General features: G+C 72.9%; 48 protein-coding genes and 1 pseudogene (2 of these 49 running past the window's edge). 23 read left to right on the top strand and 26 right to left on the bottom strand.

Annotated elements, in window-relative coordinates:
• On the top strand, positions 1-261 hold the 3' end of the coding sequence (locus F8R89_RS30015; RefSeq protein WP_151786888.1) for a Tex family protein. It extends 2,130 nt beyond the left edge of the window; only the last 261 of its 2,391 coding nucleotides appear in the window; the start codon falls outside the window, past its left edge; its stop codon occupies positions 259-261.
• A gap of 48 nt (positions 262-309) precedes the next feature.
• Here the strand turns inward: F8R89_RS30015 and F8R89_RS30010 are convergent, their stop codons facing one another.
• The 5 genes from F8R89_RS30010 to F8R89_RS29990 form a co-directional block, all read right to left on the bottom strand.
• Positions 310-1,950 (bottom strand): ABC-F family ATP-binding cassette domain-containing protein, encoded by a 1,641-nt coding sequence (locus F8R89_RS30010; RefSeq protein ID WP_151786887.1) that lies wholly within the window; start codon positions 1,948-1,950, stop codon positions 310-312.
• A 329-nt stretch (positions 1,951-2,279) separates the two neighbouring features.
• The gene (locus F8R89_RS30005; RefSeq protein ID WP_151786886.1) at positions 2,280-3,302 is read right to left on the bottom strand and encodes an oxidoreductase; all 1,023 of its coding nucleotides are present in this window, start codon (positions 3,300-3,302) and stop codon (positions 2,280-2,282) included.
• Positions 3,303-3,467: 165 nt separating this feature from the next.
• Positions 3,468-5,174 (bottom strand): BCCT family transporter, encoded by a 1,707-nt coding sequence (locus F8R89_RS30000; RefSeq protein ID WP_151786885.1) that lies wholly within the window; start codon positions 5,172-5,174, stop codon positions 3,468-3,470.
• Positions 5,175-5,262: 88 nt separating this feature from the next.
• Entirely contained in the window at positions 5,263-6,522 is a 1,260-nt protein-coding gene (locus F8R89_RS29995; protein WP_151786884.1) for a M14 family metallocarboxypeptidase, read from the bottom strand.
• Entirely contained in the window at positions 6,519-8,480 is a 1,962-nt protein-coding gene (locus F8R89_RS29990; RefSeq protein WP_151786883.1) for a Xaa-Pro dipeptidyl-peptidase, read from the bottom strand. The genes F8R89_RS29995 and F8R89_RS29990 overlap by 4 nt, the downstream gene beginning before the upstream one ends.
• 207 nt (positions 8,481-8,687) lie before the next feature.
• On the opposite strand from F8R89_RS29990, the pseudogene F8R89_RS29985 reads away from it, so the two are divergent.
• Positions 8,688-10,181: pseudogene (locus F8R89_RS29985) on the top strand (M1 family metallopeptidase).
• A gap of 80 nt (positions 10,182-10,261) precedes the next feature.
• Here F8R89_RS29985 and F8R89_RS29980 read toward each other — a convergent pair.
• From F8R89_RS29980 to F8R89_RS29965, 4 genes are all read right to left on the bottom strand, one after another.
• Positions 10,262-11,833, bottom strand: coding sequence for an MDR family MFS transporter (locus F8R89_RS29980; protein ID WP_151786882.1), 1,572 nt, complete (start codon positions 11,831-11,833; stop codon positions 10,262-10,264).
• A 185-nt stretch (positions 11,834-12,018) separates the two neighbouring features.
• Entirely contained in the window at positions 12,019-12,510 is a 492-nt protein-coding gene (locus F8R89_RS29975; protein WP_151786881.1) for a MarR family winged helix-turn-helix transcriptional regulator, read from the bottom strand.
• A gap of 125 nt (positions 12,511-12,635) precedes the next feature.
• Positions 12,636-13,580: a PfkB family carbohydrate kinase gene (locus tag F8R89_RS29970; protein WP_151786880.1), complete on the bottom strand. Its 945-nt coding sequence runs from the start codon at positions 13,578-13,580 to the stop codon at positions 12,636-12,638.
• A gap of 35 nt (positions 13,581-13,615) precedes the next feature.
• Positions 13,616-15,073, bottom strand: a complete 1,458-nt coding sequence (locus F8R89_RS29965; RefSeq protein ID WP_151786879.1) for an amino acid permease — start codon at positions 15,071-15,073, stop codon at positions 13,616-13,618.
• Positions 15,074-15,329: 256 nt separating this feature from the next.
• Between F8R89_RS29965 and F8R89_RS29960 the strand changes: the two genes are divergently transcribed.
• The gene (locus tag F8R89_RS29960) at positions 15,330-16,085 is read left to right on the top strand and encodes a MerR family transcriptional regulator (protein ID WP_151786878.1); all 756 of its coding nucleotides are present in this window, start codon (positions 15,330-15,332) and stop codon (positions 16,083-16,085) included.
• 55 nt (positions 16,086-16,140) lie between these two features.
• Here F8R89_RS29960 and F8R89_RS29955 read toward each other — a convergent pair whose 3' ends face one another.
• From F8R89_RS29955 to F8R89_RS29935, 5 genes are all read right to left on the bottom strand, one after another.
• Positions 16,141-18,321 (bottom strand): 3-hydroxyacyl-CoA dehydrogenase NAD-binding domain-containing protein, encoded by a 2,181-nt coding sequence (locus tag F8R89_RS29955; RefSeq protein WP_151786877.1) that lies wholly within the window; start codon positions 18,319-18,321, stop codon positions 16,141-16,143.
• A gap of 45 nt (positions 18,322-18,366) precedes the next feature.
• Positions 18,367-19,581, bottom strand: a complete 1,215-nt coding sequence (locus tag F8R89_RS29950) for an acetyl-CoA C-acetyltransferase (RefSeq protein ID WP_151786876.1) — start codon at positions 19,579-19,581, stop codon at positions 18,367-18,369.
• A 23-nt stretch (positions 19,582-19,604) separates the two neighbouring features.
• Complete coding sequence (locus F8R89_RS29945; protein WP_151786875.1) at positions 19,605-20,747, bottom strand: acyl-CoA dehydrogenase family protein; 1,143 nt, start codon at positions 20,745-20,747, stop codon at positions 19,605-19,607.
• Positions 20,744-21,892 carry a CaiB/BaiF CoA transferase family protein gene (locus F8R89_RS29940; RefSeq protein WP_151786874.1) on the bottom strand — a complete coding sequence of 383 codons (1,149 nt, stop codon included), beginning with the start codon at positions 21,890-21,892 and terminating at the stop codon, positions 20,744-20,746. Before F8R89_RS29940 ends, F8R89_RS29945 begins: the two co-directional genes overlap by 4 nt.
• Positions 21,893-22,021: 129 nt before the next feature.
• A complete protein-coding gene (locus F8R89_RS29935; protein ID WP_192806274.1) occupies positions 22,022-22,402 on the bottom strand; it encodes an MmcQ/YjbR family DNA-binding protein in 381 nt (126 codons plus the stop codon).
• A 91-nt stretch (positions 22,403-22,493) separates the two neighbouring features.
• On the opposite strand from F8R89_RS29935, the gene F8R89_RS29930 reads away from it, so the two are divergent.
• On the top strand, positions 22,494-23,672 hold the full coding sequence (locus tag F8R89_RS29930; protein ID WP_151786872.1) for a saccharopine dehydrogenase family protein: 1,179 nt from the start codon (positions 22,494-22,496) through the stop codon (positions 23,670-23,672).
• Positions 23,673-23,682: 10 nt separating this feature from the next.
• Here the strand turns inward: F8R89_RS29930 and mmpA are convergent, their stop codons facing one another.
• From mmpA to F8R89_RS29910, 4 genes are all read right to left on the bottom strand, one after another.
• Entirely contained in the window at positions 23,683-23,829 is a 147-nt protein-coding gene (gene mmpA, locus F8R89_RS29925) for a morphogenic membrane protein MmpA (protein WP_192806273.1), read from the bottom strand.
• Between the two features lie 61 nt (positions 23,830-23,890).
• Positions 23,891-24,628, bottom strand: a complete 738-nt coding sequence (locus F8R89_RS29920; protein ID WP_151786870.1) for an endonuclease V — start codon at positions 24,626-24,628, stop codon at positions 23,891-23,893.
• A gap of 189 nt (positions 24,629-24,817) precedes the next feature.
• Positions 24,818-25,141, bottom strand: coding sequence for a plasmid stabilization protein (locus tag F8R89_RS29915; RefSeq protein ID WP_151786869.1), 324 nt, complete (start codon positions 25,139-25,141; stop codon positions 24,818-24,820).
• A 48-nt stretch (positions 25,142-25,189) separates the two neighbouring features.
• Positions 25,190-26,278 carry a WD40/YVTN/BNR-like repeat-containing protein gene (locus F8R89_RS29910; RefSeq protein ID WP_151786868.1) on the bottom strand — a complete coding sequence of 363 codons (1,089 nt, stop codon included), beginning with the start codon at positions 26,276-26,278 and terminating at the stop codon, positions 25,190-25,192.
• A 249-nt stretch (positions 26,279-26,527) separates the two neighbouring features.
• Here F8R89_RS29910 and F8R89_RS29905 point away from each other — a divergent pair, with 249 nt between their 5' ends.
• The 4 genes from F8R89_RS29905 (at position 26,528) to F8R89_RS29890 (ending at position 31,017) form a co-directional block, all read left to right on the top strand.
• Complete coding sequence (locus F8R89_RS29905) at positions 26,528-26,944, top strand: SsgA family sporulation/cell division regulator (RefSeq protein WP_151786867.1); 417 nt, start codon at positions 26,528-26,530, stop codon at positions 26,942-26,944.
• Between the two features lie 346 nt (positions 26,945-27,290).
• Positions 27,291-28,916 carry an ABC-F family ATP-binding cassette domain-containing protein gene (locus tag F8R89_RS29900; RefSeq protein WP_151786866.1) on the top strand — a complete coding sequence of 542 codons (1,626 nt, stop codon included), beginning with the start codon at positions 27,291-27,293 and terminating at the stop codon, positions 28,914-28,916.
• Positions 28,917-29,047: 131 nt separating this feature from the next.
• Complete coding sequence (ddaH, locus tag F8R89_RS29895; RefSeq protein WP_151786865.1) at positions 29,048-29,824, top strand: dimethylargininase; 777 nt, start codon at positions 29,048-29,050, stop codon at positions 29,822-29,824.
• Positions 29,825-30,042: 218 nt separating this feature from the next.
• Complete coding sequence (locus tag F8R89_RS29890; protein ID WP_151786864.1) at positions 30,043-31,017, top strand: acyl-ACP desaturase; 975 nt, start codon at positions 30,043-30,045, stop codon at positions 31,015-31,017.
• An 18-nt stretch (positions 31,018-31,035) separates the two neighbouring features.
• Here F8R89_RS29890 and F8R89_RS29885 read toward each other — a convergent pair whose 3' ends face one another.
• Positions 31,036-31,305 (bottom strand): WhiB family transcriptional regulator, encoded by a 270-nt coding sequence (locus F8R89_RS29885; protein WP_192806272.1) that lies wholly within the window; start codon positions 31,303-31,305, stop codon positions 31,036-31,038.
• Between the two features lie 238 nt (positions 31,306-31,543).
• On the opposite strand from F8R89_RS29885, the gene F8R89_RS29880 reads away from it, so the two are divergent.
• On the top strand, positions 31,544-32,335 hold the full coding sequence (locus F8R89_RS29880; RefSeq protein WP_151786862.1) for a VOC family protein: 792 nt from the start codon (positions 31,544-31,546) through the stop codon (positions 32,333-32,335).
• Between the two features lie 4 nt (positions 32,336-32,339).
• On the opposite strand, the gene F8R89_RS29875 is transcribed toward F8R89_RS29880, so the two are convergent.
• Complete coding sequence (locus tag F8R89_RS29875) at positions 32,340-33,377, bottom strand: LacI family DNA-binding transcriptional regulator (RefSeq protein ID WP_151786861.1); 1,038 nt, start codon at positions 33,375-33,377, stop codon at positions 32,340-32,342.
• Between the two features lie 95 nt (positions 33,378-33,472).
• The gene (locus F8R89_RS29870; protein WP_151786860.1) at positions 33,473-34,432 is read right to left on the bottom strand and encodes a multicopper oxidase domain-containing protein; all 960 of its coding nucleotides are present in this window, start codon (positions 34,430-34,432) and stop codon (positions 33,473-33,475) included.
• A 186-nt stretch (positions 34,433-34,618) separates the two neighbouring features.
• Here F8R89_RS29870 and F8R89_RS29865 point away from each other — a divergent pair, with 186 nt between their 5' ends.
• Positions 34,619-37,096: a ThuA domain-containing protein gene (locus tag F8R89_RS29865; protein WP_192806271.1), complete on the top strand. Its 2,478-nt coding sequence runs from the start codon at positions 34,619-34,621 to the stop codon at positions 37,094-37,096.
• Entirely contained in the window at positions 37,093-39,291 is a 2,199-nt protein-coding gene (locus tag F8R89_RS29860) for an OmpL47-type beta-barrel domain-containing protein (RefSeq protein ID WP_151786859.1), read from the top strand. Before F8R89_RS29865 ends, F8R89_RS29860 begins: the two co-directional genes overlap by 4 nt.
• Here the strand turns inward: F8R89_RS29860 and ligD are convergent.
• Entirely contained in the window at positions 39,278-40,327 is a 1,050-nt protein-coding gene (ligD, locus tag F8R89_RS29855; RefSeq protein WP_151786858.1) for a non-homologous end-joining DNA ligase, read from the bottom strand. The genes F8R89_RS29860 and ligD overlap by 14 nt on opposite strands.
• A 74-nt stretch (positions 40,328-40,401) precedes the next feature.
• On the opposite strand from ligD, the gene F8R89_RS29850 reads away from it, so the two are divergent.
• Positions 40,402-41,472, top strand: a complete 1,071-nt coding sequence (locus F8R89_RS29850; protein WP_151786857.1) for an ATP-dependent DNA ligase — start codon at positions 40,402-40,404, stop codon at positions 41,470-41,472.
• A 22-nt stretch (positions 41,473-41,494) separates the two neighbouring features.
• On the opposite strand, the gene F8R89_RS29845 is transcribed toward F8R89_RS29850, so the two are convergent.
• A complete protein-coding gene (locus F8R89_RS29845; RefSeq protein WP_151786856.1) occupies positions 41,495-42,685 on the bottom strand; it encodes a zinc-dependent alcohol dehydrogenase in 1,191 nt (396 codons plus the stop codon).
• 183 nt (positions 42,686-42,868) lie between these two features.
• Here F8R89_RS29845 and F8R89_RS29840 point away from each other — a divergent pair, with 183 nt between their 5' ends.
• Positions 42,869-43,843 (top strand): DUF3048 domain-containing protein, encoded by a 975-nt coding sequence (locus F8R89_RS29840; protein WP_225994533.1) that lies wholly within the window; start codon positions 42,869-42,871, stop codon positions 43,841-43,843.
• Here the strand turns inward: F8R89_RS29840 and F8R89_RS29835 are convergent.
• Positions 43,827-44,297, bottom strand: a complete 471-nt coding sequence (locus F8R89_RS29835) for a MarR family winged helix-turn-helix transcriptional regulator (protein WP_151786855.1) — start codon at positions 44,295-44,297, stop codon at positions 43,827-43,829. The two genes, F8R89_RS29840 and F8R89_RS29835, sit on opposite strands and share 17 nt — an antisense overlap.
• Before the next feature lie 242 nt (positions 44,298-44,539).
• Between F8R89_RS29835 and F8R89_RS29830 the strand changes: the two genes are divergently transcribed.
• The 7 genes from F8R89_RS29830 to F8R89_RS29800 are packed head-to-tail and all read left to right on the top strand — an operon-like array spanning position 44,540 to position 50,622.
• Complete coding sequence (locus tag F8R89_RS29830) at positions 44,540-45,322, top strand: CoA transferase subunit A (protein ID WP_151786854.1); 783 nt, start codon at positions 44,540-44,542, stop codon at positions 45,320-45,322.
• On the top strand, positions 45,322-45,981 hold the full coding sequence (locus F8R89_RS29825; protein ID WP_151786853.1) for a CoA transferase subunit B: 660 nt from the start codon (positions 45,322-45,324) through the stop codon (positions 45,979-45,981). The genes F8R89_RS29830 and F8R89_RS29825 overlap by 1 nt, the downstream gene beginning before the upstream one ends.
• Complete coding sequence (pcaH, locus tag F8R89_RS29820) at positions 45,978-46,751, top strand: protocatechuate 3,4-dioxygenase subunit beta (protein WP_151786852.1); 774 nt, start codon at positions 45,978-45,980, stop codon at positions 46,749-46,751. The genes F8R89_RS29825 and pcaH overlap by 4 nt, the downstream gene beginning before the upstream one ends.
• Before the next feature lie 3 nt (positions 46,752-46,754).
• Entirely contained in the window at positions 46,755-47,360 is a 606-nt protein-coding gene (gene pcaG, locus F8R89_RS29815; RefSeq protein ID WP_151786851.1) for a protocatechuate 3,4-dioxygenase subunit alpha, read from the top strand.
• Complete coding sequence (gene pcaB / locus F8R89_RS29810; protein ID WP_151786850.1) at positions 47,357-48,655, top strand: 3-carboxy-cis,cis-muconate cycloisomerase; 1,299 nt, start codon at positions 47,357-47,359, stop codon at positions 48,653-48,655. Before pcaG ends, pcaB begins: the two co-directional genes overlap by 4 nt.
• On the top strand, positions 48,652-49,785 hold the full coding sequence (pcaD, locus tag F8R89_RS29805) for a 3-oxoadipate enol-lactonase (protein WP_151786849.1): 1,134 nt from the start codon (positions 48,652-48,654) through the stop codon (positions 49,783-49,785). The genes pcaB and pcaD overlap by 4 nt, the downstream gene beginning before the upstream one ends.
• 45 nt (positions 49,786-49,830) lie before the next feature.
• Positions 49,831-50,622, top strand: coding sequence for an SDR family NAD(P)-dependent oxidoreductase (locus F8R89_RS29800; RefSeq protein WP_151786848.1), 792 nt, complete (start codon positions 49,831-49,833; stop codon positions 50,620-50,622).
• A gap of 6 nt (positions 50,623-50,628) precedes the next feature.
• Here F8R89_RS29800 and F8R89_RS29795 read toward each other — a convergent pair whose 3' ends face one another.
• Positions 50,629-53,298, bottom strand: coding sequence for an ATP-binding protein (locus F8R89_RS29795; protein ID WP_151786847.1), 2,670 nt, complete (start codon positions 53,296-53,298; stop codon positions 50,629-50,631).
• Positions 53,299-53,651: 353 nt separating this feature from the next.
• Here F8R89_RS29795 and F8R89_RS29790 point away from each other — a divergent pair, with 353 nt between their 5' ends.
• Entirely contained in the window at positions 53,652-54,620 is a 969-nt protein-coding gene (locus tag F8R89_RS29790; RefSeq protein ID WP_151786846.1) for a DUF2510 domain-containing protein, read from the top strand.
• Between the two features lie 146 nt (positions 54,621-54,766).
• On the opposite strand, the gene F8R89_RS29785 is transcribed toward F8R89_RS29790, so the two are convergent.
• Entirely contained in the window at positions 54,767-55,381 is a 615-nt protein-coding gene (locus F8R89_RS29785) for a TetR/AcrR family transcriptional regulator (protein WP_151786845.1), read from the bottom strand.
• Positions 55,382-55,614: 233 nt separating this feature from the next.
• Between F8R89_RS29785 and F8R89_RS29780 the strand changes: the two genes are divergently transcribed.
• Complete coding sequence (locus tag F8R89_RS29780) at positions 55,615-56,424, top strand: phosphatase PAP2 family protein (RefSeq protein WP_151786844.1); 810 nt, start codon at positions 55,615-55,617, stop codon at positions 56,422-56,424.
• Positions 56,421-56,976, top strand: partial view of a hypothetical protein gene (locus F8R89_RS29775; protein WP_151786843.1) — the 5' portion only. 395 nt of this gene lie beyond the right edge of the window; only the first 556 of its 951 coding nucleotides appear in the window; it begins with the start codon at positions 56,421-56,423; its stop codon lies beyond the right edge, outside the window. Before F8R89_RS29780 ends, F8R89_RS29775 begins: the two co-directional genes overlap by 4 nt.

Here is a 56,976-nt window from a genome sequence, read left to right as displayed (position 1 = left end):
GACATCCCGCGCAAGCGGATCTCGCTGACGCTCCGGCTGGACGACGAGGCCGCCCCGCAGGACCGGCAGGGCGGCGGTGAGCGGCGCCAGCGGGGCGGACGTCCGCCGCAGCAGCGGCAGCGCCAAGGCGGCGGCCAGGGTGGCGGCGGCCGGGGCGGCCAGGGCGGTGGTTCCCGCCAGGCGCCTCCCCCGGCGAACAGCGCGATGGCGGACGCCCTGCGCAAGGCGGGCCTGCTCGACGGGAAGAACGGCAAGCGCTGACGGGTGTGTGTCGGGGCGGGCGGGGCGTTCCCGCCCGCCCCGGACCGTTCAGCGTTCCGTCACCTTGCCGTCGGCGACCTCCAGGCGGCGGGTGACGTGGACCGCGTCGAGCATGCGCCGGTCGTGGGTGACCAGGAGGAGGGTGCCCTCGTAGGCGTCCAGGGCCGACTCCAGCTGCTCGATGGCGGGCAGGTCGAGGTGGTTGGTGGGCTCGTCCAGCACCAGGAGGTTGACTCCCCGGCCCTGGAGCAGCGCGAGGGCGGCGCGGGTCCGCTCCCCCGGGGAGAGGGTGACCGCAGGGCGCAGCACGTGCTCCGACTTCAGGCCGAACTTGGCCAGCAGGGTGCGCACCTCGACGGGTTCGGTGTCGGGGACGGCCGCGCGGAAGGCGTCCAGCAGTGCCTCGTCCCCGTGGAACAGCTTGCGTGCCTGGTCGACCTCGCCGATCAGGACGCCCGAGCCGAGGTGGGCCTGGCCGGCGTCCAGCGGGACCCGGCCCAGGAGGGCGGCGAGCAGGGTGGACTTGCCGGCGCCGTTGGCGCCGGTGACGGCCACCCGGTCCGCCCAGTCGATCTGCAGGGACACCGGGCCCAGGGTGAAGGGGCCGCGGCGGACCTCGGCGTCGCGCAGGGTCGCGACGACCGCGCCGGAGCGGGGCGCCGACGCGATCTCCATGCGCAGTTCCCACTCCTTGCGCGGTTCCTCGACGACCTCCAGGCGCTCGATCATGCGCTGGGTCTGCCGGGCCTTCGCGGCCTGCTTCTCGCTGGCCTCGCTGCGGAACTTGCGGCCGATCTTGTCGTTGTCGTTGCCCGCCTTGCGCCGGGCGTTCTTCACGCCCTTGTCCATCCAGGACCGCTGGGTCTGGGCGCGCTCGTGGAGGGCGGCCTTCTTGTCGGCGTACTCCTCGTAGTCGTCGCGGGCGTGCCGGCGGGCGACCTCGCGCTCCTCCAGGTAGGCGTCGTAGCCGCCGCCGTAGAGGTTAATCTGCCGTTGCGCCAGGTCGAGTTCGAGGACCTTGGTGACCGTGCGGGCGAGGAACTCCCGGTCGTGGCTGACGACGACCGTGCCGGCGCGCAGGCCGGTGACGAAGCGTTCCAGCCGTTCCAGGCCGTCGAGGTCGAGGTCGTTGGTGGGCTCGTCGAGCAGGAAGACGTCGTAGCGGGAGAGCAGCAGCGAGGCCAGTCCGGCGCGGGCCGCCTGGCCGCCGGACAGAGAGGTCATCGGCTGCTCCAGGTCCACGGCGAGACCGAGCGCGTCGGCGACCTCGTCGGCCCGCTCGTCGAGGTCCGCGCCGCCCAGGTCCAGCCAGCGCTCCAGGGCGGTGGCGTACGCGTCGTCGGCGCCGGGCGCCCCGTCGACGAGGGCCTGCGTCGCCTCGTCCATCACGCGCTGGGCCTCGGCGACCCCGGTACGGCGGGCCAGGAACTGCCGGACGGTCTCGCCGGGCCGGCGCTCCGGTTCCTGCGGGAGGTGACCGACGGTGGCGGCCGGCGGGGACAGGCGCAGTTCGCCCTCCTCGGGGGCGGCGAGCCCGGCGAGCAGGCGCAGCAGCGTGGACTTACCCGCGCCGTTGGCGCCGACCAGGCCGATCACGTCGCCGGGTGCCACGACGAGGTCGAGCCCGCTGAACAGGGTGCGGTCGCCGTGGCCGGCGGCGAGGTTCTTGGCGACGAGGGTGGCGGTCACAGGGGGTGATCCTAGTGGGGTGCGGGGGGTGTCCGCCGGACGGGTGGGGTGTGCCGTCCTCGGCGGGTGTGGGTGGGTGGCTGGGCGCGCAGTTCCCCGCGCCCCTGAGGGGGCTGGTCCAGGCCGCTTTCGACTGCGGGCAGTTCGTGGCTGGGCGCGCAGTTCCCCGCGCCCCTGGGGGGGCTGGTCCAGGTCGCTTTCCGCTGCGGGCAGGTCGTGGTCGGGCGCGCAGTTCCCCGCGCCCCTGGGGGGGCTGGTCCAGGCCGCTTTCGACTGCGGGCAGGTCGTGGTCGGGCGCGCAGTGCCCCGCGCCCCTGGGGGGGCTGGGGCTAGTGGGTCATCGGGTCCACCAGGACGCTTCCCGAGGTGCGGGCCACCACGTACGCCTCGCCCTTCACTGCCCGGGCGTCCAGCGGGATGCGGTGGCGGCCCGGCTCCAGGACGCCGTCGAAGACCTCGTGGGTGTGGGTCCGGTACAGCCGGTCGAGGCGGTAGGCGGTGAGCCGGACCCGGCAGGGTGAGGTGACCTCGACGCCGGCCTCCCCGCCGGCGGCGACCAGGCGGGTCAGCCGGCGCCGGTCGAGCGGGCTGCGGTCCAGGGCGTGTTCGATCTGCGCGACCAGCAGCGGCACGATCGGCGCGAGGCCGTCGACGTACACGACGTCGACGCCGGCGTCCGTGAACGCCCGGCGGACGGTGGCGCGCTGCTCCTCGCCGACCCCGCGCCCGAACGCGACGGCACCGTAGGCGCGCAGTTCGTCGGCGGGTACGCCGTCCACGTCGTCGGTGATGTCGGCGCCGACGCCGATGGTGCGCAGCGCGGCGGCGAGCCGGGCGAGGACGGCGACCCGGGCGCCGATGAGGAGGACCCGGCGGCGCGGTGCCTCGGCGGCGTCCCGGAGCAGGGAGTGGAGCGCGGCGCGGTATCCGGCGCCCTCGAAGCGGAACGGGCCTATGCCGTGGTAGCCGTTGAGCTCCAGGTCGGCGTGTTCGTCGGTCTGCCAGGCGAAGTCCTGCCAGATGTAGTCGTCGCCGTCGCGGGTGATGGCCGCGGTGACGGCTCCGCAGGCGAGGTCGGCGCAGTCGGGGCAGCCGTAGACGACGTACCGCCCGCCGGGCAGCGGGGCGTCGGCCTCCAGGAGCAGGCTGCGGACCTGGGCGGTGAAGATGGCGGGCGGGACGTCGGAGGCGAGCGGGGAGACGGCGTCGAGGTCGGAGAGCTGGAACAGCAGCGGGCGGCCGTCGACGATGAAGTCCACGAAGTCCCGGTGCACCTGGTAGTCACCGTTGGCCAGGACGCCGCCGGCACGCATCGCCGGTGCCAGGCCGAAGGTCGCGTACGCGGCAGACATGGTGTGAGTATCCCCAGAGCGGGACCGGTATGAGCGCGGCATGACATATTCCGCTACGTCCGATTCGGGGGGTGAACGCATGCGCGGGCGTGCGGGGGTGGGTGGGGGCGCGAGGGAGGCGGTGCGTCCGCCTCCCCCACGTCGGTGCGCCCCTGACGAGAGGCTCTAGCCGTGGTCGTGGCCCAGCGGGTCGCCGGAGGTCTCGGTGCCGGGGCCCGGGCCGACCTTGATCTCGAAGTCCCCGTCGTAGCGCTTGTGTCCCTCGATGACGGCGAGGTCGACGGCCTCGGAGCCGATCTCGCCGCGCACGATGACCGGGTCCTGGCGCAGATCACGCATGAGGGCCACACAGGCGCCGATCATCACCAGGACGAAGGGTGCCGCGGCGAGGATGGTGAGGTTCTGGAGCCCGGTCAGGGCGTCGCCCTGGCCGCTGCCGACGAGCAGCATGATGGCCGCGACCGCACCGGTGACCACACCCCAGAACACCACGACGAATTTGCCCGGTTCGAGGGCACCCTTCTGGGAGAGCGTTCCCATCACGATGGACGCCGCGTCGGCGCCGGACACGAAGAAGATGCCGACGAGGATCATCACGAGCAGGCTGGTGACCGTGGCGATGGGGAACTCCTGGAGCAGTCCGAACAGCTGCCCCTCGGGGGTGTCCTTCCCGGCGAGCCCGCCGCCCTCCTTCACCTTCATCGCGGAGCCGCCGAAGATCGCGAACCAGATCAGGCTGACCGTGCTGGGCACGAGGATGACCCCGCCGACGAACTGACGGATGGTGCGCCCGCGGCTGATGCGCGCGATGAACATGCCGACGAACGGCGTCCAGGAGATCCACCAGGCCCAGTAGAAGACCGTCCAGCTGCCGAGCCACGCGGCGACGCCCTCGCCGCCGCTGGCCTCGGTGCGGCCGGCGAGCTGGGGCAGGTCGCCCAGGTAGGAGAAGACCGAGGTCGGGATCAGGTCGAGGACGATGATCGTCGGGCCCGCGATGAACACGAACACCGCGAGGATCAGGGCGAGCACCATGTTGATGTTCGACAGCCACTGGATGCCCCGCTCGATGCCGGAGACGGCGGAGGCGACGAAGGCCAGCGTCAGCACCGCGATGATGGCGACGAGCAGCCCGGTGCTCACGTCGTCCATCCAGTCGAGCTCCTGGAAGCCGGAGCCGATCTGCAGGGCGCCGAGACCGAGGGAGGCGGCGGAGCCGAAGACGGTCGCGATGATCGCGAGGATGTCGATGACCCGCCCCGCGGTGCCGTTGGCGTGCCGCTCCCCGATCAGCGGGGTGAAGACCGCGCTGATGGTCTGGCGGCGGCGCTTGCGGAAGGTGCTGTAGGCGATGCCGAGTCCGACCACCGCGTAGATCGCCCACGGGTGCAGTGTCCAGTGGAAGAGGGTGGTGGCCATCGCCGTCTCCATGCGTTCACCGGAGTTGGCGGGGTCCGTGCCGGGGGGCGGCGTCGTGTAGTGCGCGAGCGGTTCGCTGACGCCGTAGAACATCAGGCCGATGCCCATGCCGGCGCTGAACATCATGGCGACCCAGGACACCGTCTTGAACTCGGGCTCCTCGCCCTCGGCGCCGAGGTGGATACGGCCGTACCGGCTGATGGCGAGCCAGAGCGCGAACACCACGAACCCGGAGGCGGCCAGCATGAACGCCCAGCCGCCGTTGTGGATCAGCCCGTCGAGGAGCGTGGAGGACGCGCTCTCCAGCGAGTCGGTGGCCGCCCAGCCCCAGATCACGAAGGCCAGGGTGATGGCCGCGGTGACTCCGAACACCACTCGGTCGGTACGGCGGGCGGAAGCGCCCGCGGGCGCTTCCGGACCGTCACCGCCTCTCTGCTTCAGATCGTCAGTCATCTGCGGCACCTTCCCCTGGAAGCGGTGGATACGCCGGTCACCACGTGTTTTCCAGGACCTACCACAGATTCCGCCACGAGCGGCCCGTTCAGCAGCCGGTGTCGGGTTCACCCTCCGTGAGGTGGTACGGCGCGCGGGCGTCCAGGAGCAGGGGGACGAGGGCGCGCAGCGGCTGGCGCAGGGGAACGTAGGTGCCCCGGGTGCGCACCCCGTGGAGCGCCAGTTCGTCCCGCACCCGTGCGTACTGGGCGGGGGTGAGCCGGTAGCCGCAGGGCGGGTCCGCGATCACCTCGGCGGGTTCGGGCGGGTCGTTGTCGGCGCCGCCCAGGTACACCGGGCCGCTGTCCCTCCAACCGGCGAGGCGGGCGGCGCCGGTGGCCCGCTCGATCCGCCCGCGCTGCTCGTCGCTGAACCGGAACAGCCCGCCGAGCCCGGCGAGTTGGGAGCGCACCCGGCGCCGGTGGTTGAGCGCCAAGTCGGCCCGCTCGGCGTCGGTGAGGGCGTCGACCCGGCTCTCGATGAGCAGGCCCACCGCGTGCTTGACGCCGGTCATGTTCCGCAGGATGCGCTCCTGGCCGTCCCCGGCGACCTGCCGGACGGGTTCGCCGGTCACAGGGTCGGTCCAGATGCCGTACGTGCCCGTGGAGTGCCCGGCGCGGGCGGCGGCGGGGCGGACGTACGCCTCGGACAGGGTGCGGGCCGTGTCGTGGACGGCTCCGTCCGTGTTGAGGTTGCGCGGCCACAGGTCGAACAGGTCCTTGTCGTAGTACGGCGGTGTGGCGCCGTACTCGTGCAGGTCGTAGACGATGTCGGGCCGTTCGTCGCGGACGACGGCGGCCATGGCGCGGCCCTCGGCCGTCGCGAGGGCGAGATGGTCGCGGTTGACGTCGACGCCGTCGGCGTTGCCGCGGGTGTCGGCGGCCCGGCCGTCGGGGTTGGCGGTGGGGACGACCAGGACGGTGGTGCGCTCCAGGAACCGGCGGGTGGCCGGGTCCTGTGTGTAGGCGAGGTCGCGGAGGGTGGAGAGGCAGGCCTCGCGGCCCGACGGTTCGTCACCGTGCTGGCTGCACACCAGCAGCACCCGGTGCGCGGCCCGGCGTTCGCCGATCCGGACGAGCCGGAGCGGGCGGCCCTCGCCGGTGGTGCCGATCCGGGTGACGGAGACCCGGTCGCTCGCCCGGTCGACGGTGGCCAGCAGGGCCCGTTCTTCCTGCTGGGTCGTCCAGCGGGCCCCGTCGGACGTCTCGAAGCCGGTGCGGGGCGGGGAGGGTGTGGCGTGCGCGGGCCCCGCCACCAGGCAGGCGGCGAGGGCCGCGCCGGTCAGGACGAGCGCCCGGACGCGGGTCACCGGCCGCCCTCCGGGACGCGCCCGGCGGAGCGGGGCGCGCCCGTGACGCCGTCGAGGCGTTCGGCGACGCGCGGGGCGGCGGACGGCGAGCCGGCGGTGGCCCGCGCGAACGCGGCCGTGCCTCCGACGAGCGGGACGCGGGCCTCGGTGCGGGACAGGTCGAGGGTGAGGGTGGGCCGGGTCGACGGCGGGTCGATCAGGTCCTTGTCGGTGCCCGCGACGATCAGGGCGAGCCGGTGACCGGCCGGGACGACGTGGTCGGTGGCGGCCAGGTCGAGGGTGAGCGTGTACGCCCTGCCCGGGGTCAGCGGCCGGCCGTGGTGGGCGGAGGCGTGGGTGCCGAGGTCGGCCCAGCCGCGGCTGACGACGGTGTGCTCGACGTCGGCGGTGTCGGCGGCCGTCCGCAGGTAGCAGGCGCTGTCGCCGGTGGTGCTCGCGCCCCAGCAGTCGCGGTCGGTGCGCGTGGTGACGCCCTCGCCGCCCGCCGCGTAGTCGCGGATCGTGTCGGGGCCGAGGTCGACGAGGACGGCGGACAGATGGGCTGTGGTGGTGGTCGGCGTCGCGGTGACGGTGACCTTCGAGGAGCCGGCCAGGCGCAGGTCGCGGGTGAGCGGGCCGGTGACGAAGCCCGCCTTGTCGGCGGTGGGGGTGTCGATCGCCGCGGCCCAGTCGGACTCGCCGCGCCGGGGGTCGTCCGTGAACGTCTCGCTGCCGTGGCCCTTGCGCAGGCCCAGGGTGCCGACGCCGGCCTGCGGGCCGTGGGCGGGGCGCAGGGTGGCGGTGGCGGTGCCGCGCGGCGGCCAGACCGCGGAGGTGACCCACTGGTCGGGGTCGCGTTCGATGTCGGCCATCGGCTCGCGGTCGATGCCGTTGTCGTAGCCGAGGAGTTCGTGGTCGAACCAGCGGTGCAGGGTTTCCACCCACTCCGCGCGGCGGAAGTCGAAGGGGTCGACGTGCCCGGTCTGGGAGAGCCAGATCTTGCGCTCGACGCCGTTCTTCGCGAGGGCGTCCCACCACTGGCCGAGGTGCTTCATCCGGACGTTGAGGTCCTGGGTGCCGTGGACGGCGAAGACGCTGGCCCGCACCTTGCGGGCGTCCTTGACGTAGTCGCGCTCGGTCCACAGGGGCGTCCAGTCGCCGGTGCGCGGCGCCCCGTCGGCGAGCTTCTTCTGGACGGCGGCGCACTTGGCGCGGGCGTCGGGGCTGTCGACGTAGTCGGAGAGCCAGTCGGGGCCGGAGTCGTACAGCGGGGCGCCCTGCTGGAAGTAGTAGTCGTACCAGGAGGAGATCGCGCTGATCGGGACGATGGTCCTCAGGCCCTTGACGCCGGTGGCGGCGACGCCGTTGGCGACGGTGCCGTCCCAGCTCTTGCCGATCATGCCGGTGCGGCCGTTGCTCCAGGTCGCCTTGGCGCGGGTGGTGCCGGTGCGGGTCGTGTACGCGGTGGCGCGGCCGTTCAGCCAGTCGACGACGGCCTTCGCGGAGAGGACGTCGGAGCGGCCGCCGACGTCGACGCAGCCGTCGGAGCGGTTGGTGCCGGCGAGGTCGACGCCGACCACGGCGTAGCCGCGCGGCACGAAGTAGTTGTCGTAGAACAGCGGCATCCCCACGACGTGGCCGTCCGCGTCGTACGTCTTCTTCTGGCTCTCGTTGCCGCGCCCGCAGCAGGAGTAGTACGGGCTGGCGTCCATGATGACGGGCACCTTGCGGCCCTGGGCGGCCGGTTCGCGGGGGCGGACGATGTCGACGGCGACACGGTCGTGCCGGCCGTCGCCGTCGCCGTCGAGTCCGGTGTCCACCCAGACGGCCTCGCGGACGGCGTTCTCGTAGGAGTGGACGGGGCGGCTCTCGCGCGGGGCCGACTGCGCGGTGGTGGGCGCCAGGAAGGTGGCCAGGAGGGCGGCGGTGGCCGCCGTCGCGAGCGTTCTCCAGATCGTCGTGCGCGTACGGTTCGCCATGCGCGGACGGTACATCGGTCAACTCCCGTGCAGAAGAGGGCGGCTGACTGCACGTGAGGCTGCCGTGGCCGAGAACCGCCCCCGGGGTGGCGCGGTACGTGTCGGCCGAATGGCGATCGTGTGACAGCGGTGGTCATGGACACACCGGATGCACAGGGGGTGAATAGGCTCCCGACAGACTTCGGTCCCCTACGACTTGGAGCTTTCGTGCACCGCAGAATCCTCGCGCCGGGTGCCCTGGCGGCCGCCTCCCTGATGCTGGTGATCCCGGCCTCGGCGGCGAGCCACGCCCCCGGCGCCCCGGGCATCGGCGACCCCTACTACCCGGACTACGGCAACGGCGGATACGACGTCTCCCACTACGACCTCCGGCTGACGTACCAGCCGGCCACGGACGAGCTGGAGGGCACCGCGACCCTGCTCGCGCGGACCACGCGGGACCTGTCCCGGCTGAACCTGGACTTCCTGCTGGACGTCGGGGAGGTCCGCGTCAACGGCGCGAAGGCGGCGTTCGCCACCTCCGGGGAGCACGAGCTGGAGATCACGCCCAGGAAGCCGCTGGACAAGGGCACGGACCTCACGATCGTCGTGCGCTACCGGGGCGTGCCGTCCACGAAGCAGGCGTACGGCTTCACCAGCTGGCACCGCACCCCGGACGGCGGGGTCGCCGCGAACGAGCCCGAGGCCGCCTGGTGGTGGTTCCCCAGCAACGACCACCCGCTGGACAAGGCGACCTACGACGTCTCCGTGCAGGTCCCGGACGGCACCCAGGCCATCTCCAACGGCACGCTGCAGTCGACGAGTTCGCGGCTGGGCTGGACGCGCTACAACTGGCGGTCCGACAAGCCGCAGGCGACGTATCTCGCCACGCTCGCGCTCGGCCGGTTCGACGTGACGACGGGGACCAGCGACAGCGGCATCCCGATCGTCAACGCGTACAGCAAGGACCTGGGCCCGAACTACGGCGCCGCGCGGGCCAGCGTCGAGCGGACCGGTGAGATCGCCGACTGGCTCGGCGAGTTCTTCGGGCCGTACCCGTTCGGCGCGCTCGGCGGCTATGTGCCGAACACCGGCACCGGGTACGCGCTGGAGACGCAGACCCGGCCGTTCTACAGCCCCCGGCAGTTCGCGAACGGGTCGAACACCAGCGTGGTCGTCCATGAGCTGGCCCACCAGTGGTACGGCGACTCGGTGTCCGTGAAGGGCTGGAAGGACATCTGGATCAACGAGGGCTTCGCGCGGTACGCGCAGTAGCTGTGGTCGGAGCACGAGGGCGAGGGGACGGCGCGGGAACTCGCCGCCTACACGTACGCCTCACGCCCTGCCGACGACCCGTTCTGGACGGTCCGGCCCGGTGACCCGGGCCCCGAGAACCAGTTCCACGCCGCGGTGTACGACCGGGGCGCGCTGGCCCTGCAGGCGCTGCGGGACGCGATCGGGGACAACGCGTTCTTCGCGATCCTCAAGGGCTGGACGGCGAAGTACGCCTACGGCAACGCGTCGGTGGCGGACTTCCGCCGGTACGCGGAGGAAGTGTCCGGGCAGCCGCTCGCGGCCCTGTTCGACACCTGGCTGTACCAGCCGTCGAAGCCGTCCGCGTCGGTGGCGCGGGCCGCGTCGGTCGCCTCGGCGACGGCGGTCCCGGAGCGGCCGAAGTCCTGGAAGAAGATCGCCGCGACGAACGGCGTGCACGAGCACTGAGCGCCGCCCGCGCCGGGATGCGCGTCCGCCGCCGGGGCCCGTGGGGCTCCGGCGGCGGACGTGTGCCGGCCGTGACGGGCTCAGCGGGCGGAGCCGGCTTCGGCTCCCTCGCGGCCCGGGGTGTTCTCGTCCCGGTCGACGGCCGCGTTCTCGCCGCCCCCGGCCGTGTCGTCCACGGCGGTGCGCAGCGGGATCTCCCGGATGAAGACGATGGCGATCAGCGCGACCAGGGCGATGGGCGCGGCGATGAGGAAGATGTCGCCGGTGGCGTGCCCGTAGGCGTCCTTGACGACGGCCGCCAGCGGCGCCGGGAGCGTGTGGATGTCGGGCAGGGAGCCGTCGCCGGAGGCCTGGATGCCGAGTGCCGCGATGCCCGACGCGGTGTAGGTGCCGACCTTGGAGGCGAGGACGGCGCCGAGGGCGGACACGCCGACCGCGCCGCCCAGCGTCCGGAAGAAGGCGACGACGGAGCTGGCGGCGCCGAGTTCGTGCAGCGGGACGGTGTTCTGCACGGCGAGCACGAGGTTCTGCATCGTCATGCCGACACCGCAGCCGATGAAGAACATGTACACGCCCAGCAGGCCGTACGCGGTGTCCGCGCGCGCGGTGCCCATGAGGGCGAGCCCGACGATGAGGAGGACGCCGCCGACGACCAGGTAGCGCTTCCACTTCCCGGACTTCGTGATGACGCGGCCGATCACGGTGGACGAGACGACCAGGCCGATGATCATGGGCAGGGTCATCACGCCGGCCATGGTGGGCGAGTCGCCGCGGGCGATCTGGAAGTACTGGCTGAGGAACACGGTGCCGCCGAACATGGCGGTGCCGACGGCGAGGCTCGCGACGACCGACAGGGTCAGCGTCGGGTTGCGGAAGAAGTGCATGGGGATGATCGGTTCCGTGGCGCGCAGCTCCACGAACACGAAGACCACGGCCAGCACGACGGCCCCGAGCACCATGGCGACGGTCGAGCCGGACCACCAGGCGAACGAGTCGCCGGCGAGGGAGACCCAGATCAGCAGCAGGGAGACCGAGGCGGCCACGAGGGTGGCGCCGAGGTAGTCGACCTTGACGTCCCGGGTGATCAGCGGGAGCCGCAGGGTGCGCTGGAGCACGATGAGCGCGGCGACCGCGAAGGGCACGCCGACGTAGAAGCACCAGCGCCAGCCCAGCCAGGACGTGTCCACGATGACACCGCCGAGGAGCGGGCCGCCGATGGTGCCGACCGCCATGACCGCGCCGAGGTAGCCGTTGTACCGGCCGCGCTCGCGGGGCGGGATGATCGTCGCGAGGATGACCTGGGCCAGGGCGGTCAGACCGCCCGCGCCGAGCCCCTGGACGACACGGAACGCGATGAGCGTGCCCGTGTTCTGCGAGAGGCCGGCCGCCGCGGAACCGACGATGAAGATCAGCAGGGAGAGCTGGACGAGCAGCTTCTTGCTGGTGAGGTCGGCGAGCTTGCCCCAGATGGGGGTGGAGACGGTGGTGGCCAGGAGGGTGCTGGTGACCACCCAGGTGTAGGCGGACTGGCTGCCGTGGAGGTCGCTGATGATGCGGGGCAGGGCGTTGGAGACGACCGTGCTCGACAGGATGGCGACGAACAGGCCGAGCAGGAGGCCGGAGAGCGCCTCCATGATCTGCCGGTGTGTCATGGGAGCGCCGTCGGTTCTCGCCGCGGTGCTCTCTGTGCTTTCTTGCTGTGCCACGTGAAGGTTCCCCTGGATGACGGGTCGGGTCCGTCCAGCGCGGTGCGGGACGGTGGTGGTGCTGTGCGGGACGGCGGCGGTGCTGTGCCGGACGGTGGTGGATCAGGCCGAGGCCGGGACGGTGGTGGGTTTCAGGCCGAGGCCGGCTGTGCGGGGTCCGGCTCCCGGTCGGGCACCTCGGCGCCGTGCAGACGGCGGGCGAGACCGCCGCGCAGGCGGTCGAGCAGCGTGGTGAGGTCCGCCAGTTCCCGCGCTGTCCAGTCCTCGGTGGCCTCGGCGATCAGATCGGTGTGGATGTCGACGAGCCGGTCCACCTCGGCGTGCCCCCGCGGGGTGACGCCGATGAGGCTGGAGCGGCGGTCCTCGGGGTTGGCCCGGCGTGAGACGAGACCCTGCTGCTCCAGCTGGGCCACCTTCCGGCTCACCACGGAGAGGTCGCAGTCCAGGTGCTCGGCCAGTTCGGACGGCCGGATCTCGCCGGTGCGGGCCAGCGCGGCCAGGACGACGACGGCACTGCGGGATCCCTGCGGAAGCCGGCGCCCCAGCTGCCGCCGGATGACGGCGATCGCGGTGAGCTGCTTCAGCACATGGGCGATGGCCGCCTCGTGCCGCTCTTCTCTCATCGCTCCCCGCCCACTCGGATCGGCGCCGGTGCCGGCGGAGCCGTGCCCGGCACACTTGATTGCCCGGAGCAACTATATAGCCATCCGAACGGAGTTGCGAGACCGCGGGGTGGGTGGACCGGCCGTCAGAGGGCCGCGGCGCGCCGGCGCAGCTCGTCCAGGCCGATCGCCGTCGTCTGTGTGGCGGGCACCGTGCAGGCGTGGGCTCCGGCGATCGTGCCGAACAGGGCGCTGCGCCGCGGTGTCTCGCGGTTGAGCCAGGCGTGCAGGAACGCGGCGGCGAACGCGTCGCCCGCGCCGTTGGAGTCGACGACCGGAGCGGGCGGCGGCACGGCGGGCAGGTGCGTCAGCTCGTCGTCGGCGAGGACGTACGCGCCCTTGTCCCCGGCGGTGGCGACGACGACCTCGGCCCTCCCCCGGCCGGCGATCCGGCGCAGGGTGCGCTCCGGGTCGCGCAGCGCGGTCGCGGAGAGGAACACCACGTCGGCGGTGTACGCGAACGGCTCGTGGTAAGGGTTCTCCCCGTCCCAGTCGTGCAGGTCGGTGGAGAGCGTGACGCCGGTCTCGCGCAGGACGGGCAGGGCTTCGGCGCAGGGCTGGGTGAGGGACACGTGCGCGTGGCGGCTCGCTTCGGCGAGGGCGCGCAGCGTGTCCTCGGGGAACCGGTCGCCGGGGTGCGTCCGGCTCGTGTCGTACAGGGAGAGCCGCCGGCCGTCCGGGCCGACGAGGTTGACGGCGCGCTTGGTGCCGGCGGGCTGCGGGACGGCGGTGAGCGGGATGCCCTGGTCGCGGTGGAGGGCGCGCACGAGGTCGCCCTCGGGGTCGTCGCCGAGGAAGTCGAGGTGGTGCGTGCGCAGGCCGAGGGCGGTCAGGGCGACGGCCACGAAGTCCCCGGTCTGGCCGGCCCGGGTCCGGATGCCGCTGTCGATCATGTAGCTGTCGGCGTACGGAAGCGGCAGCTCCGGCACCCGCACGACGGTGTCGACACCGGCCCCGCCGAGCACGAGCACGTCGATGGGGCGGCCGGCGGCGGCGGTGACGTCGCCCGCAACGTTCGTGATCTCCGACATGACGCCACCGTAGCGGCCGCCACCGACAGTGACTCCTACTTCTCGGCGAGATCCGCCTGGGACGCGGTGACGCGGCGCCGGACCGCGAACCAGCCGGCGACCAGCGCCGCCGCGATGAGCGGGACGAGGAGGAGTGTCTTGCGGCCGACCTCGGGGTCGTTGGCCATCAGGCCGAGGCAGGCCAGCAGGAACGCGATCGTGGCGATCTCGGTGACCGGGCTGCCGGGGAGCCGGAAGCCCGGGCGGCTCAGCAGGCCCGCGCGGGCCCGGCGGACGAAGACCAGGTGGCAGACCATGATGATCACCCAGGTGGAGATGATGCCCAGGGACGCCACGTTGAGCACGATCTCGAACGCCTTGCTCGGCACCAGGTAGTTCAGGCCGACGCCGAGCACACAGACGGCACAGGTCAGCAGGATGCCGCCGTAGGGGACCTGGCTGCGGTTCATGCGGGCGGTGAACTTCGGGGCCGAGCCCGCCGTCGCCATGGAGCGCAGGATGCGGCCCGTGGAGTACAGGCCCGAGTTGAGCGAGGACATCGCCGCCGTCAGGACGACGAGGTTCATCACGTCGCCCGCCGCCGGGACGCCGATCTTCGACAGCACGGTGACGAAGGGGCTCTCGTCGCCCGAGTACACCGAGCCGGGCAGCAGGAGCGCGAGCAGGAGCACGGAGCCGCAGTAGAACAGTCCGACCCGCCACATGATCGAGTTCACCGCGCGCGGGACGACCTTCTCGGGTTCCGCCGTCTCGCCCGCGGCGACGCCGACCAGCTCCAGGGCGGCGTACGCGAAGATCACGCCCTGCATCACCAGGACGACGGGCATCGCCCCGTGCGGGAGGAGGCCGCCGTTGTCGGTGATCACGCTCAGACCCGGGGTGGTGCCGCCGACCTCGTGCCGGGTGGCGAGCAGGAAGACGCCGATGAGCATGAAGCCGACGAGGGTGGCGACCTTGACGATCGCGAACCAGAACTCCATCTCGCCGAAGATCTTCACCGAGATCAGGTTCACGGCCAGTACGACCGCCAGGGCGGCCAGGGCGAGCAGCCACTGCGGGATGTCGGTGAACAGGCTCCAGTAGTGCGTGTACAGCGCGATCGCGGTGATGTCGGCGATCCCGGTCGTCGACCAGTTCAGGAAGTACATCCAGCCGGCGACATAGGCGCCCTTCTCGCCCAGGAACTCGCGCGCGTACGACACGAAGGAGCCGGACGAGGGGCGGTACAGGACGAGTTCCCCGAGGGCGCGGACCACGAAGAAGGCGAAGACACCGCAGACGAGGTAGGCGAGGGCGAGTGCGGGACCCGCGCTGTGCAGGCGTCCGCCCGCGCCGAGGAAGAGGCCGGTGCCGATGGCCCCGCCGATGGCGATCATGTTGACGTGGCGGGCCTTGAGGTCCTTGCTGTAACCGGCGTCGCCCGCGTCCGCGGGCGTCTGGACCGCGGGTTCGGGGGTCGCGGCCACTGCCGTGTTCACGGCGTCCTTGCTCACGGGAGGATCCACTCTCTGGTGCGCCCGAGCAGACCTCACCCGGGTTCCGGACGTACGAGCGGCCCGTGCACCGGGGGCGGGCGCGGACCGAGGTGGCGCCTTCCCGTTCGCGAACCGATCACACGGTGGCGTATGTCACAGAGCGTGACCCCAGGTCTGTGCGGCCCCACACCACCCACACCACCCACACCGCCGACGCCGTCCGGTGTGTCGCGGGAGGTGTCACAGCATTGGTGCGACAGCGATACTGCTGCGCATGACGACCGGCACCGGGGAGACGACCCTCACGATCGACGAGCTGGCCGCGCGGGCGGGGACGACGGTCCGCACGGTGCGGTTCTACGGCACCAAGGGCCTGCTGCCGCCCCCCGTGCTCGGCCCGCGCCGGGTGGGGCACTACGGGCGCGAGCATCTGGCCCGGCTGGCGCTCATCGAGGAGCTGCAGCACCAGGGCATGACGCTGGCGGCCATCGAGCGGTACCTCCAGCAGCTCCCGCCGGATCTGGACGCGCACGACCTCGCGGTGCACCGGGCCGTCGTCGCCTCCTGGGCGCCGGAGAGCGTGGAGACGGTCCCGCGCGCCGAGCTGGAGCGGCGGGCGGGGCGGGCGCTGGACGACGGCGACGTGGCGCGGCTGGCCGCGATGGGGGTGGTCGCGGACGGCGACGACGGCACCTACCGCGTCGACCTGGGGCTGCTGCGGCTCGGTGTGCGGCTGCTGGACGTGCCGCTGTCCCCCGAGGCGATCCTCGCCTCGCGCACGGTCCTCATCGAGCACGCGCGCGAGGCGGCGCGCGAGCTGTCGCGCCTCTTCCGCCAGGAGGTCGAGGAACGGGCGGCCCAGGACGTGAAGTCGCTGTCGGCGTCGATGCAGCCGCTGGTGGTGCAGGCGCTGCTGACGGCGTTCCAGCGGTCGCTGCGCGAGGAGCTGCGGGAGTGGCTGGGCGGCGACGCGGGAGCGGGCAGCGGCGGGACGGCGGACGGGGAGGCCCCGGCGGACGGCGCCTCCTGACCGGTCCGGGTCCCCGGGCGTCGAGCCCGGGGACCCGGTGCCACCGGGTGACGCGTCACCGGCCGTCGGTGAACGTCTCCCCCTTCTCCGCCTTCTCCACCAGCAGCGCCGGCGGCGTGAACCGCTCGCCGTACGCCGCCGCCAGCTCGCGCGCGCGGGCCGTGAAGCCGGCCACGCCGCCCTCGTAGCCGTTGATGTACTGGAGCACGCCGCCCGTCCAGCCGGGGAAGCCGATGCCCAGGATGGAGCCGATGTTGGCGTCGGCGACGGACGTCAGGACGCCCTCCTCCAGCAGCCGCACGGTGTCCAGCGCCTCGGAGAACAGCATGCGTTCCTGCATGTCCCGGAACGGGATCTCCGCGCCCTCACGGGTGAAGTGCTCGCGCAGGCCCGGCCACAGACCGGCCCGCCTGCCGTCCTCGCCGTACTCGTAGAAGCCGGCGCCGCCGCTGCGGCCGGGGCGGTCGAACTCGTCGACCATGCGGTCGATGACGGCCTCGGCGGGGTGCGGCGTCCAGGTGCCGCCCGCCTCCTCGACGGCCCGCTTGGACTCGTTGCGGATCTTGCGCGGGAGCGTCAGCGTCAGCTCGTCCATCAGGGACAGGACCTTGGCCGGGTAGCCGGCCTGGGCGGCGGCCTGCTCGACGGAGGCCGGCTCGATGCCCTCGCCGACCATGGCCACGCCCTCGTTGATGAACTGGCCGATGACCCGGGAGGTGAAGAAGCCGCGGGAGTCGTTGACGACGATCGGCGTCTTGTTGATCTGCCGGACCAGGTCGAAGGCACGCGCCAGCGCCTCCTCCCCCGTCCGCTCGCCCTTGATGATCTCGACGAGCGGCATCTTGTCGACCGGCGAGAAGAAGTGCAGCCCGATGAAGTCGGCCTGGCGCTCCACGCCCTCGGCGAGAGCGGTGATCGGCAGCGTCGAGGTGTTGGAGCACAGCAGCGCGTCCGGCTCGACGATGTTCTGGACCTCCTGGAACACCTTGTGCTTGAGCTCGGGGTTCTCGAAGACGGCCTCGATGACCGCGTCGCAGCCGGCCACGTCCTGCGGGTCGGCCGCCGGGGTGATGCGGGCGAGCAGCGCGTCGGCCTTCTCCCGCGTCGTACGGCCCCGGGAGACCGCCTTGGCGCAGAGCGTCTCGGAGTAGCCCTTGCCCTTGAGGGCGGCTTCCAGCGTCACGTCCTTCAGGACGACCTCGATGCCGGCGCGGGCGCAGGAGTAGGCGATGCCCGCGCCCATCATCCCGGCGCCGAGGACGGCGACCTTGCGGACCTTGCGGGGCTCGACGCCCTTGGGCCGGTTGGCGCCGGAGTTGACGGCCTGGAGGTCGAAGAAGAACGCCTGGATCATGTTCTTGGAGGTCTGGCCGGCGGCCAGTTCCACGAAGTAGCGCGCCTCGATGACCTGCGCGGTCTCGAAGTCGACCTGGGCGCCCTCGACGGCCGCCGCGAGGATGTTGCGGGGCGCCGGGTAGGGCGCGCCGCCGGTCTGCTTGCGCAGGTTGGCGGGGAAGGCGGGCAGGTTCGCGGCGAACTTGGGGTTCGCGGGGGTGCCGCCGGGGATGCGGTAGCCGGGCCGGTCCCAGGGCTGCTGGGACTCGGGGTGGGCGTCGATGTAGGCGCGGGCCTTGGCGAGCAGTTCCTCGCGGGTGCCGGCCACGTCGTCGACGAGGCCGTTCTCCAGGGCGCGCTGCGGGCTGTACTGGGTGCCCTGGAGGAGGACCTTCAGCAGGGCGTCGGCGATGCCGAGCATGCGGACGGTGCGGACGACGCCGCCTCCGCCGGGCAGCAGGCCGAGGGTGACCTCGGGACAGCCGACCTTGGAGCCGGGCGCGTCGAGTGCGATCCGGTGGTGGCAGGCGAGGGCGATCTCGTAGCCGCCGCCGAGGGCCGCGCCGTTGAGGGCGGCGACGACGGGCTTGCCGAGGGTCTCGATACGGCGGAGCTGGCGCTTGATGGCCATGCCGCCCTCGAAGAGCCGCTGCGCGGTCTCCGGGGTGACCTGGATGAGGTCGCGCAGGTCGCCGCCCGCGAAGAAGGTCTTCTTGGCGGAGGTGATGATGACACCGCGGATGGTGTCCTTCTCGGCCTCGAGGCGGTCCGTGATCACGGCGAGCGAGTCGCGGAACGCCTGGTTCATGGTGTTGGCCGACTGGTTCGGGTCGTCGAGGACGAGGGTGACGACGCCGTCGCGGTCCTGTTCCCAGCGGATGGTGGTGGATTCAGTGCTCATGTGGGAGTGCTCTCCGTGTGATCCGTCGTATCCGTCGGGAGGGGGTCAGATGCGCTCGACGATGGTGGCGATGCCCATGCCGCCGCCGACGCAGAGCGTGGCGAGGCCGTACCGCTTGTCCTGGCGTTCGAGTTCGTCCACGAGCGAGCCGAGGATCATGGCGCCGGTGGCGCCGAGCGGGTGGCCGAGGGCGATCGCGCCGCCGTTGACGTTGACCTTGTCGAGCGACAGGCCCATGTCCTTCACGAAGCGCAGGACGACCGCGGCGAACGCCTCGTTGATCTCGACGAGGTCGATGTCGTCGATGGTCAGGCCGGCCTTGGCGAGCGCCTTGCGGGTGGCGGGCGCCGGGCCGGTGAGCATGATGGTGGGCTCGGAGCCGGAGACGGCGGCGGAGACGATCCGCGCGCGCGGTGTGAGGCCGTAGCGGTCGCCGACCTCCTTGCTGCCGACGGCGACGAGGGAGGCGCCGTCCACGATGCCGGAGGAGTTGCCGGCGTGGTGGACGTGGTCGATCTTCTCGACCCAGTGGTACTTCTGCAGCGCGACGGCGTCGAAGCCGCCGAGGTCGCCGATGTCCGCGAAGGACGGCTTGAGGCCGCCGAGGGAGTCGGCGGTGGTGCCGGGGCGCATGTGCTCGTCGTGGTCGAGGACGACGAGGCCGTTGCGGTCCTTGACCGGGACGACGGACCGGTCGAAGCGGCCCTCCTTCCAGGCCGTGGCCGCGCGCTCCTGGGAGAGGGCGGCGTACTCGTCGACGTCGCGGCGGGTGAAGCCCTCGATGGTGGCGATGAGGTCGGCGCCGATGCCCTGGGGCACGAAGTTGACGTCGAGGTTGGTCATCGGGTCGTTGAACCAGGCGCCGCCGTCCGAGGCCATCGGCACCCGGGACATGGACTCGACGCCGCCCGCGAGGACCAGGTCCTCCCAGCCGGACCGGACCTTCATCGCGGCCAGGTTGACGGCTTCCAGGCCCGAGGCGCAGAAGCGGTTCTCCTGGACGCCCGCCACCGTGTCGGGCAGGCCGGCGGCGATCGCGGCGATCCGGGCGATGTCGGAGCCCTGGTCGCCGACCGGGCCGACGACGCCGAGCACGATGTCGTCGACGGCCGCCGGGTCCAGGCCGGGGAAGCGGTCGCGGATCTCGTGGATCAGGCCGACGACGAGGTCGATGGGCTTGGTGCCGTGCAGGGCGCCGTTCGCCTTGCCGCGGCCCCGGGGGGTGCGGATCGCGTCGTACACATACGCTTCGGTGCTCACAGGGAAGCCTTTCGGGGTGAGGGTCAGCCCAGCAGGGAACGGCCGATGATCTCCTTCATGATCTCGGTCGTCCCGCCGTAGATGGTCTGGATGCGGCCGTCCGTGAAGGCCCGTGCCACCGGGTGTTCGCTCATGTAGCCGTACCCGCCGTGCAGTTGCAGGCAGCGGTCGGCGACGCGCTTCTGGAGTTCGGTCGCCCACCACTTGGCCATCGAGGCGTGGACGGGGTCGAGCTCTCCGCGGTCGTGGTCCGCTATGCAGCGGTCCAGGAAGGTGCGGGTGACCGCGCACTCGGTGGCCATCTCGGCCACCTCGAAGCGGATGTGCTGCTTGGTCGCCAGGGGGCGGCCGAACGCCTCGCGCTCCTTGACGTACGCGGTGGTGATCTCCAGCAGGTGCTCGGCGGCGGCGATCGCGGCGACGGCGATGCTGAGGCGTTCCTGCGCGAGGTTCGTCATCAGGTGCACGAACGCGCCGTCGAGCTCGCCGAGCAGGTTCTCCTTGGGGACGCGCACGTCGTGGAAGAACAGCTCGGCGGTGTCCTGGGCCTTCTGGCCGATCTTGTCGAGGTTGCGGCCGCGTTCGAAGCCCTCCATGCCGCGTTCCACGACGAGCAGCGACAGCCCGCGCGCGCCGCCCTCCGGGGTGGTCTTCGCGACGACGATCACGAGGTCGGCGAGGAGGCCGTTGGAGATGAACGTCTTGGAGCCGTTGAGGACCCAGTGGTCGCCGCGGTCCTCGGCGTGGGTGCGGATGCCCTGGAGGTCGGAGCCGGCGCCGGGTTCGGTCATGGCGATGGCGGTGATGAGCGTGCCGTCGCAGAAGCCGGGCAGCCAGCGGCGCTTCTGCTCGTCGGTGGCGAGGCCGGTCAGATAGGGGCCGATGATGTCGTTGTGCAGGCCGAGGGCGAGGCCCGGGGTGCCGGCGCGGGTGAACTCCTCGGCGAGGACGGCGCTGTAGCGGAAGTCGGGGGTGCCGCCGCCCCCGTACTCCTCGGGCACGGCGAAGCCGAGCAGTCCCTGCTTGCCGGCGGCGCGCCAGGCGTCGCGGGAGACGATGCCGTCCTTCTCCCACTGCTCGTAGTGCGGCAGCACCTCCCTGGCGAGGAAGGCGCGCACGGTCTCCCGGAACGCGTCGTGCTCGGGGGCGAAGATCTGCCGCTTCATGCGAGGCCCTTCGTGGGGTCGGGGTGGGCGGACAGGCCGGGCACGTCCCAGTCGCGGGCCACGTCCGCGGTGCCGGCGCCGGGCCGCGCCGGTCCGCTGCGTACGGCGGTGGGGGTGGCCGAGAACCGGGGCGCCGGGGCCGGCTGGGTGAGGCCGCCGTGGTCGGTGAAGGTTCCGCGGGCGGCGAGGTGCGGGTCGTGCGGGGCCTCGCCGAGGCTCAGGACGGGGGCCACGCAGGCGTCGGTGCCGTCGAAGACGGCCGTCCACTCGTCGCGGGTACGGGTCCTGAAGCGGGCGGCGACGGCCTCGCGCAGCTCGCCCCAGCGGCCGATGTCCGTGCGGGCGCCGGTGTGTTCGGGCAGGCCGAGGAGGGTGACGAACTCGTCGTAGAAGCGCGGTTCGAGGGCGCCGACGGCCATGTACCGGCCGTCGGCGGTCTCGTAGGTGCCGTAGTAGGGGCAGCCGCCGTCGAGGAGGTTGGCGCCGCGCCGGTCCTGCCAGCCGCCGGCGGCGAGCATGCCGTGGATCATCGCGGAGAGGTGGGCGGTGCCGTCGACGATGGCGGCGTCGACGACCTGTCCCTCGCCGGTCGCGCGCGCGTGGTGCAGGGCGGCGAGGACCCCGACGACGAGGTAGAGGGAGCCGCCCGCGTAGTCGCCGAGCAGGTTGGCGGGGACGGCGGGGGGTTCGCCGGGGGCGCCGATCATGCCGAGGGTGCCGGTGCGGGCGATGTACGCGATGTCGTGGCCGGCGCGGTCGGCGAGCGGGCCATCCTGGCCCCAGCCGGTCATCCGGCCGTAGACCAGCCGGGGGTTGCGGGCGTGGCAGGCGTCCGGTCCGACGCCGAGGCGCTCGGCCACGCCGGGGCGGTAGCCCTCGACGAGGACGTCGGCGCGGGCGGCGAGGTCCAGGACCCGGTCGGCGCCGTCGGGGGTCTTGAGGTCGACGATCACCGAGCGCTTGTTGCGGTTGGTGACGTCGTACGCGGGGTCGATCCCGAGGGCCGGGCCGCCGGGCCGGTCGACGCGGACGACGTCGGCGCCCAGGTCGGCAAGGAGCATGGCGGCGAACGGGCCGGGCCCGATCCCGGCCAGTTCGACCACGCGCACGCCGGTGAGCGGGCCCTGTCCTGGCGTCGTCGCCATCCTGCCCCCAGGTATGTGACACAACTGCTGTAACACCAGCGATGCTAAGAAGGCGCGCCGGTGGACACAAGAGCAAGCGCTTAGGAAGTTACCCGCCGGAAGCCCCGGCGGCGAACCCGTCCGGCGGCCTCAGCGCCCGTCCAGCTCACCGATCAGCCGTTTCGGGGCGATGGCGCGATAGCTCTCCTCCACCCACTCGCACAGCAGGCCGGCCGCCGGCGCGCCCTCGGGCTCCAGCGGGATACGCACCCAGCCCGACCGGCCCAGTCCGTACCGGGCGGGCTCCGCGCCCGGGCAGGTCAGGGCGTGCGTGTGGACGGCCTCATCGGTCAGCTTCACGGTCACCGCCACGGGGTGACCGCTGTCGGGGGCGCCCAGGAAGACGAACACCTTCTTGTTGACCTTCGCGACGGTGTCCCCCCAGGGGAACTCCTCCGCCGCCCCCGGCAGACCGAGGGCGAACTCGCGCACTTTTTCCCACTTCTTCAGGGCAGTCCTGGGCACGGCCACCGCCTCACCTCCGGGCTCGTCGTCGGGCTTCGCGCACCTCACGCTAGCCTCGGCCACCGACAACGGCGCGTGGTGCGGAACGAGGGGTGTCATGAGCAGGCTGAACAGGTCGGACCGTCCGTACGACGTCGTGCTCTTCGGTGCGACCGGGTTCGTGGGGGTGCTGACGGCGGAGTACCTCGCCGCCCATGCGCCCGAGGGCCTGCGGTGGGCCGTCGCCGGGCGGGACAGGGCGAAGCTGGAGGCGCTGCGCGCGTCGCTGCCCGAGGGCTCGGAGCCCGGGGTGCTGGAGGCGGACGTCGCCGATCCGGCGTCGGTGCGCCGGCTCGCCGAGCAGGCGCGCGTGGTGGCCTCGACGGTCGGGCCGTACGTGCGGTACGGCGAGGACCTGGTGGCGGCTTGCGCGGACACCGGCGCCGACTACGTCGACCTGTGCGGCGAGCCGGAGTTCGTGGACCTGACGTACGTCCGGCACGACGCCCGCGCGCGGGAGACGGGCGCCCGGCTGGTGCACGCCTGCGGTTTCGACTCGGTCCCGCACGACCTCGGGGCGTACTTCACCGTGCGGCAGTTGCCGGAGGGTGTGCCGCTGACGGTGGACGCCTATGTGACGGCCGACGCCGCCTTCTCGGGCGGCACGTTCGCCTCGGCGCTCGGCCAGTTCGCGCGCGGGCGCCAGATGGCCGCCGCCGCCCGGGACCGGGCCCGGCACGAGCCGCGTCTGATGGGCCGCCGGGCGCTGGCGCCGACGGGGGCGCCGCGGTTCGCCGGGGAGGTCGGCGCGTGGGCGCTGCCGCTGCCGACGATCGACCCGCAGATCGTGAAGCGGTCCGCGCGGGCGCTGGAGCGGTACGGCCCCGACTTCCGCTACCGCCACTACGCGGCCGTACGGCGGCTGCCCGTCGCGGTCGGCGGGGTCGCGGCGATGGGCGCGCTGGTCACGGCGGCCCAGCTGCCGCCGGCCCGGCGCTGGCTGTCGGACCGGCTCAAGCCGGGCGAGGGGCCCGGCCCGGAGAAGCGGGCGAAGAGCTGGTTCTCGGTCCGGTTCGTCGGCGAGGGCGGCGGGCGGCGTGTGTTCACCGAGGTGTCCGGGGGCGACCCGGGCTACGGCGAGACGGCGAAGATGTTCGCGGAGTCGGCGCTCTGCCTGGCCTTCGACGACCTGCCGGAGACGGCCGGCCAGGTCACCACGGCGGTCGCGATGGGCGACGCGCTGACGGAGCGCCTGCGCGCGGCCGGCATCACGTTCCGGGTGGCCGCCACCCGCTGACCCGGCGGCCTCAAAGAGGCCACTGCACCAGCGTGTAGATCATCCCGGCGATCCATCCGAGCCCCGCCAGCACCCCCACGACGAGCGCGGCCGTCACGGCCCGCTCGACGGGACGCCCGGGATCGGCCAACGGCTTCGCTGCACGGTGTGTCGTCATGCCCCACACCTTGCCGAGAACCCGGATCGAACACATCCGTACAGGTACTCAGTCGGGCTACTCAGTGGTCCCCGCCCAAAGTGTGCGGGCGTCGGAAGCTGTCCTGCCCGAAGGCGGTCGCCTCCTTCAGGGCCCGGCGGCAGAGGCTGTCCGCCTGGCGGGTTGTCTCCGGGAGGCGGTAGGTGGGGGTCAGGGCGAGGGTGTGGGCGCAGGCCGTGGCGAGGGTCGTGCGGTGGCCGACCGAGACGAAGACCGGCTTGACGCCGTCCCGGGTGCGCAGGGCGCGGCCCACCTCCTCGTCGCCGGCCAGGAGCGGGGTCGACGAGCCGCGCGGGGCGGCGGGGGTGTCGTAGGTGAAGGTGAACGGGTTCTTGGCGACGCCGATGGTGGGCAGGCCGGTGAGGACGCCGAGGTGGCTGGCGAGGCCGAAGCGGCGGGGGTGCGCGAGGCCGTAGCCGTCGCAGACGACGAGGCCGGGCGGGCACGGCAGGGCGTCCAGGGCCGCCAGCACGGTCGGTATCTCGCGGAAGGCCAGGAGGCCGGGGACGTACGGGAAGGAGATCCGGCCGACGGCGGTGGACTCGGCGACGACCTCCAGGGTCGCCGCGTCGAGGACGACGGCGGCGGCGGCCACGACGTCCCGTTCGTCGTCGTAGGCCACGTCGACGCCGGTGACGTGCCCGGTGCCGGGCGGCGGGCCCGGTTCGTCGCGCACCACCCGGCGCCGCAGCTCGTCCTGGACGGCACGGGCCTCTTCCTCGGTCGCGGGCCGGCCCGCGGGAACTCTCACGCTCGTCATGGTGGGTCAGAGGGTACGAGGCACGCGAGGACCCCCGTGACGGCGGAGGCTCCTTGGCCGTCGCGGGGGTCGGTCTTGGGGGCGGGCGAACGGCTCGTCGCGTGGCGTGCGTTCGCCCTCGTCACCGGGTCCGCCGCCAGGTCGACGGTGCCCGGACGCGCGCGGTCCCGCGGGACGCGGCGCTCAGGGTCACTTGCCCAGTGCCTGCTTGAGCTGGCTCTTGTTCATGTCCGAACGCCCGTGGATGTTGCGCTTCTTCGCCTCCTCGTACAGCTGGTCCCGGGTAGGGCCCTGCGGCCCCTTGCCCGACCGCTCGCCGCCCCGCTGACCCGAGGACTTGTCCTGGGTGGATGTGCGGCTCGCCGTCCTGGACTCGCCGGACCGGGCGCGCTCCTTGTTCACCGTGCGCGCCGCGATCTCCTTGGCGCGCGAGGTGCTCTCGCCCCGGTCCTCGGCGCTCTGCTTGATGTGCTCGTACTGGCGTTCCCGCTTCGGGCTGGAACCGGCTGGCATGGGGGTCACTCCTCTCGCCGTCCGGTTCCCGGGTACCCCGTTTTCGCCTCATCTCTCCAGACGCGCGACCCGGCCCTGTTCGCCGGAGGCCCAGCAGCCCCCGTCGGGCGCGCAGTCCGCCGTGTCGTAGGAGCCGGTGTCGACCGTCCGCCAGGTCCGTCCGCCGTCGGTGGTCAGGTCCGTTCCCGTGGGGCCGACCGCGAGGGCGGCGGAGCGGCTGTGCGGCAGCCAGGCGACGCCCGAGCGGTAGGCGGGCGGGGGCGTGCCCGCGCCGCTCCAGTGCCGTCCGCCGTCGCCGGTGCGGGCCGCGGCCCGCGGGGAGGGCTGGTCGGGGCGGTAGTCGCCGCCGACCGCGAGGCCGTGCGCCCGGTCGCGGAAGGCGAGCGCGAAGACCCCGCGGGCCGGATCGCCGGCCGGGACCGGGGCGTCGGAGGCCGTCCAGGTCAGTCCCCGGTCGGCGGAGTGCAGCACCCGCGCGCGTGCCGCCCCGCCGGTCGCCAGCCAGACGTCCTCGGCGCCGGCGGTGACCAGGCACTGCCCGCTCGCCGCGAACCCGGCCTCGCCGTCGAGCGCGGGCGGCATCCCGGTGTCCGGCAGCACGGTCCAGGAACGGCCGCCGTCCTTCGTGGACAGGATGCGGAACCGGCCGTCGACCGGGTCGCTCATGGCCAGGCCGTGGCGGTGGTCGAAGAAGGCCATGCAGTCGTAGAAGGCCCGTGCGTCGGTGTTGCGGAAGGTCTCTGTCCAGGTCCGGCCGCCGTCGTCGGTGCGGTACACGCGGGAGGCCTCGCCCTCGCCGATGGCCAGCGCCACGGCCCGCCGCGCGTCGAACGCCTCGACGTCCCGGAACTGGAGCTCTCCGGCGCCCGGCGGCGACACGTCCCGCCAGCTCGCCCCGCCGTCGGTGGTGCGCAGGACGGTGCCCCCGGTGCCCGCCAGCCAGGCCGTGTTCCGGCTGACGGCCGACAGGCCCCGGAACCGCGCCTCGGGAGCGCCGCTGTCCTTGAGCACCCAGTGCGGTGCCGGGTGCGGTTTCCCGCCATGCGGCTCCCGTGCCTGGGCGGGCGCGGCCGTCAGCGCGGCCAGGACCGCCCCGCACACCACCGTCGCGGCCACCGCCCAGGCGGTCCGTCCCATCCGTCGCGTGCTTCCCGTACGCCTCATGGCGCGCGAAGCTAGTCCAGCGTCACCCCGGCGTCCAGACGGCCTCATCGGGCACGGACGACCTTCCGGGCACAGGGGGGCGAAGGCGGCACCCGGGTGCATGAAGGCGGTGACAGAGGTCACTCGGATCCGGGGTGCACGGAATGGCTGATTCCGTCGTCTCTACAAGTGCCCGTCCCGCCCGCCCGGATCTCTGTCCCGCCGTCACAAGGGAGCAAGGCGTTGTCCACCGTCATCGAGCAGCCCGTCGAGGCCCGCCTCGTCGCCGCCGCGCCGCGGATGCAGCGCATCCCCGCGACCCTCCACTACGACCGGCGCGACCCGTTCGCCGTCCGGATGACCTTCCCGGCCCCGGCCACCCTGGAGGGCGTGGAGGTCTGCTGGACCTTCAGCCGCGACCTGCTGCTGGCCGGCCTGGAGGAACCCCAGGGCGACGGCGACGTCCGGGTGCGCCCGTACGGGTACGACCGTACGGTCCTGGAGTTCCACGCCCCGGAGGGCACCGCCGTGGTGCACATCCGCTCGGGCGAGGTGCGCCGGTTCCTGCGCTCCACCAGCGAGCTGGTCCCCCTCGGCCTGGAGCACCTCCAGCTCGACATGGACCGCGATCTGGCGGAGCTCATGCGGGACGCCTGCTGACGTCCCGCAGCCGGGATCCCCGTGGGGCCCCGCGCCGCGCCTTTTAATTCCGTTGACACCGTCCGCACCCCCTCCTACGGTGTACAGCGTCCTGTTGCCGCCGATTGGAGAAGGACGTTGCTCGTCTGAGGTCCTGAGACACCGCGTCACACCACCCGTGTGTGCACGCCGCGTGCGACCTCGGCGTCCGAGCCGTCCCAGCGGTTTCAGCCGTCCCAGCGGTTTCAGCCGTCTCCATGGAGCAGGGCTTTCCTCCTGCCCGGGGCCCTCTCACCGCCCGTAGGTCGCCGGTGTCTCGATACGCGTTTGCCCCTGTTCGTCCGAGCAACCGCGGAGGCGCCCCCTCATGTCAACTTCCATCAGCTGTACCTCCCTGTCCTTCTCCTGGCCCGACGGATCCTCCGTCTTCGAGGGCCTGGACGTCGCGTTCGGTCCCGGCAGGACCGGGCTCGTCGGCGTGAACGGATCGGGAAAATCGACCCTGTTGAAGCTCGTCGCCGGTGAACTCGCCCCGGCCGACGGCACCGTTCGCGTCGCCGGCGAGATCGGGTATCTGCCGCAGAACGTCACGCTCGACACCGAGCTCCGCGTCGACCAGGCGCTCGGCATCGACGCGAAACGGGCCGCGCTGCACGCCATCGAGGCGGGCGACGTGGCCGAGGAGCACTTCGAGACCGTCGGCGACGACTGGGACGTGGAGGAGCGCGCCCTCGCCACCCTCGGCGAACTCGGCCTCGGTCACATCGCGTTGGACCGCACGATCGGCGAGGTGTCGGGCGGCGAGTCGGTGCTGCTGCGGCTGGCCGCGCTGCTGCTGCGCCGGCCGGACGTCCTGCTCCTCGACGAGCCCACCAACAACCTCGACCTGTACGCCCGCAGGCGGCTGTACGCGGCCGTCGAATCCTGGCCGGGGGTGATGGTGGTGGTCAGCCACGACCGCGAACTCCTCGACCTGGTCGACCAGATCGCCGATCTGCGCGCCGGCACGATCAGCTGGTTCGGCGGCAACTACTCGGCCTACGAGGTGGCCCTCGCCACCGAGCAGGAGGCCGCCGAGCGCATGGTGCGGGTCGCCGAGGCCGACCTGAGGAAGCAGAAGCGCGAACTGGCCGACGCGCAGGTGAAGCTGGCCCGCCGCAAGCGCTACGGCCAGAAGATGTGGGACCAGAAACGCGAGCCGAAGATCGTCATGGGGGCGCGCAAGCGGGCGGCACAGGAGTCCGCGGGCAAGCACCGCATCATGCACGAGGAGAGGCTCGCCGAGGCCAGGGAGCGCCTGGACGACGCGGTGGACGCCGTGCGGGACGACGACGAGATCCGCGTCGACCTGCCGTACACGGCCGTCCCGCCGGGCCGCGGTGTGCTCGCGCTGCGGGAGCTGGAGGTGAGCCACGGGGCGCGGGTGCCCGGCGGTCTCGATGTGCACGGCCCGGAGCGGATCGCGCTGGTCGGGCGCAACGGCTCGGGCAAGACGACGCTGCTGCGGACCATCGCGGGCGAACTGCCGCCCGTGGCGGGCGAGGTGACGGCCCATGTGCCGCTGCGCTTCCTGCCGCAGCGCCTCGACGTCCTCGACGACGAGGTGTCCGTCGTCGCGAACGTCGCCCGGTTCGCTCCGGCGGCCGGCAACAACCGGATCCGGGCGCAGCTGGCCCGCTTCCTGTTCCGGGGCGCCCGCGCCGACCAGCTCGCGGCGACGCTCTCGGGCGGCGAGCGGTTCCGGGCGGCCCTGGCCGCGCTGATGCTGGCCGAGCCCGCGCCGCAGCTGCTGATGCTGGACGAGCCGACGAACAACCTGGACATGGCGAGCGTGCGGCAGCTCACCTCGGCGCTGGAGTCGTACGAGGGGGCGCTGATCGTGGCCAGCCACGACCTGCCGTTCCTGGAGTCCATCGGCATCACGCGCTGGCTCATGATCGAGGAGGGAGAGCTGAGGGAGATCTCGCCGGAGGCCGTCGGGTATCCCGCCTGACGCCACCGCCATCGGTGCCCACGACGTGGACGCAGGGGTTTCCTACGGACGGGTAACCCCTGCATGATGGCCGTCCGGCACCCCCTGCATCATGGGTCCCGGAACCTGCCACCGATCCGAAAGATCCCGTCGTGTCCAGCAAGAAGGCCCTCATCCGCCGCCCCGGTCCGCGTCTCGCCGAGGGGCTGGTCACCCACGTCGAGCGGGCGGAGGTCGACGTCGACCTCGCGCTCGAGCAGTGGGAGGCGTACGCGGAGGCCCTGCGCGCACACGACTGGGAAACCGTCGAGGTGGACCCGGCCGACGACTGCCCCGACGCGGTGTTCGTCGAGGACACGGTCGTGATGTACCGCAACGTCGCCCTGATCACGCGGCCCGGCGCCGAGTCCCGGCGGCCCGAGACGGAGGGCGTGGAGGAGGCCGTCGCCTCGCTGGGCTGCTCGGTGAACTGGATCTGGGAGCCGGGCACCCTGGACGGCGGCGACGTCCTGAAGGTCGGCGACACGATCTACGTCGGCCGGGGCGGCCGTACCAACGCGGCCGGGGTGCAGCAGTTGCGGGCCGCCTTCGAACCGCTCGGGGCACGCGTGATCGCCGTACCGGTCAGCAAGGTGCTGCATCTGAAATCGGCCATCACGGCGCTGCCCGACGGGACGATCCTGGGGCGTATCCCGCAGCTCGACGTCCCCTCGCTGTTCCCGCGCTTCCTGCCGGTGCCGGAGGACTCCGGGTCGCACGTGGTGCTGCTCGGCGGGGACCGGCTGCTCATCGCGGCGAGCGCCCCCAAGACGGCGGAGCTGCTGGCCGACCTCGGGCACGAACCGGTCGTCGTCGACATCAGCGAGTTCGAGAAGCTGGAAGGCTGTGTGACATGCCTCTCGGTGCGGATGCGGGAGCTGTACGCCTGACCGGCTGAGCATGTCACTCGTCCGGCCCCGGGACCTGCGTGTCCCGGGGCCGGACGCATATCGGCGCAGTCCCGGCGGAAGCGCCGCTGATCAGCGGTCTTTACGGCGTTCTTAACCTACGGCTTCGTAACCTACGGATTCGTAGCCTACGATTCCGTAAGTTGCCGGCACCGCTCGCCGGTCCCCCGCTTTCGCAGTCCCGTCCCCCTGGAGTTCCTGTGACGATCGCTTCCCCGCACCTCGGCAGCCCCGCCGTCTGGACCGACGCCCGTCTGCTGTACGCCCTGGAGGAAGTGGTCGAGAAGGAGCTCAACCGGCATCTGGGGGTCGCCAAGGACTGGATGCCGCACGAGTACGTGCCGTGGACGGACGGCCGCAACTTCCCCGGCCTGTTCGAGGACGGCGAGGCCTGGGACAAGGAGCAGTCCAAGGTCACCGAGATCGGCCGGATCGCGCTGGTCGTGAACCTGCTGACCGAGGACAACCTCCCCAGCTACCACCACGAGATCGCCTCGCTCTTCGGCCGCGACGGCGCCTGGGGCACCTGGGTGCACCGCTGGACCGCCGAGGAGGGCCGGCACGGCATCGTGATGCGGGACTACCTGCTGACCTCGCGGGCGGTGGACCCGGACAAGCTGGAGCAGTTCCGCATGGCCCACATGAGCGAGGGCTTCGAGTCGGACAACCGGCACTCGATGCTCCACTCGGTCGCCTACGTGGCCTTCCAGGAGTTGGCGACCCGTATCTCGCACCGCAACACCGGGCACCAGTCCGGCGACCCGGTCTGCGACCGCATGCTGGCCCGCATCGCGACCGACGAGAACCTGCACATGGTCTTCTACCGGAACCTGCTGAAGGCCGCCTTCGAGCTGGCGCCCGACCTCACCATGCAGGCCGTCCGCGACGTCGTCGTGAACTTCCGCATGCCCGGCCACGGCATCCCCGGCTTCGAGCGCGCCGCCGCCCAGATGGCCATCGGCGAGGTCTACAACCTGCGCATCCACCACGACGACGTGATCCAGCCGGTGCTGCGCTTCCTGAAGATCATGGAGATCGACGGCCTCGGCCCGGAGGGCAAGCAGGCGCAGGAGGAGCTGGGCCTGTTCATGGGCGGCCTGGATGCCGAGGCGTCGAAGTTCGACGAGAAGCTCGCGGCCCGCAAGGCCCGGATGGCGGCCCGCGCCGCCGGCTGACCCGGCCGCGCGAGGGGCTCAGGCCCGGCGGGAGGTGCGCCTGATCTCCAGGCGCTCCTTCTCGGACAGACCGCCCCAGACACCGAAGCGCTCGTCGTGGTCGAGCGCGTAGTCCAGGCAGGCGGAGCGGATCGGGCACAGCCCGCAGATCCGCTTCGCCTCCCGGACGGAGCTGCCCGGCTCGGGGAAGAAGAAGTCCGCCCCGGTCTGTGCGCACAGCGCCTCTTCCTGCCAGGCCAGGTCGGCCGGGGTGAGCGGCGTGACCGCTGTGATCGTGTCGATGTGCATGGGCCAGATCGTGCCCGGCGGCGAAAAACGTTCGATCAACGCGCGATCAACGCCGCCTCGCGAGGCCCCCGGACCCTGGGACACGCCCTCGATGGTGCCCGCTCCGGGCAGCGCCGCGCACGGCGGCGCGCGGAAGCGGACGGCCGCCCCGGCAGACGGCGGCGTTCCGGCGGCGCCCGCCCCCACGCGGTGGAAGACTCGGCCGTGCAGAGACCGGGACCCTTCCGAGGAGGGCGAGATGCTCACCACCCGTTATGTCACCGGAGCGCCGAACTGGGTCGACCTCGGCACGCCCGACCTCGACGGTGCCGGTGCCTTCTACGGCGGCCTGTTCGGCTGGCGGTTCCGGCCGGGCGGACCGGAGACCGGCGGATACGGCTTCTTCCAGCTCGACGGCAGGACGGCGGCCGCCGGGATGCGGACCTCCGAGGAGCAGGGGCCGCCCTCCTGGACGGTGTACTTCCAGACCCCGGACGCGGACGCCACCGCGAAGGCCGCCGAGGACGCGCACGGCTCGGTGCTGGTGCCGCCGATGGACGTGCTGGACCAGGGCCGTATGGCGCGCCTCGCCGACAAGTCGGGGGTGCCCTTCGGGATCTGGCAGCCCGGCGCGAACCAGGGCCTCGACGTCGTACAGGAGCCGGGCTCCCTGTGCTGGCTGGAGCTGTACACGACGGACGTCCCGGCGGCGGCCGGGTTCTACAACGCCGCACTCGGGCTGGAGACGTTCGCCCTGGACTTCTACGGCGGCACCTACACGACCTTCAGCCCGGGCGGGCAGGGCGAGGACGCCATGTTCGGCGGGGTGGTCGACAAGGCCGACGATCCGGTGGAGGCGCGGGCCCCGTCGTACTGGCTGCCGTACTTCGAGGTCGCCGACACCGACGCGGCCGTGGAGAAGACGCGGGAGGGGGGCGGCACCGTGCGGATGCCGGCCACGGACCTCCCGGACGTCGGCCGGATCGCCAAGCTGGCCGACCCGTACGGCGCCCGGTTCGCCGTGATCAAGAGCGCGCGGCGCGGGAGCTGACCGTTCAGGCCGAGGCGCGCCGGACCAGAGTCGTCGGCAGGACCACGCTGGACGGGGGCGGGGCGACGGGCTCGTCGGCGGGGCGCCGGTCGAGCTCGCGCAGCAGCAGCCGGGCCATCAGGCGCCCCATCTCCTCTATGTCCTGACGGACCGTGGTGAGCGCCGGATCGGTCTGTTCGGCGACCGGCAGCATGTCGTCGAACCCGATCACGGCCACGTCCTCCGGGACCCGCCGGCCGGCCTCCCGCAGCACGCGCAGCGCGCCCGCCGCGGTCAGGTCGTTGGCGGCGAAGACGGCGTCGATGTCCGGGCAGCGCTCCAGCAACTCCCGCATCGCCCGCTCGCCGCCGGCCGGGGTGAAGTCGCCCTCGGCGATGAGCCGCGGGTCGGCGTCGACCATGACGTCCCGGTACCCGTCCAGCCGGTCCACCGCGGAGGTCTGGTCGAGGGCGCCCGCGATGTGCGCGATCCGGGTGCGGCCGAGGCCGGCGAGATGGCGTACGGCGTCGCGCGCGCCTCCCCGGTTGTCGACGTCGACGTAGACGACGCCCCGGGTCTCGCCGCTCCAGCCGGGCCGGCCGCCGAACACGGTCGGCACCCCGGCGCTCCGGATCAGGCCGGGCAGCGGGTCGTCGAGGTGCAGGGAGAAGACGAGCGCCCCGTCGACATGGCCTCCGGCGAGGTAGCGGGCGACGCGGGCGTGGTCGTCGCGCCCCTCGGTGAGCAGCAGCACGAGCTGGTTGTCGTGGGCGGTCAGCTCCTTGCTGATGCCGCGCAGCTGGAGCGCGAAGAACGGGTCGGCGAAGACACGGGTCTCCGGTTCGGCGACGATGACCGCGACGGCGTCGTGCCGGCGGGTCACCAGGCTGCGCGCGGCCTGGTTGGGGACGTAGCCGAGTTCGTCGACCGCCTTGCGGACCCGTTCGACGAGGCGTTCGCGTACGCCGTCCCCGCCGTTGACCACCCGGGACACGGTGGCCCGTGAGACCCCGGCCCGGGCGGCCACGGCCTCCAGCGTGGGGCGCGGGGCGGTTTCGGTCACTTCACGGCTCCTCGTCGGCGGTTGCCGATCAGGATAGCCATGGCCGGGGCCGTTTGTGAGAGCGCTCTCGCAGCCGCCCGTCCCGGCAGGGCCGCTCAGTGCTCGTGCGGCTCGTGCGGCTCGTGGCCCGGGATCGTCCCGTCCTTCTTCCTGACCAGGAACAGCCCGACCATGCCCATGTCGGAGTGGCTCTGCACATGGCAGTGGTACATCCAGGCGCCCGCGCCGACGCCCTCGCCCGCGATCACCTGGAAGCCGAACGAGTCCGCCGGGCCGACGATCTTGTTGTCGATCACCTGGCTCAGGTCGTCGGGGCCGGTCAGCAGGCCGGTGCGGTTGTCGGCCCAGCGGTGCCCGTGCAGATGGAAGGTGTGGTAGTACTCGCCGTGCGTGATCATCACGAACTCGACGCGGTCGCCCACCGTGGCCTCGAAGTCCGGACCGCTGTGCGCCGGTCTGTTGTTGATGAGCATGTCGTTGAAGACGATCGTGTGCGTCGCGTCCGGCAGGACGTCGCCCTTGCGCCGGACGACGACCGGCCCGTACAGGCCCTTGCGGATGCCGCCCGTGCCGTGTTCGGTGCCGACGACGTGGTCGTGGTAGTGCCAGTAGCCGGCGCTGCCCGCCCGCCAGGTGCCGTCCGCGCGGCGGCCCGGGGCGTGGGTGCGCCAGGTGTAGGTGCGGGTGCCGCCGGGCTCGACGTCGCTCCGGTTGAGCTTGGTGCCGTCGCTGGTGATCTCGTAGTCGAGGCCGTGGACGTGCAGGCTCGCCGGGACGTCCAGGGTGTTCTCGACCTCGATGTGGGCGGTGTCGCCCTCGTTGAGCTCGATCAGCGGGCCGGGGATCGTCGCCTTGCCCTTCTCGAACCCGTAGCCGAGCTGCCCGTCGGCCAGTTTCTCGATGTAGAGCTTGAGATGGCGGACCTCGCCCCCGGCCGGGGCGGTCCGCGCCGGGGCGGCCGCACCCGCCGCCTCGGGCACGGACGCCAGGGACAACGATGTCGCGACGGTCGCGCCGCCGAGCAGTACACGTCGGTTGAAACTGCGTCTGTCCATGCCGAACTCCCCACGGCGTTACGGAAATTCACGGGAGTGAACCGCAGCGACGGTACCGGCCGCCCCCGCGTTTATCCACACTCAGGACAAAGTTCGTCCGAGTCCGGTCATAGGTATTGGCGAGTTGTTCAAAGGGGTCTAACTTCCTGGGCTGTGTCCGCTGTTGCTGTGACCGGGGAGGTGCCCATGCACTTACGAGGGTTGAGCACGAGAAGACGTACCTGGGTGGCCGGTGTGGCCGCGGGGGTCGTGGCCGCCGGACTGATGTCCGCGCCGGCGGCGACCGCGCGCCCGGCGCCGGACCCGCCCCTGACAACGATGTCCATCAAGTCGCCGCCGGGCGGCGCGAATGTGCGGGTGCTCATCTTCCACGGGTCGGCGGCGGCCGGTGAGGAGTCGCCCCTGGTGAACGCCGGCATCGAGGCCATCGAGAAGATCGGCCTGTCGGGACCCGCGGAGCAGCGCTTCGCGGTCACGGCGACGAAGGACGCCTCGGTCTTCACCAACGAGACGAAGCTGAGCCGCTTCAACGCGATCGTGTTCCTCACCGGCGGAGGTGACGTCCTCGACCCCGAGCAGGAGGCGGGCCTCGAGGCGTACATGGAGGCGGGCGGCGGTTTCGTCGGCATCCATGACGCGGCGCGCGCCGAGCCGTACTCGGACTGGTTCACCGGCTTGATCGGGGCGCGTCCCGCGAGCGGGAGCCCGGCGACCGCGCAGCGCGCGGTCGTCGAGGTGGGCGACCGGCGGCACCCGGCCACCCAGGAGCTGCCGCTGCAGTGGAAGCGCCCGGACAAGTGGCTGAACTGGGTGAAGAACCCGTCCGGCGAGGTGCACACGGTCGCCCGGGTGCGCGAGTCGTCGTACCAGCCGGGTGCGGGCGCGGGCGGCTGGGACCACCCGGTGAGCTGGTGCCGTGACTACGACGGCGGCCGGTCCTTCTACACCGGGATGGGCGGCACGGTCTCCTCGTACGACGAGACGGACTTCCGTTCCCATCTGCGCGGCGCCCTGCTGTGGACGACGCGGCTGGTGCGGGCCGACTGCAAGGCCACCATCACCGGCAACTACAAGGCGGAGCGGCTCACCCAGCCCAACCAGCCGGGGCAGAACGACCAGATCGGCGAACCGCACGGCCTGGTCACGGCCCCCGACGGCCGGGTGCTCTACATCGGCCGCGGCGGCGCCGACTCCTCGCAGCCCGTGATCACGGACTGGAACAACCCCGACGTCGGCAAGGGCAAGGGCGAGATCCACGTCTACGACCCGAGGACGAAGAAGGTCACCCTCGCCGGGGCGCTGACCGTCTTCGGCAACAAGGGCGGCGGGGACGAGCTGACCAAGGTCGAGGAGGGGCTCCTCGGCATCGAGCTCGATCCGCGCTTCGAGGACAACGGCTGGGTGTACCTGCACTACACCCCGCACTCACGGATCGACCGGGACAAGCAGATGGCCGAGCGGCGCGTCTCCCGCTTCACGCTCGACCTGGCGACGAACAAGCTCGACCTCGGCAGCGAGAAGGTGCTGCTCAAGTGGCCCGTGCAGATCCACAGTTGCTGCCACGCGGGCGGCGGGATGGCCTGGGACTCCAAGGGCAACCTGTACATCGCCACCGGTGACAACAACTCCAGCGGGTTCAGCGACGGCTACTCGGGCAACAACCCCGCGCCGAACTACAAGGGCGTGTCGTTCGCCGACGCGCGCCGCACCGCCGGCAACACCAACAACCTCAACGGCAAGATCCTGCGCATCCACCCGGAGCCGGACGGCACCTACACCCTGCCGGAGGGCAACCTCTTCACCGGTGAGGAGACCGCCGAGGGCGGCGGCAAGACCCGCGGCGAGATCTATGTGATGGGCGTCCGCAACCCGGCGCGCATCTCCGTCGACAAGCGGACCGACGTGCTCTACGCGGGCTGGGTGGGCCCGGACGCCGGTGCCCCGTCGACGACCTGGGGTCCGGCGAAGTACGACACGTTCGCCGTCATCACCAAGGCGAGCAACCGGGGCTGGCCCTACTGCATGGGCAACAAGCAGCCCTACCGGGACCGCAATCTGCCCGACCCGGGCAAGCCGCTGGGCTGGTACGACTGCGACCACCCGAAGAACGAGTCGCCGAACAACGACGGCCTGGTCAACCTGCCGCCGGTGACCGGCAACAACATCTGGTACTCCCCGCAGGGCGGCGCCCCGGACTTCCCGCGCGACGCGAACGGCGTGCCGTCGTACAAGCAGGAGGAGGCCACCTACGCGCTGCCGTGGCTGAAGGGCGGCGGGCAGGCCGCGATGAACGGGCCGGTGTACCGGTACGACGCGGAGAACACCAGCGCGACCAAGTGGCCGGCGTACTGGGACGGCAAGTGGTTCGTCGGCGACTTCTACGACGCCGACCAGCCGCGCAATGCGGTGCTCACCGACCTGAAGACCCATGGGGACGGCGGTCTGCCGGTCCACTCGGAGTCGCTGAAGAAGATCGTGCCGATCGGCAACGACGGCATCAAGAACCTCATGGACTGGAAGTTCGGTCCGGACGGCGCGCTGTACGTGCTCGACTACGGCCGCGGCTTCTTCACCTCGGACGGCAAGTCGGCCCTGTGGCGGGTCACCTACACCGGCGGCGGGCCCACCCCGGCCGCCGGCCAACTCGCGAGGGGGACGCAGTGACACGAAGAGCATGGGCGGCCCTGCTGGCCGCGCTGCTGGTGGTGCTCGGGCTCCAGGCCCTGCCCGCGGCGGGACAGTCGCGGCCGGAGGCGCGGGCGGCCGCCGCACAGGTGCTCACCTGGACGGCGGGCGACGACATCACCAAGTACGGCTCGGCGCCCACGACGGCCGTGGCGGGCCCGGCGACGATCGTGTTCGAGAACAGCGCGGCGACCGGCAACACCACCGGGATGCCGCACACGCTGACCTTCGACACCTCGGACGTCGAGTTCAACGACGACGTGCAGCTCAACATCCTGGCCAACCCGAACGACGACCAGGGCGGCCGGCACACGGCGGAGGTCACGCTCACCCCCGGCCGGTACCGCTACCACTGCACGATCCCCGGCCACGGGCAGATGCAGGGCATCCTGATCGTCACCGAGGGCACCGGCGAGGACACGACGGCCCCGGAGGCGACGGCCCACGTCAGCGGGACGCAGAACGCCCAGGGCCAGTACGTCGGTTCGGCGAGCGTGGCCGTCCACGCCACCGACGAGGAGGGCGGCTCCGGCGTCGACCGCGTCGAGTACGCGCTCGGCGACGGCGCCTGGCAGCCGTACACCGCGCCGGTCGTGGTCGACCAGGTCGGCGACCACACGGTCCGCTACCGGGCGCTGGACAAGGCGGGCAACGTGTCGCCGGAGAAGAGCGTCACGTTCACGGTGGTGGCGCCCGAGTCCGACGACACCACTCCCCCTGAGACGTCGGCGACGGTCAGCGGCGAGAAGGACGCCGACGGTGCGTACATCGGCATGGCGACCGTCACGGTCTCGGCGTCCGACACCGGCAGCGGTGTCAACGACGTCGAGTACGCGCTGGGCGACGGCGCCTGGCAGCCGTACACCGCGCCGGTGATGGTGCACGAGGCGGGCGGCCACACCGTGCGCTACCGGGCCACCGACAAGGCGGGCAACGTGGCGCCCGCCAAGGACGTGCGGTTCACGGTCGTGCCGGCGCCCGAGGACGACACGACGGCACCGGTGACGGGCGTGACGGTCGAGGGCACGAAGAACTCGTCCGGCGCGTACGTCGGCAACGCGAAGGTGACCGTCACGGCGACCGACGAGCACCACGGCTCGGGCGTCGACCGGATCGAGTACTCCATCGACGGCGGGCCGTACCTGGCGTACACCGCGCCGGTCGTCGTGGACCGGGCGGGCACCCACACGCTGGCCTACCGGGCGACCGACAAGGCGGGCAACACCTCAGCCGCCCGTACGGTCACCTTCACGGTGGTCGCCGGTCAGGTCCCGGCGCCCAACTGCCCGGAGTTCGACGAGCGGCTGACGGTGATCGTCGGCACGGTCGACTCGGGCGTGCCGAACCGGCTCACGAACAGCCGGTGCCGGATCAACGAGCTGATCGAGGACGAGAAGGAGTGGACGTCGCACGCGCTGTTCCTCAAGCACGTGACGTCCGTCCTGGACAAGCTCCTGAAGGAGGGGGTTGTCGACCAGCGGGAGTACAAGGCGATCCGCAAGGCTGCCCGTCAGTCCGGGATCGGCGAGCCGGGCCAGACCGAGGGGTACCGCACGATCCTCGACGGCAGCCCTGACTCGTTCGCCAGGTGGCAGCAGGTGGGCGGCGGTTCGTTCGCACCGAACGGCGACGGCTCGATCACCAGCGGCACGAGCCGGTCCGGCCTGGGCATGCTGTGGTTCCCGGAGCGCAAGTACGGGGACTTCTCGCTGAAGCTGCAGTGGCGGGACGACGCGCCGGGCACGGGCAACGCCAACGCCGGTGTGTTCGTGCGCTTCCCGTGGGTGCACGACCACCTCGAGGAGCCGCGGCCGGAGTGGGCGGCCATCAAGTTCGGGCACGAGATCCAGGTGTTCGACTCGCCCACCGGCGACATGTACAAGACCGGGTCGGTCTACGGCTTCGACCGGGTGGGGCTCGCCGGTGCCGGCGTCACCCAGAAGGGCACGTGGAACGACTATGAGATCCGGGTGGTCGGCCAGCACTACTCGGTCTTCCGCAACGGCGTGCTGATCAACGAGTTCGAGAACACCGGCGGCCAGGTCTTCGAGCCGCCGCGCTCGGACGACCCGGGCACGGACGGACGGCGGTTCGCCTCCGGCTACATCGGGCTCCAGGTGCACAGCACGACGGACGTGGTCTCGTACCGGGACGTGCGGATCAAGGAGCTGTAGGCTCCGGCGGCGTCTCCTCGTGGGGCGCCGCCTTCCTGGCCCGGCTCGGCTGTACCCGCTTGGGCTCCCCCGGCATCTTCGGATACTCGGGCGGGTACGGCAGATCGCCGAGGCCGTGGTCGCGCTCGTCCTTGTTCGCGAGGTCCAGCAGCGCGTCCAGCGAGAAGCGGTGGTCGTCCATGTCGGCGTGCACGTCGCCGAGTTCGGCGAAGCGCGCCGGCATGGTCGCAATGTCGAAGTCCCGCGGGTGGGCGGTGCCCACCTCCTCCCAGCGCAGCGGCGCCGAGACGGGGGCGTGCGGCCGGGCCCGCACGGAGTAGGCGGAGGCGATGGTGCGGTCCCGGGCGGTCTGGTTGTAGTCGATGAAGATGCGCTCGCCCCGCTCCTCCTTCCACCACTTGATCGTGACCTGCTCCGGCATCCGGCGTTCCATCTCCCGTCCGACCGCGATGGCGGCCCGCCGGACCTGGGTGAACGTCCAGCGCGGTTCGATCGGCACGAAGACGTGCAGCCCGCGCCCGCCGGACGTCTTAGGCCAGCCGCGCAGACCTCCGAACTCGTCGAGCACGGACCGCAGTTCGTGGGCGGCGCGCACGGCGTCGTCGTAGTCGGTGCCGGGCTGCGGGTCGAGGTCGATGCGCAGTTCGTCGGGGTGGTCGACGTCGTCGCGGCGGACCGGCCAGGGGTGGAAGGTGAGCGTGCCGTACTGGGCGGCCCAGACGACGGCCGCCTCCTCGGTGGGGCACATCTCGTCGGCGCTGCGCCCGCTGGGGAAGGTGATGTGGGCGGTGGGGATCCAGTCGGGCATGTTCTTGGGCGCCCGCTTCTGGTAGAACCACTCGCCGGTCACCCCGTCGGGGTAGCGCTCCAGGGTGGTCGGCCGGTCGCGCAGGGCGCGCAGGATGCCGGGGCCGACGGCGGCGTAGTACCGGGCCAGGTCCAGCTTGGTGAATCCGCGCTCCGGGAAGAAGACCTTGCCGGGGCTGGACAGCCGTACGGTCCGCCCGCCCGCCTCCACTTCCACCGCTTCGCCCATGGCCGCCACGGTAGGCGTCGCACGGACGCCTCGCACATCGGGCGGGCCCGGCCGGCGGCCCGCAGAATCGGACCATGGACCTGCCGGTGATGCCGCCCGTGAAGCCGATGCTCGCCAAGTCGGTGGCGAGGATCCCGCCGGGCATGCAGTACGAGGCGAAGTGGGACGGCTTCCGCGCGATCGTGTTCCGCGACGGGGACGAGGTCGAGCTGGCAAGCCGGACCACCAAGTCGCTGACCAGGTACTTTCCCGAGCTGGTGGCGGCGCTGAAGGAGCGTCTGCCGCAGCGGTGCGTGGTGGACGGGGAGATCGTGATCGCCCGGGAGGGGCGGCTGGACTTCGACGCCCTCACCGAGCGCATCCACCCGGCGGACTCGCGGGTGCGCACCCTGGCCGAGCGGACCCCGGCGTCGTTCGTGGCGTTCGACCTGCTGGCGCTGGGGGACGAGTCGCTGATGCGGGCCCCGTTGACGGACCGCCGGGAGCTGCTGACGTCGGCGCTGTCCGGGGTGACGGCGCCGGTGCACGTGGCGCCGGCGACGACCGACGTCGAGACGGCTGAGGGCTGGTTCGAGCAGTACGAGGGGGCCGGTCTGGACGGTGTGGTCGCCAAGCCGCTCGCGCTGCGCTACCTCCCCGACGAACGGGCGATGTTCAAGATCAAGCACGAGCGGACGGCGGACGTCGTCGTCGCGGGGTACCGGCTGCACAAGAGCGGCCCGGTCGTCGGCTCGCTGCTGCTCGGCCTGTACGACGACCGGGGCGCCCTCCAGCACGTCGGGGTGTCGGCGGCGTTCTCGATGAAGCGGCGGGCCGAGCTGATCGACGAGCTGGAGCCGCTGCGCATGGACGACGTGTCCGGGCACCCGTGGGCCGCCTGGGCCGAGGAGGCGGCCCACGAGTCGGCCCGGCTGCCGGGGGCGCCGAGCCGCTGGTCGGGCAAGAAGGACCTGTCCTGGGTGCCGCTGCGGCCCGAGCGGGTGGCCGAGGTGGCGTACGACCACATGGAGAACGGCGCCCGGTTCCGGCACACGGCCCGCTTCCGCCGCTGGCGCCCGGACCGCACCCCCGAGAGCTGCACGTACGCGCAGCTGGAGGAGCCGGTGCGCTACGACCTCGCGGAGATCTTCGCGCCGCCGGAGTGACCGGGCGCCGGGCTCACGCGGGTCAGGGCTTCATCAGCACCTTGATCGCGCCCTCCTGCTTGCGCTGGAACATCTCGTAGGCGTGCGGGGCGTCGCTGAGCGGCACCCGGTGGGTGGCGAACTCGTCGACGCCGAGCGGGTCCTCGTCCGTGAGGTACGGCAGGATCTCGTCGGTCCAGCGGCGCACGTTGGCCTGGCCCATCCGCAGCTGGATCTGCTTGTCGAACAGGGTGAGCATCGGCATCGGGTCGGCCATGCCGCCGTACACGCCGGACAGCGAGATCGTGCCGCCGCGCCGGACCAGCTCGATCGCGGTGTACAGGGCGGACAGCCGGTCGACGCTGAAGCGCTCGGCGAACGGGCCGCTGATCTTGCGCGGCATGACCGCGGCGGCCGACTGCGCCAGCTTGGCGACGGCGCTGCCGTGGGCCTCGGTGCCGACCGCGTCGATCACGGCGTCCGGTCCCCGGCCGTCGGTGGCGTCGCGGATGGCGGTGACGAGTTCCTTCTCGTCGTCGAAACTCCGCAGGTCGTACGTCTCGACGCCCCGGTCGCGGACCCTCTTCAGCCGCTCGGGCACCAGGTCGACGCCGAACACCTGGCCGGCGCCCTGGAGCTGTGCGACCCGGCAGGCCATGTCGCCGATGGGACCGAGGCCGAGGACGGCGACGCTGCCGCCCTTCGGGACGCCCGCGTACTTGACCGCCTGCCAGGCGGTCGGCAGCACGTCGGAGAGGTAGACGAACCGGTCGTCGGCGGGTCCCTCCGGGATCTTGATGGGCCCGAACTGGGCCTGCGGGACGCGCAGGTACTCCGCCTGGGCGCCCGGCACCGCTCCGTACAGCCGGGTGTAGCCGAACAGGGCCGCGCCCATGCCCTCGCTGCTGACCTGGGTGGTCTCGCACTGGGTCGGCAGACCGGTCAGGCACATCCAGCAGTCGCCGCAGGCGATCTGGAACGGCACCACGACCCGGTCCCCCGCCTGGAGGTCCGGCACCCCGGCGCCGACCTCCTCGACGATGCCCATCGGTTCGTGACCGAGGATGTCGCCGGGTGTCATGAACGGCGTCAGCACCTCGTACAGGTGCAGGTCGGAGCCGCACAGTCCGGACGACGTGACACGGATGATCGCGTCCGTGGGTTCCTCGATCCTGGGATCGGGCACGTTCTCCACGCGCACGTCCCGCTTTCCCTGCCAGGTCACTGCCCTCATCGCCCCGCGCTCCCTCCGTCGCCTGTGCGCGTTCGTGCGAGGCGCCGGGTACCCCCGGCTCCTCCACCGAACCGGACGGCGGCCCCTGATCGAGCAGGCGTCCGATCGGGTATGGGTCGTATGAACCGATAAGCGCGGTACAGGTGACATGGACAGTGAGATGGACAGGGCGGGTGGGCGCGAGTGACGACGGTGGGCGGACGACGACGGGTACGCGGCGGGCGCCCCACGGGCGTGGCGGTCCTGCTGGCCGCCGCCCTGACGGCCTCCCTGGCGGCGGGCTGCACGGCCGGGAAGGACGACGACCGGGGCCGTCGGGCGTCCCCGGACGCGAGCGCGGGCCGGGCGTCGGTCCTGGCGGTGAAGATCGACAACGTGCGCGGCGCCCGTCCGCAGACCGGGCTGGACGCCGCGGACGTCGTGTACGTCGAGCAGGTCGAGGGCGGTCTGAGCCGTCTCATGGCGGTGTACGCGACACGGCTGCCGGAGACCGTCGGACCGGTCCGCAGCGCCCGCGAGAGCGATCTGGAGCTCCTTGCGCAGTTCGACCGGCCGACGCTGGCGTTCTCCGGGGCGCAGAGCAAGCTCCTGCCGCTGATCGACAAGGCGTCGGTGCGGGCGAGGCCACCGGGTACGGCGTCCGACGCGTACGTCCGGAACCCGGACCGGCCCGCCCCGCACAACCTGTATCTGCGGCCCGGCCGGCTGCTGCCCTCGGCGCCCGGCGAGGACGCCCTGACCACCGGCTTCCGCTTCGGTGCCGCTCCCGAGGGCGGCCGGGAGACGACCTCGGGGACCGTGCGGTATCCGGCCGCCCGCTACACCTTCACCTGGTCCCCGGACAAGGAGCGCTGGCTGATCTCCATGGACGGCGAACCCGCCGTGACGACGGACGGCGGCCGGATGGCGGCGCCCACGGTCGTCGTGCAGGAGGTGAAGGTGCGCCAGTCCGCGTTCCACGACTTCCTCGGCAACAACACGCCGTTCACGGAGACGGTCGGCGAGGGGAAGGCGCGGGTGCTGCGCGACGGGCGCGCCTACGACGTGCGGTGGAAGCGCCCGAAGGCCACGGACGGCACGACGTTCACCACGGAGGACGGCAGGCCGATGCCCTTCGGGCGGGGCCAGGTGTGGGTGCTGTTCACGAAGGCGTCCTGAGGGCGCCCGGGTCCCCTGGGTCGCGCAGCCCCTCCGCCGCGTCCGCGACCCTCCGGATCAGGTCGAGGAACAGCGTCCGCTCCTCGCCGGAGAGCGGGGCGAGGAAGACCTGGTTCATCCGGGCGGTGCGCACGGTCAGCCGTTTGTGCGTGCGCAGCCCGTCGTCGGTGAGGCGCAGCAGGGAGCGGCGTCCGTCCTGCGGGTCGCGCACCTTGTCGAGCAGGCCGCGGCGCCCGAGCCGGGTGACCACCTCGGCGATGGTGGACCGGTCGAGCCCGACGCGCTCCCCCACGGTCCGCTGGTCGAGGCCGGGCTCGGCGACGAGGGTGTTGAGGACGGCGAACTGGGGCGAGGTGATCTCCTCGGACACCATCGTGTTCCAGAGCAGGTGGTGCGCCTGCTGGAGCCGCCGGGCCAGATGCCCGGGGTGGGTGCCGAGGTCCACGGCGGCCATGCGCGCTCCCTGGGTGGCTTTTTTCGTCGGTGCACTGAACGATAGCCGATCCCTGTATGGCCGTCGCCGCGGCGGAGCGTCCCCCGATCGGCGCAACGACGGGGTATTGACGTGCTCGACGCCCCGGTGGCAGCGTGAGACGGACCTCGCGCAGATGCTCAGTGCGCTGACTACTCGGCTCGACGCTCGGCGCTCGGCGCTCGGCACTCATCGGAGATCTCGGAAGAGATGAGGCATCCCGGATGGACAAGGTGGTCGCCACGGCCCTGGAGGCGGTGGCCGACGTGGGCGACGGGGCGTCGCTCGCGGTGGGCGGCTTCGGCCTGAGCGGTGTGCCGAACGTGCTGATCCAGGCCCTGCACGAGCGCGGGGTGTCCGGGCTCGCGGTCGTCTCCAACAACTGCGGCGCGATGGAGTCCGGGCTGGCCGTCCTGCTCGCGGCGGGGCGGATCGCCCGGGTCACCGGCTCCTACATCGGCGCGAACAAGGAGTTCGCCCGGCAGTACCTGTCCGGGGAGCTCGAGGTGGAGATGATCCCGCAGGGCACGCTGGCCGAGCGGCTGCGCGCCGGGGGCGCCGGCATCCCCGCCTTCTACACCCCGGCGGGTGTCGGGACGCAGGTCGCCGACGGCGGGCTGCCGTGGCGGTACGACGGTTCCGGCGGGGTCGCGCTCGCCTCGCCGCCGAAGGAGGTGCGCGAGTTCGACGGCGCCGAGTACGTGCTGGAGCGCGGCATCCGCACCGACTTCGCGCTGGTGCGGGCCGCCCGCGGCGACCGGCACGGCAACCTGGTGTTCGCCAAGTCCGCCCGGAACTTCAACCCGCTGGCCGCGATGGCCGGACGGGTCACGATCGCCGAGGTCGAGGAGCTCGTCGAGCCGGGCGGCATCGACCCGGACGCGGTGCATCTGCCGGGCATCTTCGTGCGGCGGGTCGTGGCGCTCACCCCGGAGCAGGCGGCGGACAAGGGCGTCGAGCGGCGGACGGTCTCGTCGCCCCGGGCAGGCGGGACGGTGGACGGCTGATGGCGTGGACCCGGGAGGAGATGGCCGCGCGGGCCGCCCGCGAGCTGCGGGACGGGCAGTACGTCAACCTGGGCATCGGGCTGCCCACGCTGATCCCGAACCATCTGCCGCCGGACGTCGAGGTGGTCCTGGAGTCCGAGAACGGCATCCTGGGCACGGGCCCCTACCCGGCGCAGGACCAGGTCGACCCCGATCTGATCAACGCCGGGAAGGAGACCGTGACCGTCCTGCCGGGCGCCTCCTTCTTCGACTCGGCGCTGTCCTTCTCGATGATCCGGGGCGGGCACATCGACGTGGCCGTGCTGGGCGCCATGCAGGTGTCGGAGCGCGGCGACCTGGCGAACTGGGCCGTCCCCGGCACGATGATCACCGGGATCGGCGGGGCGATGGACCTGGTGCACGGGGCCCGCACGGTCATCGTCGTCATGACCCACACCGCCAAGGACGGCTCCCCGAAGATCCTGCCGGAGTGCACGCTGCCGCTCACCGGCAAGGCCTGCGTGGACCGGATCGTCACCGACCTCGGCGTCCTGGACGTGACACCGCACGGGCTGCGGCTCGTCGAGACCGCGCCCGGCGTCAGCACCGGGGAGATCGCCGCCCGCACCGGCGCCGGGCTGCTCACCGACGCCGACGACCACCGAGGAACCACCCCATGACCCTCACCCAGCACGACATCGACCAGGAGATCGCGGCCGAGCGCGCCGCGTACCGGAAGCGGCTCGCGGACGGGGCGCCGGCCGAGCACCATCCGCGCCGGGACTACGCGCCGTACCGGTCGTCCCTGCTGCGCCACCCGAAGCGGCCGCCGGTCGCCGTCGACGTGCGCGCGGACCCGGAGCTGGTCGAGCTGCACTCCCCCGCCTTCGGCGAACGGGACGTCACCGAGATCGACAACGACCTCACCCGGCAGCACACCGGTGCGCCCCTCGGCGAGCGGATCACCGTCTCCGGGCGGCTCCTGGACCGTGACGGACGCCCGGTGCGCGGCCAGCTCATCGAGATCTGGCAGGCCAACGCGGCCGGCCGGTACGCCCACCGGCGCGAGCAGCACGACGCCCCGCTGGACCCCAACTTCACCGGTGTGGGCCGTACCCTCACGGACGCGGACGGCCGGTACCACTTCACGACCGTCCAGCCGGGCCCCTACCCCTGGCGCAACCACCTCAACGCCTGGCGGCCCGCCCACATCCACTTCTCGATGTTCGGCACGGCCTTCACCCAGCGCCTGGTCACCCAGATGTACTTCCCGGCCGATCCGCTGTTCCCGTACGACCCGATCATCCAGTCCGTGACCGACGACGCCGCGCGGCAGCGGCTCGTCGCCACCTACGACCACGACCTGTCCGTGCCTGAGTTCTCGATGGGCTACCGCTGGGACATCGTGCTGGACGGACCGCACGCCACCTGGCGGGAAGAGGGGCACTGAACCGTGACGGCGAACGGCACGAACGAAGCGGGCGGCCTGCCGCCCACCCCCTCCCACACGGTGGGCCCCTTCTACGGCTACGCGCTGCCGTTCCCGGGCGGCGAGGAGATCGCGCCGCTCGGGCACCCGGACACGATCACCGTGCACGGGTACGTCCTGGACGGTGCGGGCGCGCCGGTGCCCGACGCGTTCCTCGAGGTGTGGGGCGCCGACCCCCAGGGGAACGTCCCCGCCGTCGACGGCTCGATGCGGCGCGATCCGGCGAGCGGCGGGCATCTGGGCCGCAACGGCGTGGAGTTCACCGGCTGGGGCCGGGCGGGGACCGACGCGGACGGGCACTGGTACGCGCGCACCCTGCGTCCCGGCGCGCGCGGGCGCGGCGCCCCGTACCTGAGCGTCTGCGTGTTCGCGCGCGGCCTGCTGGTGCACCTGTTCACCCGGATCTACCTGCCGGAGGACACGGCCGCGCACGCCGCCGACCCGCTGCTCGCGGGGCTGGACGGGGAGCGACGCGCCACGCTGGTCGCGCGGGACGAGGGTCGTGCCACGTACCGTTTCGACATCCGCCTTCAGGGCGAAGGCGAGACGGTCTTCCTGGAGTACCAGTGACTTCTGCGGCATCCGGTGACAGCGGACTGCTCGCCCCGGGCTGGACGGGCTCGGACGCGGCCCGCGCGACCGGCGACGCGGCGGTCCTGCAGGCCCTGCTGGACGCGGAGGCCGCCCTCACCCGCGCCCAGGCGGCCCTGGGCCTCGCCCCGGAGGCGGCCGCCCGGGCGGTGACCGGCGCGGCGGTCGCGGCCCGCTTCGACGCGCGGGCGCTCGCCGAGGAGGCACGCGGGGGCGGCAACCCGGTCATCCCCCTGGTCGGCGCGCTGACCCGGGCCGTCGGCGAGGAGCACGGCCCGTATGTGCACCGGGGCGCCACCAGCCAGGACATCATGGACACCGCGATGATGCTGGTGGCCGTGCGCGCGCTCGGCCCGGTCCTCGCCGATCTGGAGCGCACCGGGCGGGCGTTCGCCCGGCTGGCCGCCGTACACCGCGACACCGTGCTGCCGGGACGCACCCTCACCCAGCACGCCGTCCCGACGACGTTCGGTCTGAAGGCGGCCGGCTGGCGGGCGCTGGTCCTGGACGCACGGGACCGGACGACGGCCGTACGGGACGCGCTGCCCGCCCAACTCGGCGGCGCCGCGGGTACCTTGGCGGTGTTCGGGGTGTACGGGGCGAGCGACCCGACCGCGCTGCCGGCGGCGTACGCCCGTGAACTGGGCCTTCGTGTACCGGAGTTGCCGTGGCACACCCTGCGTACGCCGGTCGCCGACCTCGCGGGCTGCCTGGCGTTCACAGCGGGGGCGCTCGGGAAGGCCGCCGTGGACGTGCTGACCCTGTCGCGCACCGAGATCGCCGAGGTCGCCGAGGGCAGCGGCGGCGGTTCCTCCGCCATGCCGCACAAGTCCAACCCCGTCCGGTCCACGCTGATCGTCGCCGCCGCCCGGCGGGCCCCGCAGCTCGCGGCCACCCTGTACGGGTCGATGGCCGCCGAGGACGAACGTCCGGCCGGTGCCTGGCACGCGGAGTGGGAGCCGCTGCGGGACCTGCTGCGCCTGGTGGGCGGGGCCGCCCGCGACGCCGCCGAGCTGGCGGAGGGGCTGCGGGTGCGCCCGGACGTGATGCGCGCCCATCTGGACCTCACCGGCGGGGCGGTCGTCTCGGAGCGGCTGTCCGCCGAACTGGCCGCTGAGCTGGGCCGCGCCCGCGCCAAGGAGCTGCTGACCCGGCTGGCCGCCGAGGGACGCCCGCTCGCCGAGGCGCCCGAGCTGGCCGGCGCCGACCTCGACCCGACGCACTACACCGGCTCCGCGGGAGCCCTCACCGACCGTGCACTGGAGCGACGTTGACCCTTCTCCACCATCGCGCCGAAGGCCCCGCCTCCGCGCCCCCGCTGCTGCTCGGCCCCTCCCTCGGCACGTCGCACGCGCTGTGGGACGCGGTGGCGCCCGAGCTGTCCGCCACCCACCGCGTGATCCGCTGGGACCTGCCGGGGCACGGCCGCTCACCGGCCGGGCTGATCGACGCCGGGGCGACGGTCGCTGATCTGGCCGGCCTGGTGCTGGCGCTCGCCGACTCCCTCGGCGTCGAACGGTTCGCGTACGCGGGTGTCTCGCTCGGCGCCGCCGTCGGGATGCATCTCGCCGTCCACCACCCCCGGCGGGTCGACTCGCTGGCCGTGATCTGCGCGTCGGCGCACTTCGGCGGCGCCGAGCCGTGGAAGGAGCGGGCCGCGCTGGTCCGGCGGGAGGGCCTGGCCGGGCTCGCGGACGACGCGGACGCCCGCTGGTTCACCCCCGGGTTCACCGTGCCCCGGCTGATCCGCGACCACCGGGAGGCGGACGCCGCCGCCTACGCCGCGTGCTGCGACGCACTGGCCGCGTTCGACCTGCGGGACCATCTGGACCACGTCACCGCGCCCACCCTGCTGGTCGCGGGCCGCGAGGACCCGGCGACGCCGCCCGCCCATCTGCGGGAGATCGCGGACGCCGTGCCGGGGGCGGCGCTCGTCGAGATCCCGGGCGCCTCGCACCTGGCCCCGGCCGAGCGCCCGGAAGCCGTGCTCACCGCCCTGCGGGCCCACCTCGGAGGCGACGGCCCGCGCGGCATGGCGGTGCGCCGCGAGGTGCTGGGCGACGCGCACGTGGACCGGGCGCAGGCCCGCCAGGACGCGTTCACCGCGCGCTTCCAGGACTTCATCACGCGCTACGCCTGGGGGGAGGTCTGGGCCGACCCGACGCTCAGCAGGCGCGAACGCAGCCTGATCACCCTGACGGCGCTGGTCGCGCACGGGCACCTCGACGAGCTGGCGATGCACGTCCGGGCGGCCCGGCGCAACGGGCTGACGCCGGACGAGATCGGTGCCGTACTGCTCCAGACGGCCGTGTACTGCGGGGTGCCGGCCGCGAACGCCGCGTTCGCCGTCGCCCAGCGGGTGCTCACCGAGAAGTCCGACGCGGACTCCGGCACCGCCGGATGACGCGGGCGACGCGCACGAGCCGTCCCGCGTGCCTACGGTGAGGGCATGTCCACGCTGCTCCTCACCGGCGCCACCTCGGGGCTCGGCCGCCACCTCGCCGTCGAACTGGTCCGCGCCGGGCACCGGGTGCTCGCCCACGGGCGGGACGCCGGCCGCACGGAACGGCTGGTCGAGGAGCTGCGGGCCGACGGGGAGGCCGAGGGGTACGTGGCCGACCTGGCCTCGCTGGACCAGGTGCGTCAGCTGGCGGCGCACGTCGCGGGCGACCACCCCGAGCTGGACGTCCTGATCAACAACGCGGCCGTCGGCGGTGGACCGGACCGCACCCGCCGGGAGCTGAGCGCCGACGGGCACGAACTGCGGCTCGCCGTCAACTACCTGGCGCCCGTGGTGCTGACCCGCGCCCTGCTGCCGGTGCTGCGCGCGAACGGGCCGGCCCGCATCGTGAACGTCGGCTCGGCGGGCCAGGAGCCGCTGGACCCCGGCGACCCGGAGATGACCCGCGGTTACGAGGGCGTGGCGGCGTACTGCCGCAGCAAGTTCGCGCTGGCGGTCCACACGTTCGTCCTCGCCGAGGAGCTGGCCGGCACCGGCGTCTCGGTGAACGTGGTGCACCCGGCGACGCACATGGACACGGCGATGGTCCGCGACAGCGGCCTCACCCCCCTGCACACGGTCGCCGACGGCGCGCCCGGCGTCCTGGCGCTCGCCACCCGTGACCTGGGCTCGGGAGGCTACTTCGAGGGGACGTCGCCCGCGCGGGCCCACCCGGCCGCCTACGACTCCGCCACCCGTGAGCGGCTGACCGCCGTCACCGAGCAGTTGCTGCGTCTGTGACCGGGCTCAGACCAGGCCGGTGGCCAGGGCCGCCTCGGCCTGGCGCACCAGGCCGTCCGCGCCGCACGAGCGGGCCAGGGTCAGTCCGCGCCGCAGCTCGGCGGCGGAGCGGGCGGCCAGACCGTACTCGACGCGGGCGACGGCGTGCTCGTACTGGCAGGGCGACGCCTCCAGATAGGTGACGGCCCGCTCGGAGAGGCGGACGGCCCGCTGCCCGGTCTCCAGCGCGGCCGCGCAGCGCAGGGCCTCGCCGATCGCGGTGTCGGTGCCCAGGCGTTCGGCGTGCCGGCGGACCTCGGTGGCCAGCCGGGCGGCCCGCGCGGGGTCCTCGTTGGCGAGGGCGCGGGCGAGGTTCACGGCCCAGGGGACGAGGACGGGGTTGTGGTGGCCGCGGACGGCGGCCGCCTTCTCGGCGGCCTCGAGTTCGTTCACGCCCTCCTTGGTCCGGCCGACGGCGAGGAGCAGCCGGCCGCGGACCGCGCGCGGGTCGGGCAGGACGATGGTGGACGGGTAGGGCGGGGCGAAGCCGTACTGCTCCGCGATGTCCCAGGCCTCCTCGACATGGCCGCGGGCGAGCAGCGTGTCGACGAGGTTGCAGGTCGCGGACCAGTGCAACGGCAGCCGCCGGCCGACGCGTTCGGCGAACGCCAGCGACTGGCGCAGCGACTCCTCGGCCTCCTGGAGCCGGCCGCGCCTGCGCAGCCCGAGGCCGACGTAGGCGTGGGCCAGGGCGAGGTGCCCGCCGCTCCAGCCGAGGGACTCGTAGGCGCGCAGGGCCTCGTTGTAGAGGGTCTCGGCGCGGTCGAGGCGGTCGGTGAAGGCGTAGGCGCTGGCCAGCATCATCGGCAGTTCGAGGCCCCACTCGGGGTCGGTCCAGCCGAGGCCGGGGGCCAGGCGCCCGTTGACGAGGGCGCGGTCGCACAGCTCGGCGACCTCCTCGGCGTTCTCGCCGCGGGCCATGGCGTCGAAGCCGCGCAGGATGAGCAGGGCGCGTTCGGAGTTGTCCCGGCCGGTGCAGGTCGCGGCCAGCTCGGCGAGGCGCGCGGAGCGCCCGGGCGAGGCGGTCTCGCCGTGGATGCCCTCCCACATGAACTGCACGGCCTGGAGCCGCAGCCGGGTGGGTCCGCTCTGCCGGGCGGCCTCCGCCTCGACGGTGCGGACGGCCTCCTCCAGCTGGTCGTTGTGGAGCAGGGCCTGCGACAGGCGGTACACGGCGTCGACGCGGTCGTCGCCGTCGAGGCCGGGCAGGGCGAGGGCCCGCTGGAGGTGGTCGATGGTGACGGCGGGCGCGGTCAGCAGGGTGGCGCAGCCCAGTTCGTGCAGGACATGGGCATGGATCTCGGGCCGGGGCGGCTCCACGAGGGCGCGCTCCAGACAGCGGCGGGCCGCGTCCGGTGCGCCGACGGCCAGATGCTCGCGGGCGGCCTCGCGCAGCTGCTCGACGAGTTCCTCGTCGCCGTCGGGGTGGACCTCCAGGAGGTGCCGGGCGGCCGCGGCGGCGCCCCGGCCGTTGTCGGTGACGACGCGGGCGGCGATGCCGTGCATGGCGGTGCGCAGGGCGTCCGGGATGGAGTTGTAGACGGCGGTGGCGATGAGCGGGTGGACGAACTGGAACTCGCCGTCGTCGGGCCGCACCCCGGCCGGGTCGGGTTCGGTGAGGATGCGGGCGCCGCACAGGAGTTCCGCGCAGCGGTCGGCGTCGTCGACGCTCATCGTGGCCAGCTCGGCCACCAGGTCGACGGTGATCCCGGTGCCGAGGATGGCGGCGGCCCAGGCGAACCGGGTGGCCTCGATGCCGAGTGTCTCCAGGCGGGCGACGAGGCCGCCGCCGCGCGCGGCCCGGTTCAGGGCGCGCAGTTCGCCGGCCGTCGCCTCGGTCGGCTCGAACTCGTTCTCCTGGACCTTGGCGAGGAGTTCGACGGTCTCGTACGGGTTGCCGCCGGTGACGGCCCAGACCTCGCGGCAGAAGGGGGCGTCGGCGTGGCTGCCGAGGGTGGCGCGGGTGAGTCCGGCGGTGGCTTCGGGGGTGAGGGCGCTGAGGGTGGCGACGGAGGTGCCGGCCTCGGCGACGGCGTCGAGGTGGCGGGCGCTGTCGCCGCTGACCTCGCCGGGGCGGCGGGCCACGACGACCAGGACGTTCTGTTCGTCGAGGCGTTCACTGAAGGCGGCGAGCCAGCGCAGGGTCTCCTGGTCGGCCCAGTGGGCGTCGTCGATGAGCAGCACCAGCGGCCATTCGCGGCGGGCGAGCCGGCGGACGGCGGCGACCAGTCCGTCGCACACGCCCTGCGGGTCGGCCTGGCGCTCGCCGGGGTCCGTTATGCCGAGGGCGGGACCGGCGATGTCGTACCAGTCGCCGAGGTACTCGCGGGCCTCCTCCGGCATCAGCGACAGCAGCGCCGGCTGCAGTAACTGCCGTACGACGTTGAAGGGGACGGAGCTGAGGGTCTCGCCGCCGCGGGCGGACCAGACGGTGCAGCCGCGGGCCTCGGCGATACGGCGTGTTTCGGCCAGCAGGGCGGTCTTGCCGAGGCCCGCCTCGGCGCGGAGCACCAGCAGGCTGCCGTCGGTGGTCTGGTCCGCGCACAGCCGGTCCAGGGCCCGCCCGATGGCGGCGACCTCCTCGTCGCGCTCCCAGAGGGAGGCCGAGGCGGCCCGCGTGGGCCGTACCTCCGTCATCCCGCTACCTCCCCAAGTCGCCCGGACGACGTACAGCCCCCGAGCGTAGTCCTCCGGCGGACGGAATGGAGAGCGCTCGGGGGACCTGTTGCCGCGACGGGTGACGGCTTGTGCGGGCAGGCGACGGGAAGGGTCCGCGACATGGCCCTTGTCGACTGAATGACAGTCAAATTCCGGCCAGGAGTGGGCAGTCGGGGGTCTCGTCGCGTCACGCGCGCCGGCGCCGGCGCGGCGGCTCCCGGGTCGGTCCCGCGGCCGGCGGGCCCCGCTCGCGCACCGGTCCCCCGGCCGGGGTGCGGCACCTGGCCCGGCCCTCTCATCCGGCTTTCACCCGCACCTCTTACGGTGGGCGTATGACGCAGGTGACTCCTCCCGGCTGGTACCCCGACCCAGGCCGGCACAGTGACGGCCCGCCCACCGAGCGCTGGTGGGACGGCAGCGCGTGGACCGACCAGGTCCGCCCCACGGGGAGCGGCGCCCCGGCGGGCCCGCCGGCCGGCGGGGCGTATCCGGCGTACCCCGTGCACCCGGGCTATCCCGGCCAGGTGCAACCGGGGGCCCGGCGGGGACTGCGCACCGGGATAGCCGCCGGCGTGGCGGTGGTGGTCCTCGCGTGCATCGGCGTCGGCGTGTACGCGCTGACGGCCGAGGACGGCCCGGGCGGCACGGCCGCGGGGTCCCGGCAGGCCCCGGACCGCCCGGACCTGCCCGGTGGCCCCGAGGGTCCCGGCGGTTCCGGCGGGGGCTCGGGCGGCCCGTCGCGGGGGCCGGAGGGGTCCGAGCCGCCGAAGGTGGAGAGCGGTTCGATCACCGATCCGCTGAACGGGATCAGCCTGCCCGTGCCGGACGGCTGGTACGGGCAGCAGATCCGGGCGGGCGCGCAGGTGGCGTCGAAGGACACCTACCCGTGCCCCGCGCTGAAGTCCGAGACCTGTATGAAGGGCGGCGCCTACTCGGCTCCCGCGCTCGTGCTGCGCACCGCGGGCGACACCCCGGAGGCGGTCGCCAAGGCGGACATCGCGGCGAACGCGAAGGAGTCGTACGGCAAGGGCTACGGGAAGATCACCTCGCACAAGGTGCTGGCGTCCGAGGCGGTGACCGTGGCCGGGCGCAAGGGTTATCTGGTCCGCTGGCAGGCGGTCACCAGCGAGGGCTCGGACGGCTATGTCGAGTCGCTCGCCTTCCCGTCGCCGGCGTCCGGCGGCAAGGAGATCGCGGTCGTCCGCCTCGGGGTGGACGTCGACCAGGGCCAGGGCGTCCTGGACGAGATCGCGAAGGGCATCGAGGTCGCCCGGGGCGGCGGTCCCGGCCAGGACGTGTGAGCCCGGGCGGAACGTGACACGGCCGGGTGGGGCGGCCCCTCCGCTCAAGGGGCACCCCACCCGGCCGGGTGGTGGCGCCGCCCCCGTCCCCACGGTGCGGCGCTGCAGGTCGCCGTCCAGTCATCCCGCGGACGGCGGCCTGGGTCTCAGGTGAGTCCGAGCGTGGGCAGCACGGCGGCCTCCACGAACCGGACGATGTACTCGGGGTCGGCGTCCTTGCCCTCCAGCACGGGACGGGCCCGCAGGACGCCGAAGATCTGGGCGGGGATGTAGTCGAGCGCCGGGTGGTCGGCGGGCACCTCGCCCCGCTCGACCCCGCGCCGCAGGATCTGCTCGAGCGCGTCGATCTCGGGGTCGATGAGCGCCTCGCGCAGCGCCGTCCTGAGCTCCGGGTCCTGGGTGACGGCGTGGCCGAGGGCCTGGAGCAGCCGGGTGTCCTTGGCCGACCAGGCGCCCGCCGCGCGGGCCGCCTCCCGCAGGTCGTCGGCGAGGGTGCCGGTGTCGATCCCGTCGAAGCGGGTCCGCCGGCTGGCCCGCAGGGCGGCCGCGACGAACTGCGGCTTGGTCCGCCACTGCCGGTAGAGCGTGGCCTTGCTGCACCGGGTGCTGGCGGCGACGCCCTCCATGGTGACGGAGTCGTAGCCGCAGGCGCGGATCTGGTCGAGGACGGCGTCGAAGAACTCCTGCTCACGCTCCCGGGTGAGCTTGGAGCGGCGCGAGGCGGCGACCGTGTCCGGTCCGTCCGCGGCCTGCGACGTCATCTGCTCGTCTCCTCGCTCCCGGGTGCGGCGCCCACCGTCGGAGGGGCCCGCCCTCCAGTGTGTCGCACATCTATCGAAACGCCACTGTACCGGAACGCTGGCGTATCGGTACAGTGGCGTATCGGTACAGGCCCGTTTCGGAACGTGCACGTATCGATGAGTGTGCCGAGCCGGAGCAGTCCCCAGCCCGACAGCTCAGCCAGCACCACCTACGTCAGCGAAGGGGCCGGGGGATGAATGCCCGCACCGAGCCTTCCCAGCAGGAGGCCGCGCCACCGCGGCCACCCCTGGTCCGCGAACTCCTGCTCGTGGCGGGGTTCTTCCTCGTCTACAAGACGGGCCGCCAACTGGCGACCGGCCACACCGTCGAGGCGTTCCGCAACGCGGACCGGCTATGGGACCTGGAACGCGCCGTCCACCTGCCCGGCGAGGGCGGTGTGCAGCACCTCCTGCTGCACGGCGACGGCCTCGTGCGGGCGGCCAACACCTACTACGCGGCCGTCCACTTCCCTGCCACCCTGGCCTTCCTGGTCTGGCTCTACCTGCGGCGGCCCGCGCACTACGTCTGGGCCCGCCGGGTCCTGACGGCCGTCACCGGGGCCGCCCTGCTGCTGCACCTGGCGTTCCCTCTCGCCCCGCCGCGCATGCTCGCGGCGACCGGGCTGCTGGACACCGCCCGCCTCTACGGCCCGTCCGTGTACGGCCCGCCGCAGAGCGACCAGCTCTCCAACCAGTTCGCGGCGATGCCGTCGCTGCACTTCGGCTGGGCCCTGATGGTGGCGCTCGGCCTGATCGCGGTCACCCGCTCGCGCTGGCGCCTGCTGTGGCTGCTGCACCCCGCGCTGACCCTGCTGGTCATCGTGGGCACGGCCAACCACTACTGGCTCGACGCGCTCGCGGCGACGGCCCTGCTCGGGCTCGCGCTCGCCCTCCTCCCCCGCCCCGGCCGCACGGCCGTCCGGCTCACCGGAGGGCTCCTTCCGGCTCCCCGCCGGGGCGAGGCCGCCGGCCGGGACGCCGTCCTCGTGGGAGCGGGACGATGACCGCCACCGCGCTCGCCGTCGCGCTGTCCCTCGTCTCCGCCGTCGCCTACGCCACCGCCGCCGTCGCCCAGGAACGGCTGGCCTCCCGCAGCGCCGGTTCCGGCCTGGTGCGGCTGCTGGGCTCGGGCGCCTGGTGGGGGACGGTGCTGCTCAACGCCACCGGGGCGCTGCTGCACGTCATCGCCCTGAAGTACGGCCCGCTGACGGTGGTGCAGCCGCTCGGCGCGCTCACGCTGGTGGCCGCGGTGCCGCTGGGCGCGCGCCTCGCGGGCCGCCGGGTCGGCGCCGTCGAGTGGCGCGGTACGGCGCTGACGCTGACCGGTCTTGCCGCGATCCTCGTCACGGCGTCCGGGGCCGCGCCCGACGACGTGCTGAGCACGCCCGAGGCGATCGGCGTCGCGGGGGTGACGGTGGCCCTGACCGGTCTGCTGGCCTGGCCGGGCGCCCGGCCGGGCCTGCGGCACGCGACCGCGTCCGGCTTCACCTCCGGGGTCGCGTCGGCGCTCACCCAGACGGTCACGGTGGCCGCCACGGACCACTCCGCCCCGCTGC

The organism is Streptomyces sp. SS1-1, assembly GCF_008973465.1.
In the GTDB taxonomy this organism is placed as follows: domain Bacteria; phylum Actinomycetota; class Actinomycetes; order Streptomycetales; family Streptomycetaceae; genus Streptomyces.
This window is presented reverse-complemented; position numbering and strand designations above follow the sequence as displayed.

What these genes read in the sequence shown, in the direction of transcription:
- F8R89_RS29790 (WP_151786846.1), top strand. Translation starts at nt 53,652, where the DNA reads ATGACGCAGGTGACTCCTCCCGGCTGGTACCCCGACCCAGGCCGGCAC.
- F8R89_RS29825 (WP_151786853.1), top strand. Translation starts at nt 45,322, where the DNA reads ATGGCGTGGACCCGGGAGGAGATGGCCGCGCGGGCCGCCCGCGAGCTG.
- F8R89_RS29930 (WP_151786872.1), top strand. Translation starts at nt 22,494, where the DNA reads ATGAGCAGGCTGAACAGGTCGGACCGTCCGTACGACGTCGTGCTCTTC.
- F8R89_RS29990 (WP_151786883.1), bottom strand. Translation starts at nt 8,480, where the DNA reads ATGGCGAACCGTACGCGCACGACGATCTGGAGAACGCTCGCGACGGCG.
- F8R89_RS29910 (WP_151786868.1), bottom strand. Translation starts at nt 26,278, where the DNA reads ATGGGACGGACCGCCTGGGCGGTGGCCGCGACGGTGGTGTGCGGGGCG.
- ligD (WP_151786858.1), bottom strand. Translation starts at nt 40,327, where the DNA reads ATGGGCGAAGCGGTGGAAGTGGAGGCGGGCGGGCGGACCGTACGGCTG.
- F8R89_RS29885 (WP_192806272.1), bottom strand. Translation starts at nt 31,305, where the DNA reads ATGCACATCGACACGATCACAGCGGTCACGCCGCTCACCCCGGCCGAC.
- F8R89_RS29980 (WP_151786882.1), bottom strand. Translation starts at nt 11,833, where the DNA reads ATGACACACCGGCAGATCATGGAGGCGCTCTCCGGCCTCCTGCTCGGC.
- F8R89_RS29945 (WP_151786875.1), bottom strand. Translation starts at nt 20,747, where the DNA reads ATGAAGCGGCAGATCTTCGCCCCCGAGCACGACGCGTTCCGGGAGACC.
- F8R89_RS29850 (WP_151786857.1), top strand. Translation starts at nt 40,402, where the DNA reads ATGGACCTGCCGGTGATGCCGCCCGTGAAGCCGATGCTCGCCAAGTCG.
- F8R89_RS29915 (WP_151786869.1), bottom strand. Translation starts at nt 25,141, where the DNA reads ATGCCAGCCGGTTCCAGCCCGAAGCGGGAACGCCAGTACGAGCACATC.
- F8R89_RS29960 (WP_151786878.1), top strand. Translation starts at nt 15,330, where the DNA reads ATGACGACCGGCACCGGGGAGACGACCCTCACGATCGACGAGCTGGCC.
- F8R89_RS29970 (WP_151786880.1), bottom strand. Translation starts at nt 13,580, where the DNA reads ATGTCGGAGATCACGAACGTTGCGGGCGACGTCACCGCCGCCGCCGGC.
- F8R89_RS29780 (WP_151786844.1), top strand. Translation starts at nt 55,615, where the DNA reads ATGAATGCCCGCACCGAGCCTTCCCAGCAGGAGGCCGCGCCACCGCGG.
- F8R89_RS29880 (WP_151786862.1), top strand. Translation starts at nt 31,544, where the DNA reads ATGCTCACCACCCGTTATGTCACCGGAGCGCCGAACTGGGTCGACCTC.
- F8R89_RS29795 (WP_151786847.1), bottom strand. Translation starts at nt 53,298, where the DNA reads ATGACGGAGGTACGGCCCACGCGGGCCGCCTCGGCCTCCCTCTGGGAG.
- mmpA (WP_192806273.1), bottom strand. Translation starts at nt 23,829, where the DNA reads ATGACGACACACCGTGCAGCGAAGCCGTTGGCCGATCCCGGGCGTCCC.
- F8R89_RS29920 (WP_151786870.1), bottom strand. Translation starts at nt 24,628, where the DNA reads ATGACGAGCGTGAGAGTTCCCGCGGGCCGGCCCGCGACCGAGGAAGAG.
- F8R89_RS29955 (WP_151786877.1), bottom strand. Translation starts at nt 18,321, where the DNA reads ATGAGCACTGAATCCACCACCATCCGCTGGGAACAGGACCGCGACGGC.
- F8R89_RS29870 (WP_151786860.1), bottom strand. Translation starts at nt 34,432, where the DNA reads ATGGACAGACGCAGTTTCAACCGACGTGTACTGCTCGGCGGCGCGACC.
- F8R89_RS30005 (WP_151786886.1), bottom strand. Translation starts at nt 3,302, where the DNA reads ATGTCTGCCGCGTACGCGACCTTCGGCCTGGCACCGGCGATGCGTGCC.
- F8R89_RS29940 (WP_151786874.1), bottom strand. Translation starts at nt 21,892, where the DNA reads ATGGCGACGACGCCAGGACAGGGCCCGCTCACCGGCGTGCGCGTGGTC.
- pcaH (WP_151786852.1), top strand. Translation starts at nt 45,978, where the DNA reads ATGACCCTCACCCAGCACGACATCGACCAGGAGATCGCGGCCGAGCGC.
- F8R89_RS29785 (WP_151786845.1), bottom strand. Translation starts at nt 55,381, where the DNA reads ATGACGTCGCAGGCCGCGGACGGACCGGACACGGTCGCCGCCTCGCGC.
- F8R89_RS29800 (WP_151786848.1), top strand. Translation starts at nt 49,831, where the DNA reads ATGTCCACGCTGCTCCTCACCGGCGCCACCTCGGGGCTCGGCCGCCAC.
- F8R89_RS29900 (WP_151786866.1), top strand. Translation starts at nt 27,291, where the DNA reads ATGTCAACTTCCATCAGCTGTACCTCCCTGTCCTTCTCCTGGCCCGAC.
- F8R89_RS29845 (WP_151786856.1), bottom strand. Translation starts at nt 42,685, where the DNA reads ATGAGGGCAGTGACCTGGCAGGGAAAGCGGGACGTGCGCGTGGAGAAC.
- F8R89_RS29835 (WP_151786855.1), bottom strand. Translation starts at nt 44,297, where the DNA reads ATGGCCGCCGTGGACCTCGGCACCCACCCCGGGCATCTGGCCCGGCGG.
- F8R89_RS30000 (WP_151786885.1), bottom strand. Translation starts at nt 5,174, where the DNA reads ATGACTGACGATCTGAAGCAGAGAGGCGGTGACGGTCCGGAAGCGCCC.
- F8R89_RS29865 (WP_192806271.1), top strand. Translation starts at nt 34,619, where the DNA reads ATGCACTTACGAGGGTTGAGCACGAGAAGACGTACCTGGGTGGCCGGT.
- F8R89_RS29830 (WP_151786854.1), top strand. Translation starts at nt 44,540, where the DNA reads ATGGACAAGGTGGTCGCCACGGCCCTGGAGGCGGTGGCCGACGTGGGC.
- F8R89_RS29975 (WP_151786881.1), bottom strand. Translation starts at nt 12,510, where the DNA reads ATGAGAGAAGAGCGGCACGAGGCGGCCATCGCCCATGTGCTGAAGCAG.